Origin of the sequence: Sporolactobacillus vineae DSM 21990 = SL153 (assembly GCF_000377985.1) — a bacterium.
Lineage (GTDB): Bacteria > Bacillota > Bacilli > Bacillales > Sporolactobacillaceae > Sporolactobacillus > Sporolactobacillus vineae.
On the sequence record NZ_KB899050.1, the window covers coordinates 1 to 57,671 of the forward strand.

General features: G+C 48.9%; 53 protein-coding genes, 3 tRNA genes, 1 other RNA gene and 1 other annotated feature (1 of these 58 running past the window's edge). Of the genes, 33 read left to right on the top strand and 24 right to left on the bottom strand.

Features of this window, described 5'->3' with window-relative positions; genetic code table 11:
• Window positions 1–71: 71 nt before the first annotated feature.
• The 6 genes from D889_RS0110655 to D889_RS0110685 all read right to left on the bottom strand — a co-directional run bounded on the left by D889_RS0110655 (window position 72) and on the right by D889_RS0110685 (window position 6,750).
• Window positions 72–148 (bottom strand) — tRNA-Met (locus D889_RS0110655).
• Window positions 149–443: 295 nt separating this feature from the next.
• Window positions 444–1,730 (bottom strand): adenylosuccinate synthase, encoded by a 1,287-nt coding sequence (locus D889_RS0110665; protein ID WP_010630820.1) that lies wholly within the window; start codon window positions 1,728–1,730, stop codon window positions 444–446.
• 147 nt (window positions 1,731–1,877) lie between these two features.
• The gene (gene dnaB / locus D889_RS0110670) at window positions 1,878–3,245 is read right to left on the bottom strand and encodes a replicative DNA helicase (RefSeq protein ID WP_010630821.1); all 1,368 of its coding nucleotides are present in this window, start codon (window positions 3,243–3,245) and stop codon (window positions 1,878–1,880) included.
• Window positions 3,246–3,324: 79 nt separating this feature from the next.
• Window positions 3,325–3,768 (bottom strand): 50S ribosomal protein L9, encoded by a 444-nt coding sequence (gene rplI, locus D889_RS0110675; protein WP_010630822.1) that lies wholly within the window; start codon window positions 3,766–3,768, stop codon window positions 3,325–3,327.
• Entirely contained in the window at window positions 3,768–5,744 is a 1,977-nt protein-coding gene (locus D889_RS0110680) for a DHH family phosphoesterase (RefSeq protein ID WP_010630823.1), read from the bottom strand. Before D889_RS0110680 ends, rplI begins: the two co-directional genes overlap by 1 nt.
• 58 nt (window positions 5,745–5,802) lie before the next feature.
• Window positions 5,803–6,750 (bottom strand): YybS family protein, encoded by a 948-nt coding sequence (locus D889_RS0110685; RefSeq protein ID WP_010630824.1) that lies wholly within the window; start codon window positions 6,748–6,750, stop codon window positions 5,803–5,805.
• Window positions 6,751–7,171: 421 nt separating this feature from the next.
• Here D889_RS0110685 and D889_RS0110690 point away from each other — a divergent pair, with 421 nt between their 5' ends.
• From D889_RS0110690 to D889_RS0110705, 4 genes are all read left to right on the top strand, one after another.
• Entirely contained in the window at window positions 7,172–8,104 is a 933-nt protein-coding gene (locus D889_RS0110690; protein WP_010630825.1) for a cation diffusion facilitator family transporter, read from the top strand.
• Window positions 8,105–8,194: 90 nt separating this feature from the next.
• Window positions 8,195–8,674, top strand: a complete 480-nt coding sequence (locus D889_RS0110695) for a chemotaxis protein CheW (protein ID WP_010630826.1) — start codon at window positions 8,195–8,197, stop codon at window positions 8,672–8,674.
• 81 nt (window positions 8,675–8,755) lie between these two features.
• The gene (locus D889_RS0110700) at window positions 8,756–9,400 is read left to right on the top strand and encodes an HD domain-containing protein (protein ID WP_010630827.1); all 645 of its coding nucleotides are present in this window, start codon (window positions 8,756–8,758) and stop codon (window positions 9,398–9,400) included.
• Between the two features lie 92 nt (window positions 9,401–9,492).
• Window positions 9,493–10,065 (top strand): DUF420 domain-containing protein, encoded by a 573-nt coding sequence (locus D889_RS0110705; protein ID WP_010630828.1) that lies wholly within the window; start codon window positions 9,493–9,495, stop codon window positions 10,063–10,065.
• Between the two features lie 62 nt (window positions 10,066–10,127).
• On the opposite strand, the gene D889_RS0110710 is transcribed toward D889_RS0110705, so the two are convergent.
• From D889_RS0110710 to D889_RS0110740, 7 genes are all read right to left on the bottom strand, one after another.
• Window positions 10,128–11,840, bottom strand: a complete 1,713-nt coding sequence (locus D889_RS0110710) for a DUF6044 family protein (protein WP_010630829.1) — start codon at window positions 11,838–11,840, stop codon at window positions 10,128–10,130.
• A 111-nt stretch (window positions 11,841–11,951) separates the two neighbouring features.
• Window positions 11,952–12,182: a 30S ribosomal protein S18 gene (gene rpsR, locus D889_RS0110715; protein ID WP_010630830.1), complete on the bottom strand. Its 231-nt coding sequence runs from the start codon at window positions 12,180–12,182 to the stop codon at window positions 11,952–11,954.
• A 40-nt stretch (window positions 12,183–12,222) separates the two neighbouring features.
• Window positions 12,223–12,747, bottom strand: a complete 525-nt coding sequence (gene ssb, locus D889_RS0110720; RefSeq protein ID WP_010630831.1) for a single-stranded DNA-binding protein — start codon at window positions 12,745–12,747, stop codon at window positions 12,223–12,225.
• 24 nt (window positions 12,748–12,771) lie between these two features.
• Window positions 12,772–13,077 (bottom strand): 30S ribosomal protein S6, encoded by a 306-nt coding sequence (gene rpsF, locus D889_RS0110725; RefSeq protein ID WP_010630832.1) that lies wholly within the window; start codon window positions 13,075–13,077, stop codon window positions 12,772–12,774.
• Between the two features lie 148 nt (window positions 13,078–13,225).
• Complete coding sequence (ychF, locus tag D889_RS0110730) at window positions 13,226–14,326, bottom strand: redox-regulated ATPase YchF (RefSeq protein ID WP_010630833.1); 1,101 nt, start codon at window positions 14,324–14,326, stop codon at window positions 13,226–13,228.
• Window positions 14,327–14,363: 37 nt separating this feature from the next.
• Window positions 14,364–14,591, bottom strand: coding sequence for a DUF951 domain-containing protein (locus tag D889_RS0110735; RefSeq protein WP_010630834.1), 228 nt, complete (start codon window positions 14,589–14,591; stop codon window positions 14,364–14,366).
• A 67-nt stretch (window positions 14,592–14,658) separates the two neighbouring features.
• Complete coding sequence (locus D889_RS0110740; protein ID WP_010630835.1) at window positions 14,659–16,041, bottom strand: glycine--tRNA ligase; 1,383 nt, start codon at window positions 16,039–16,041, stop codon at window positions 14,659–14,661.
• A gap of 435 nt (window positions 16,042–16,476) precedes the next feature.
• Between D889_RS0110740 and yyaC the strand changes: the two genes are divergently transcribed.
• Window positions 16,477–17,091 (top strand): spore protease YyaC, encoded by a 615-nt coding sequence (gene yyaC / locus D889_RS0110750; RefSeq protein ID WP_010630836.1) that lies wholly within the window; start codon window positions 16,477–16,479, stop codon window positions 17,089–17,091.
• Window positions 17,092–17,112: 21 nt separating this feature from the next.
• Here yyaC and D889_RS0110755 read toward each other — a convergent pair whose 3' ends face one another.
• The 10 genes from D889_RS0110755 to rpmH all read right to left on the bottom strand — a co-directional run bounded on the left by D889_RS0110755 (window position 17,113) and on the right by rpmH (window position 26,140).
• On the bottom strand, window positions 17,113–17,973 hold the full coding sequence (locus tag D889_RS0110755; RefSeq protein WP_010630837.1) for a ParB/RepB/Spo0J family partition protein: 861 nt from the start codon (window positions 17,971–17,973) through the stop codon (window positions 17,113–17,115).
• On the bottom strand, window positions 17,966–18,727 hold the full coding sequence (locus D889_RS0110760) for a ParA family protein (protein ID WP_010630838.1): 762 nt from the start codon (window positions 18,725–18,727) through the stop codon (window positions 17,966–17,968). Before D889_RS0110760 ends, D889_RS0110755 begins: the two co-directional genes overlap by 8 nt.
• 390 nt (window positions 18,728–19,117) lie before the next feature.
• A complete protein-coding gene (gene noc / locus D889_RS0110765) occupies window positions 19,118–19,972 on the bottom strand; it encodes a nucleoid occlusion protein (protein ID WP_010630839.1) in 855 nt (284 codons plus the stop codon).
• Window positions 19,973–20,100: 128 nt separating this feature from the next.
• Window positions 20,101–20,808, bottom strand: coding sequence for a 16S rRNA (guanine(527)-N(7))-methyltransferase RsmG (gene rsmG, locus D889_RS0110770; protein ID WP_010630840.1), 708 nt, complete (start codon window positions 20,806–20,808; stop codon window positions 20,101–20,103).
• A gap of 17 nt (window positions 20,809–20,825) precedes the next feature.
• Complete coding sequence (gene mnmG, locus D889_RS0110775) at window positions 20,826–22,718, bottom strand: tRNA uridine-5-carboxymethylaminomethyl(34) synthesis enzyme MnmG (RefSeq protein WP_010630841.1); 1,893 nt, start codon at window positions 22,716–22,718, stop codon at window positions 20,826–20,828.
• A 55-nt stretch (window positions 22,719–22,773) separates the two neighbouring features.
• Window positions 22,774–24,159, bottom strand: a complete 1,386-nt coding sequence (gene mnmE, locus D889_RS0110780) for a tRNA uridine-5-carboxymethylaminomethyl(34) synthesis GTPase MnmE (RefSeq protein ID WP_010630842.1) — start codon at window positions 24,157–24,159, stop codon at window positions 22,774–22,776.
• Between the two features lie 254 nt (window positions 24,160–24,413).
• Window positions 24,414–25,190: a membrane protein insertase YidC gene (gene yidC, locus D889_RS0110785; protein ID WP_010630843.1), complete on the bottom strand. Its 777-nt coding sequence runs from the start codon at window positions 25,188–25,190 to the stop codon at window positions 24,414–24,416.
• A 44-nt stretch (window positions 25,191–25,234) separates the two neighbouring features.
• Window positions 25,235–25,459 carry a membrane protein insertion efficiency factor YidD gene (gene yidD / locus D889_RS0110790; protein ID WP_010630844.1) on the bottom strand — a complete coding sequence of 75 codons (225 nt, stop codon included), beginning with the start codon at window positions 25,457–25,459 and terminating at the stop codon, window positions 25,235–25,237.
• Window positions 25,456–25,815, bottom strand: coding sequence for a ribonuclease P protein component (gene rnpA / locus D889_RS0110795; protein ID WP_010630845.1), 360 nt, complete (start codon window positions 25,813–25,815; stop codon window positions 25,456–25,458). Before rnpA ends, yidD begins: the two co-directional genes overlap by 4 nt.
• A gap of 190 nt (window positions 25,816–26,005) precedes the next feature.
• A complete protein-coding gene (rpmH, locus tag D889_RS0110800; protein ID WP_010630846.1) occupies window positions 26,006–26,140 on the bottom strand; it encodes a 50S ribosomal protein L34 in 135 nt (44 codons plus the stop codon).
• Window positions 26,141–26,959: 819 nt separating this feature from the next.
• Here rpmH and dnaA point away from each other — a divergent pair.
• From dnaA to D889_RS15635, 13 genes are all read left to right on the top strand, one after another.
• Window positions 26,960–28,381 (top strand): chromosomal replication initiator protein DnaA, encoded by a 1,422-nt coding sequence (dnaA, locus tag D889_RS0110805; RefSeq protein ID WP_026039000.1) that lies wholly within the window; start codon window positions 26,960–26,962, stop codon window positions 28,379–28,381.
• A gap of 235 nt (window positions 28,382–28,616) precedes the next feature.
• Complete coding sequence (dnaN, locus tag D889_RS0110810; RefSeq protein ID WP_010630848.1) at window positions 28,617–29,756, top strand: DNA polymerase III subunit beta; 1,140 nt, start codon at window positions 28,617–28,619, stop codon at window positions 29,754–29,756.
• 68 nt (window positions 29,757–29,824) lie between these two features.
• On the top strand, window positions 29,825–30,043 hold the full coding sequence (yaaA, locus tag D889_RS0110815) for a S4 domain-containing protein YaaA (protein ID WP_010630849.1): 219 nt from the start codon (window positions 29,825–29,827) through the stop codon (window positions 30,041–30,043).
• A 17-nt stretch (window positions 30,044–30,060) separates the two neighbouring features.
• A complete protein-coding gene (recF, locus tag D889_RS0110820) occupies window positions 30,061–31,176 on the top strand; it encodes a DNA replication/repair protein RecF (protein ID WP_010630850.1) in 1,116 nt (371 codons plus the stop codon).
• Between the two features lie 65 nt (window positions 31,177–31,241).
• Window positions 31,242–33,161 (top strand): DNA topoisomerase (ATP-hydrolyzing) subunit B, encoded by a 1,920-nt coding sequence (gene gyrB, locus D889_RS0110825; RefSeq protein WP_010630851.1) that lies wholly within the window; start codon window positions 31,242–31,244, stop codon window positions 33,159–33,161.
• A 56-nt stretch (window positions 33,162–33,217) separates the two neighbouring features.
• The gene (gene gyrA / locus D889_RS0110830) at window positions 33,218–35,677 is read left to right on the top strand and encodes a DNA gyrase subunit A (RefSeq protein WP_010630852.1); all 2,460 of its coding nucleotides are present in this window, start codon (window positions 33,218–33,220) and stop codon (window positions 35,675–35,677) included.
• Window positions 35,678–35,735: 58 nt separating this feature from the next.
• Complete coding sequence (locus D889_RS0110835) at window positions 35,736–36,812, top strand: HD-GYP domain-containing protein (RefSeq protein WP_010630853.1); 1,077 nt, start codon at window positions 35,736–35,738, stop codon at window positions 36,810–36,812.
• A 245-nt stretch (window positions 36,813–37,057) separates the two neighbouring features.
• Complete coding sequence (gene guaB / locus D889_RS0110840) at window positions 37,058–38,524, top strand: IMP dehydrogenase (protein WP_010630854.1); 1,467 nt, start codon at window positions 37,058–37,060, stop codon at window positions 38,522–38,524.
• Window positions 38,525–38,673: 149 nt separating this feature from the next.
• On the top strand, window positions 38,674–40,026 hold the full coding sequence (locus D889_RS0110845) for a serine hydrolase (protein WP_010630855.1): 1,353 nt from the start codon (window positions 38,674–38,676) through the stop codon (window positions 40,024–40,026).
• A 196-nt stretch (window positions 40,027–40,222) separates the two neighbouring features.
• Entirely contained in the window at window positions 40,223–41,107 is an 885-nt protein-coding gene (gene pdxS / locus D889_RS0110850) for a pyridoxal 5'-phosphate synthase lyase subunit PdxS (protein ID WP_010630856.1), read from the top strand.
• 21 nt (window positions 41,108–41,128) lie between these two features.
• Window positions 41,129–41,698, top strand: coding sequence for a pyridoxal 5'-phosphate synthase glutaminase subunit PdxT (pdxT, locus tag D889_RS0110855; RefSeq protein WP_274517441.1), 570 nt, complete (start codon window positions 41,129–41,131; stop codon window positions 41,696–41,698).
• Window positions 41,699–41,749: 51 nt separating this feature from the next.
• Window positions 41,750–41,974, top strand: a binding site (T-box leader).
• 43 nt (window positions 41,975–42,017) lie between these two features.
• A complete protein-coding gene (gene serS / locus D889_RS0110860) occupies window positions 42,018–43,307 on the top strand; it encodes a serine--tRNA ligase (protein WP_010630858.1) in 1,290 nt (429 codons plus the stop codon).
• 36 nt (window positions 43,308–43,343) lie between these two features.
• On the top strand, window positions 43,344–43,490 hold the full coding sequence (locus D889_RS15635; protein WP_018962344.1) for a hypothetical protein: 147 nt from the start codon (window positions 43,344–43,346) through the stop codon (window positions 43,488–43,490).
• Between the two features lie 54 nt (window positions 43,491–43,544).
• Here D889_RS15635 and D889_RS0110870 read toward each other — a convergent pair whose 3' ends face one another.
• Complete coding sequence (locus D889_RS0110870; RefSeq protein WP_010630859.1) at window positions 43,545–44,198, bottom strand: deoxynucleoside kinase; 654 nt, start codon at window positions 44,196–44,198, stop codon at window positions 43,545–43,547.
• Window positions 44,199–44,648: 450 nt separating this feature from the next.
• Between D889_RS0110870 and cspD the strand changes: the two genes are divergently transcribed.
• The 15 genes from cspD to recR all read left to right on the top strand — a co-directional run.
• On the top strand, window positions 44,649–44,852 hold the full coding sequence (cspD, locus tag D889_RS0110875; protein WP_010630860.1) for a cold-shock protein CspD: 204 nt from the start codon (window positions 44,649–44,651) through the stop codon (window positions 44,850–44,852).
• Window positions 44,853–45,020: 168 nt separating this feature from the next.
• Window positions 45,021–45,093 (top strand) — tRNA-Arg (locus D889_RS0110880).
• Between the two features lie 79 nt (window positions 45,094–45,172).
• On the top strand, window positions 45,173–45,871 hold the full coding sequence (locus D889_RS0110885; RefSeq protein WP_010630861.1) for a YjjG family noncanonical pyrimidine nucleotidase: 699 nt from the start codon (window positions 45,173–45,175) through the stop codon (window positions 45,869–45,871).
• 153 nt (window positions 45,872–46,024) lie between these two features.
• Window positions 46,025–46,606 carry an ATP-dependent Clp endopeptidase proteolytic subunit ClpP gene (gene clpP / locus D889_RS0110890; RefSeq protein WP_010630862.1) on the top strand — a complete coding sequence of 194 codons (582 nt, stop codon included), beginning with the start codon at window positions 46,025–46,027 and terminating at the stop codon, window positions 46,604–46,606.
• Window positions 46,607–46,755: 149 nt separating this feature from the next.
• Window positions 46,756–47,319 carry a biotin transporter BioY gene (locus D889_RS0110895; RefSeq protein ID WP_010630863.1) on the top strand — a complete coding sequence of 188 codons (564 nt, stop codon included), beginning with the start codon at window positions 46,756–46,758 and terminating at the stop codon, window positions 47,317–47,319.
• Window positions 47,320–47,546: 227 nt separating this feature from the next.
• Window positions 47,547–48,188: a Bax inhibitor-1/YccA family protein gene (locus D889_RS0110905; protein ID WP_010630864.1), complete on the top strand. Its 642-nt coding sequence runs from the start codon at window positions 47,547–47,549 to the stop codon at window positions 48,186–48,188.
• A 151-nt stretch (window positions 48,189–48,339) separates the two neighbouring features.
• A complete protein-coding gene (gene uraA / locus D889_RS0110910) occupies window positions 48,340–49,608 on the top strand; it encodes a uracil permease (RefSeq protein ID WP_010630865.1) in 1,269 nt (422 codons plus the stop codon).
• 101 nt (window positions 49,609–49,709) lie between these two features.
• Window positions 49,710–50,201 (top strand): tRNA adenosine(34) deaminase TadA, encoded by a 492-nt coding sequence (gene tadA, locus D889_RS0110915; protein WP_026039002.1) that lies wholly within the window; start codon window positions 49,710–49,712, stop codon window positions 50,199–50,201.
• Between the two features lie 116 nt (window positions 50,202–50,317).
• Window positions 50,318–52,600: an anthranilate synthase component I gene (locus tag D889_RS0110920; protein ID WP_010630867.1), complete on the top strand. Its 2,283-nt coding sequence runs from the start codon at window positions 50,318–50,320 to the stop codon at window positions 52,598–52,600.
• A gap of 230 nt (window positions 52,601–52,830) precedes the next feature.
• Complete coding sequence (locus D889_RS0110925; protein WP_010630868.1) at window positions 52,831–54,267, top strand: amino acid permease; 1,437 nt, start codon at window positions 52,831–52,833, stop codon at window positions 54,265–54,267.
• Between the two features lie 89 nt (window positions 54,268–54,356).
• A tRNA-Ser gene (locus D889_RS0110930) sits at window positions 54,357–54,449 on the top strand.
• Window positions 54,450–54,477: 28 nt separating this feature from the next.
• An RNA gene (ffs, locus tag D889_RS15435) (signal recognition particle sRNA large type) lies at window positions 54,478–54,743 on the top strand.
• Between the two features lie 188 nt (window positions 54,744–54,931).
• Window positions 54,932–56,629, top strand: a complete 1,698-nt coding sequence (dnaX, locus tag D889_RS0110935) for a DNA polymerase III subunit gamma/tau (protein WP_010630869.1) — start codon at window positions 54,932–54,934, stop codon at window positions 56,627–56,629.
• A gap of 21 nt (window positions 56,630–56,650) precedes the next feature.
• Complete coding sequence (locus tag D889_RS0110940; RefSeq protein ID WP_010630870.1) at window positions 56,651–56,965, top strand: YbaB/EbfC family nucleoid-associated protein; 315 nt, start codon at window positions 56,651–56,653, stop codon at window positions 56,963–56,965.
• A 114-nt stretch (window positions 56,966–57,079) separates the two neighbouring features.
• Window positions 57,080–57,671, top strand: the 5' portion of a protein-coding gene (gene recR, locus D889_RS0110945; RefSeq protein WP_010630871.1) for a recombination mediator RecR. 5 nt of this gene lie beyond the right edge of the window; 592 of the gene's 597 nt are visible here — the first part of the coding sequence; its start codon is at window positions 57,080–57,082; its stop codon lies beyond the right edge, outside the window.

The window sequence follows — 57,671 nt, forward strand, 5'->3', positions numbered from 1 at the left end:
CCGAGCGGGTTTGAACCGCCGATCTCCTGCGTGACAGGCAGGCATGTTAGACCACTACACCACGGACCCATTGGTTGCGGGGGCAGGATTTGAACCTGCGACCTTCGGGTTATGAGCCCGACGAGCTACCAGACTGCTCCACCCCGCGATGTTCAATTATCGGCTGTTTCAGCCTGCCGGTGTATTCCCTTTCGCGGCACAAGTGATATTATAACATCGTTCACGCACAATAGCAAATGTTCCTCAGATGAAGTATGTGTCATTCTCTTTAAATTAACCAAATCCTGATCCATCGTGACGAGTCTGACAACTCTACCAAAAAAGAGGAAAGAAACCCCTCGATTTCTCTCCTCTTCAATACTTTGCTTTTTGCTTCGGTTAACCAGACTGTTATTTTTTGCTGCGGGTACTCGCATTTTGCAGGCAATCCGTCCTCTGCCTGATCAGGCAAATACACTGCGCACTTCAATGGTCTGAGTGCGGTCGGGACCGACAGAGAACAGCGACAGCGGTACGCCGGTCAGTTGTGAAATGCGCTCGATGTAGTGGCGTGCATTCTGCGGCAGATCCGTCAGAGAGCGGGCACCGGTAATATCTTCCGTCCAGCCGGGCATCTCTTCATAAACCGGCTTGCATTGTGCCAGAATATTCAGGCTTGCCGGAAATTCCTCAATGACTTTTCCTTTGTATTCATAGGCTTTGCAGATTTTCACCGTTTCCAGACCGGTCAGTACATCCACACAGTTGAGCGACAGATCTGTCAGGCCGCTGACACGGCGTGAATGGCGCAGTACCACACTGTCGAACCAGCCGACGCGGCGCGGACGGCCAGTTACCGTTCCGTATTCATGACCCGTCTCACGGATCCGGTCGCCGGTTGGATTGTTCAGTTCTGTCGGGAACGGGCCGTCGCCGACACGGGTTGTATAAGCCTTCGCGCAGCCGACAACATGATTGATTTTTGTCGGGCCGACACCTGCGCCGATGGTGACACCTCCGGCAACCGGATTAGACGACGTCACAAACGGGTAAGTACCCTGATCGATATCGAGCATACACCCTTGTGCCCCTTCGAAAAGAACCCGCTTTCCGGCATCCAGTGCATCATTCAGGACGATAGATGTGTCGCAGACGAGGTGGCGGACGCGTTCGCCGTAGGCCAGGTACTCATCATATATGGTATCGATATTAAAGCCTTCACACTCGTACATCTTTTCAAGCAGACGATTCTTGGAAGCCAGATTCTTTGTCAGCTTTTCACGGAACGTCTCCGGTTCGAGCAGATCAGCCATCCGGATACCGACTCTGGCTGCTTTATCCATGTAAGCCGGTCCGATCCCTTTCTGCGTTGTTCCGATTTTCGACGTGCCCTTGCTTTTCTCTTCAAGAATATCCAGTTTGATATGATAAGGCATAACCAGATGAGCGCGGCTGCTGATCCGGAGATTTTCCGTATTCACGCTGCTCTCCTTCATGTAATCCAGCTCCTTGCAGAGCGACTTCGGATTAATTACCATTCCGTTGCCAAGAACGCAGATCTTATCCTTATACAGGATACCTGAAGGCATCAACCTGAGTTTATAGGTCTTCCCGTTCCAGACAATGGTATGCCCGGCGTTGTCCCCGCCCTGGTATCGGGATACAACTTCCGAGTTTTCCGACAGATAGTCAGTAATCTTTCCTTTTCCTTCGTCGCCCCACTGGGCACCTACGACAACGACAGAAGACATTCATCCAGCCCCCTACTTAAATCCTTTGAAATTCTCTCAGTCCTTACTAAGCTTAACAGGTACTCAAATTAAAAGTCAACGTAAAAACGAACGTTTATAGGGGATTGTCAATAATTTGTTCGGATTTCTATCCAATTCAGTGAAGCATCATGCCTTGCCCGGCACGCCTTCCTTATGACTGCGATCAATATTCACAAATTTATTATATTCTTTGATAAAGGCCAGTTCGACCGTACCAACCGGACCGTTTCGCTGTTTGGCAATGATGATTTCAATAATATTCTGCTTTTCACTTTCTTTGTTGTAATAATCATCACGATAGAGAAAAGCAACGACATCGGCATCCTGCTCGATACTGCCTGATTCACGGATATCGCTCATCATCGGCCGTTTATCCTGCCGGGCCTCCACGCCACGGGAGAGCTGCGACAGAGCGATGACCGGCACATCGAGCTCGCGGGCCATCGCTTTCAGTGTCCGGGAAATTTCCGAAACCTCCTGCTGCCGGTTCTCCTGACGGCCTTGCGTGCCTGTTCCGGCAATGAGCTGAAGATAGTCGATAATCACCAGACTCAGACCTTTTTCCTGTTTCAGCCGCCGGCATTTCGAGCGGATCTCGTTGACACGGATCCCAGGCGAGTCATCAATATAAATCCCGGCACGCGAAAGTGTTCCCATAGCCATGGTCAATTTCTGCCAGTCATCATCCTCAAGTTTTCCGGTCCGAAGCTTCTGGGCATCAATATTCCCTTCAGCACAAAGCATACGCATCGCCAGTTGCCGGGCGCCCATTTCGAGACTGAAAATCGCGACATTGGCTTCATTCTTCGTGGCCACATTCTGCGCAATATTCAGTGCGAAGGCCGTTTTCCCGACAGACGGCCGCGCTGCAACAATGATCAGATCACTGTTCTGAAATCCGGCCGTCATTCTGTCCAGCTCAATAAACCCGGTCGCTGTTCCGGTCACATCATCTTTTCTGTTCTGCAGCGCCTCAATGTTGTCATAGGTTTCGATCAGGACATCTTTAATCGGCCTGAATTCGCCTGTCCGTTTCCGCTCAGATACCTCAAGAATTTTCCTCTCGGCATCGTCAATGACATTCTCAGCATCGTCTTCCCTTGTGTAACTGTCCGATACAATCTGAGTTGCTGTCCGGATCAGTTTACGGAGCAGTGATTTTTCAGCAACAATGTGGCAGTAATAACTGATGTTCGCGGCAGTCGGTGCGGATCCCGCCAGCTCGGCCAGATAGTCGACCCCGCCGACTTCTTCCAGATGCCTGGACGACTGGAGTGCGTTGGTGACCGTAACGACATCGACGGGTTCATTCCGGTCAAACAGCTGGACCATCACGGCGAAGATCAGCTGGTGGCTGGTTCGGTAAAAATCTTCCGGAATTAACTGTTCAGAGGCGGTAATGACCGCAGAAGGTTCCAGGAACACAGCACCCAGCACGGCCTGTTCCGCTTCTGTATTATAGGGCGGTGTCCGGTCGGCAAATAAGTCGCTCATCTTTCCGTCTCCTTAACATTCTTCCCACAGACGAATCCTGCAAATCATAAAAATCAAAACAGCTGCCCATCCGTTACAATTATGCCTCAGTTACGTGGACCTTCACTTTAGCCGTGACTTCCGGATGGAGTTTCAAAGGCACATCGGAATAACCGAGCGTACGAATCGGCTCCGGCAGATCGATCTTGCGCTTATCCACGGAAATATCCAGCTTTTTAAATGCCTGTACGATCTGTTTGCTTGTGATCGAACCGAATAATCTGCCGCCTTCCCCGGACTTTGCTTTCAGTTCAATCGTCACATTCTCGATTTTTGCTTTCAGCTGTTCCGCTTTTTCACGTTCTTCTTTTTCATGTTCCTTTTTTCTCTTCTTTTTCGCCTCAAGCTGGCTCAACGTACTTTTATTCGCCGGAACGGCCAGATTCTGAGGCAGAAGATAATTGCGTGCATAGCCTTCACTGACCTCTTTGACTTCTCCTGAAACACCTTTTCCTTTCACATCTTTTAAAAAGATCACTTTCATTATGACAATCCTCCCTCATAATACTTGTCAATAGCTTCTTTCACCTTGTCCACCGCCTGAGCGACCGTCACCCCGCGCAGCTGTGTCGCCGCGTTATTCAGATGTCCGCCGCCGCCCATGCTTTCCATGACGATCTGGACGTTGATATCCCCGAGCGACCGCGCACTGATGCCGACCAGACCGTCCTCCCGCAGTCCGATGACAAAAGAAGTCCGGATGCCTTCCAGCATCAGGAGCGTATCCGCGGTCTGTGCCAGAAGCACCTGGTTGTACACATTCTTCTCGTCACCACTGACGATGGCGATATTTCCATCATACACCTGAGTCCGTCGTATCAGATCCGCCCGCTGATTAAACTGGTTCAGATCATCACACAAGAATTTTTGGACCAGAATCGTATCAGCCCCATGAGCACGCAAGTAAGACGCTGCATCAAAAGTCCGGAAACCCGTTCGAAGCGTAAAGTTCTTTGTATCGACGGCGATACCTCCAAGCATCGCGGTGGCCTCAATGACATCCAGCGGACGCTCATTCGCCTGGTATTCAAGGAGTTCGGTAACCAGTTCGGCTGTCGAAGACGCATAAGGCTCCATGTAGACCAGAACCGGATCTTTGATAAACTCTTCCGCCCTGCGGTGATGATCAATGACCACGATCCGATGCACCTGATCGAGAATCGCCGGATCCGCAACCATCGACGGTCGATGCGTGTCCACGACGACGACAAGCGTCCGTTTGGTCACAATTTCCCCGGCCTCATCGGCGGAAATAAAGTTTGCCCATAAATCTTTGCTTTTCCGGATTTCACTCATCAGCCGGTCCACACCGGTGACGTCATGGGTACGATCAATAATAATCTTGGCACTGCGTCCATTGGCATGGGCAATTTTAAGAATGCCGATGCATGAACCGATGGCATCCAGATCGGGTGCCTTGTGGCCCATGATCAGAATCTGATCGCTTTCCAGCATCAGTTCGGAAATGGCGTGGGAAATAACCCGCGCCCGAACCCGTGTCCTTTTTTCGATCGGATTGGATTTGCCGCCGAAAAATTTAACCGCACCATCCGGACGTTTGATGACCGCCTGATCACCGCCGCGTCCGAGCCCCAGATCCAGCGCCGACTGCGCATAGCTGCCCAGTTCGTTGAGCATTTCTGTGCCGGCGCCGACCCCAATACTCAGCGTCAGCGGGATATGACTGTAGGGCACGACAATTTCCCGCACCTTATCCAGTATGGAAAACCGCTCCTTCTCCAGTGCATCGAGCAATTTCTCGTTAAGCACGGCCAGGAACCGGTCCGAAGCGGTTCGTCGTAGATACATGCCATGGCGTGACGCCCACGCTTTGATTACAGCGGTTGTTTCATTATTTAATGTACTCCGGACCTGATCCTCAAGTCCCTGAGCCACCTCATCATAGTTATCCAGAAAAATCAGGGCAAGTACGGGCTGTTCATTATAGAAACTCTTTTTAATCTTCAGCACATCGGTAATGTCCGTAAAATAAAACAGCCGGCTTTCCTGTTTCTGCCGGACGCGGTACTGACGGTTGTTAATCGTCATGATCATCGAGTCATTATCCGACTGAATCAATTTCTCAAAATCCTCTGAAATCTCTTTCAGAGGATGACCGATCTGCGTTTCCGCTTCACCGGCGATCCGGTTGAAGGCCGCATTGCACCACTCGACCCGGCCGGCTTCGTTATAGAGCATGATGCCGATCGGCATTTGCAGCAGCGCCTCATCGCCTACTTTTTTCAGGCGGTAGGAGAGACCGGCTACATATTCCGTCAGCTCCTTATCAAACTGTGTCTCATTAAATATAAACCACGTCACGGAAAGAGCCAGCAAAACGAGACCGGCCAGTGCAAGCAGCCAGTTCAGGAATGCAGTAAAAACAAGAAACAGGAGGTACAGCAGACCCAGTCCGATCATTAAATCACTGCGCCAGCGATGTTTAAATTGATTCGCCATTTTTTCAGCTCCTGCAAGCAGCGTCAGTCAGAAGCGGAGAATACCTCCGCAACTGGAATTATTTCCTTTTCAGCATCCGTCTGCGTAAATCAAAACCAAGATCAATTATACCTAATATTGTGACCGCCTGCAGCAGCAAAAAGCTGAGTGCGACCGTCAGAACAGCAATCAGTACCGGGATAATCAGTGGAAGACGCCAATGGTGAAAGACAAAGAAGATAAAGCTCATTCCCTGTACGGCCAGCAGCATCTCCATGATAAAGGTGATATTGATGGTGACGACCATCAGCGGACTGCCATCCGTCAGAAGGCCTGTCTGGCCCAGCAGAAGAGCAATAAGAAAGAACCAGATCACACTCTTCGGCACTTTCCAGTTGCGGAAGGGAACCCATTTTGGTGCATCGACACCTAGTTTTCGCAATATCGGGAGTCCGATCCATTCGACGATAAGTGCGTAGATCAATCCGACGACGACAAGAATCGACGGTGCCAGGTTGCCGATATAGTCCAGATACGTCTGATACTGGGAAAGCATGCCGCCTCCCTGCGTCTGGTTCAGCAGCGGACCCGACTGACGGAGCATTAATCCCAGTGTCTCGCCAACCTGTGTCTTGAGTTCGGCGACCGGATTGTAGTGAAAAAGAAGTACAGACCCGGCAAGTGCCAGAATCAACTGAGCGATATTAGACAAGGTTGTGGCCAGAAGAATAACAAATGCCGACTTTTTCATTAGCAGCATCCAGCCGCCTGCATAGCCGGTAATCAGGAACGCAACCGGTGTCAGTACCGACAGGCTCGGCCTTAATACCAGCAGAAAGGCCGCACTGACAATCAGTGCCGCCGTCCCGTATCGCCAGCCGTGCTTCGCGACAAGATACATCAGCGGGATCGGGATGAACCAGATCGTCAGGAGAGAAAGCAGAGGTATGTACAAATAAATGGCGGCCAGCGCCAGCAGCACAACGAATGATCCGATTATGCCGGTCATCATTTTTCTGTTCTTCATTACGACACTCCTTAAAAAGTATGGAATCAAGCCGCAAGGGCAGCCAGTTCAATTTTGTTTCACATGAAACCCATAATTTCAATTATAATATAATTTTTCCATACAGGAACAGCATGCCCTTCTCACATGCATATTCCTTGTAAAGCAGGTACAATAGACCTATAATTAGGCAGAGTTGATTTATGCGTTTAATTTGTAACCGTTTTTAATTTCAGCAAGTTCATTTTCGAAAAACAAAGAAAACAACAAACCTTTTTGACCAGGCATGGTATCGCTGAGTTTTCTTTAAGAGTTGGTGCCATTATGTCACATGTTTTTAAAATAAACCATGATGCTTACTATTTGAGACAATCCAATTACGGGTTGTCTTTTCTAATGATGAACTTGCCTGAGGCTAACATTTTGAGGAGTGTGAACCAATATGGCTTATGAAAGTCCGAAAGCCTTATTCGTCGCCTGGGTCAGCCTGATCAGCAACTTTTTACTGACCCTGATCAAAATCGCCTGCGGCATGCTTTTTCACAGCACGGCGCTCATTGCCGACGGCGTGCACAACGGTGGGGATGTGATCGCATCGATCGCGGCCATTGGCTCAATGAAACTGTCCAACCATCCGGCCGACATGGATCATCCGTACGGCCACGGGAAAGCAGAGGATGTTTCCACTGCATTTATCGGCGTCCTGCTGATTGCAGCGGCCGCGTTTCTGATTTACACAGCGGTAAAGTCCCTGTTCGGCCCTGTGTCGGAAGTAAGCATCTGGGCCCTCTCCGCTGCTCTTGTTTCCACGGGCTGGAAATGGATTTTATATCTTTACACGCATCATGCCGCAGTGAGCTATCACAGCAAGAGTCTGGCAGCAACGGCATCCGATCACCTGGCCGACATTTTTGCTTCGTTCGCTGCTGCCGTCGGCCTGAGCATCGGCTGGGCCGGAAGATTGCTGAATATTCCTTATGCACACCTGAGCGATCCGGTTGCCGGCATCGTCGTCTCCCTGCTTGTCCTGAGAATTGCCATTAAGATGATGATCCAGTCAACAAATGTGCTGATGGAAAGCAGTGTTGACGAAACGCGACAGGAAGAATACAAACAAGTTTTTCTATCCTTCCCGCAAGTCAAATCCATTGATATCCTCCGGGCACGTGAACATGGCAATTCAATTCTGATCGATGCGCAGATACGTCTGCCGGCCTCGCTGAGTATTCAGGAGGGTGACGACATTACCGAAGCCATACGCGGGCGGATGATGAAACAGTTTCCGGATGTGGAGGAAGTGCTGATTCACATTAATCCGTGGTATGCAGGCCGGAAGATCGTCGAACCGGACTCGGTACCCAATCTGAAAAAGTAACTGAAAATCCGTTTGCATCCGATATATTAATGGACCTGTCTTTGTCCGCCGCTGCATGTATCCTAAATCTGAGCGATCGGGGTGACTCTTATGCCAACTAAGGAAGAAGATTCAGAATTACTGATCCTGTACGCCGGTTCACTTGCAATCGGCGTCCCGATCCGCGAAATCAGTGAAATTATCGAGCCGGTAGAAGCGTCTCCGGTACCGCTGACCTGCCCGGGTTTCCTCGGATTGATTTCTGTCAGGAGAACGATCTTTCCACTGCTTCTTCTGTCGGCTCTTTTACATCCGGAAGCCGATGCTGCATTCAGCCGGAAGGACGCAAAAGCTGTGCTCTGTTCATCGGCTTCGGGCCATTTCGCTCTTGAAGCCGATGCTGTCGGCGATACCCGTTCTATTCATTGTGATCAGGTTTCTGAGTATGGAGAAACATCCCCGTACTTCACAGAAAAAGTGATTATTGACGGTCGGGAAATACCGTTGCTCAATCTTGAAAATCTTGCTGAAGAGATCAGCCGGAAAAATGATCAGATTCGGCAGCATGCCGGACTGAACGGAAATGATTAATCTTTTCCCCCTTTCCCTCTGGCTCTTTTAAAAACCTGCTGCATCACCGACATTGAGTTCATGAACAAGGAGGTAAGAAGGGTGGGCATTCACAAGTATTTTCAGAGTTTATCCGATCTTGAAGGTATCTACCGCTGCCCCGGTGTCTTTAAGTACCAGGAGCATTCCGTCGCGAGCCATTCTTTTAAAGTCGCAACCATTGCTCAGTTTCTGGCAACCATTGAAGAACGCGACGGCCAATCCGTCAACTGGAAAAAGGTTTATGAACGGGCGATCAATCACGATTATTCCGAACTTTTTACCGGCGATATCAAAACGCCTGTAAAATATGCACTCCCCAAACTTCGGGAACTGTTATCTCAGGTTGAAGGCTCGATGACTAAAGAGTTTCTGGACAATCAGTTTCCTCCGGAATTCCGTCAGTGCTACGAAGAACGGTTAAAAGAAGGCAAGGATGATTCGATTGAGGGGAAAATTCTTGCTGTTGCGGATAAAATTGATTTGCTCTACGAAGCATACGGCGAGATTGAGAAAGGAAACCCTGAACCGTTGTTCCTCCAGATTTATAAGGAAGCACTTGAATCGATTATCAAGTTTCGGGAGCTGGCTTCGGTTCACTATTTCCTTACGGTTATTCTCAGAGAGATGATTGAGGAGGAGTCCTTGTCACAGACAAGTATTGAAACAATTACACTGCGTCTGCTGCATGACCTGACAAAAAACTGATGCGCTGCTGAAATACTTGCGGCGTCAGCCGGCCGCACTTATCATAGAAGTGTGATGAATTCAGAAATCTACGATTGAAAGGATATTTTCCGATGAATCAATCCGATAAACTACCGGGCAGTCAGGATCCGGTGCCCAAGAGCAATAAAAATTATGCTGTGTTGATTATTACTGCAGCCATCCTGGCGAATATCGTTATTCTGCTGCTTTTTTTTGCTCCATTTATTGGTTATAACGGAAGGATCAGCCGGAATGTCTACATTCTCCCGAAGTTAAATGCCATATTCAACAGTTTTACATTTATTTTTCTTGTCTGTGCTCTGATCGCCATTAAAGAGAAAAAGATCAATCTGCATCGCGGATTTATACTCGCGGCGTTCACCTCAACAGCACTGTTCTTATTGTCCTATCTTACCTTTCATTATCTGGCACCGGCGCCTCACTACGGCGGGACAGGGATCATCCGTCCGATTTACTTCTTCGTTCTGATCACGCACAGCACGCTGGCAGCCAGTGTTGTTTTCCTTGCTCCGTTCGCTCTGGTCTGGGGCTGGACGATGCAGATCAGAAAACATAAACGGATTGTTCGCTGGACAATGCCGATCTGGCTGTATGTCAGCATTACCGGAGTGATCGTCTATCTGATGATGGCGCCTTATTATTGAATGGCTCTGGTGCGACTGGATGAACATGGCAAGCGCGTTCCCGACTATGGGAACGCGCTTTTTTAGCCTGCCTGATAGAGATAGATCGTCCAGGCTGATTCACGACTGCTGAATGCTTTCAGGAAACGAAGATGATCGTGTTCTGGTGAAACAACAGGAACCGAGGACAGTATATAGTCGCCGCCCATCCTTTTAAACTGGTTAATATTTAATTGCAGATGATAGAGTCTCATTCCTGAATTTTTTCGGAAGTCATATTTTTTCCCCAGTTCGGCTGTGAACAGGTAACACCGTCCGCCCCATTTATCGAAATAGTTTCTGACAGAGTTGTTTTTTCTCAGTTCGGGAGCGATGATCTTCCGGAATTCATGCTTGTAACTGAGCGGGTAGAAGTTATTATACGTGTCCAGCGTGTAAAACCCGTTGAATTGAGCAATTGCCGGATGGAGGCCAATGCTGGCCACACGGTATTCTGATTTGGGTTTTCCGATATATTCGGCAATTTCATTAAATTGCTTCTCGGCATAGAACTGTTTGAAAGACGGCTGCTGATGATACTCGATCTCAGGGTTATACAAAAACAGAACCATAACCTGAAGGATAAGTGCCGTCTCTGCCACTCTTCTCCATCGTGCCCCTTTCTGCCGGCAGATCACCAGGCCCAGCGCAAACATCAGATAGATGAGCATAGGATGTAAGTAATGATATCTTGAAAAATTAAAAGTTGTCAGTATGGAGATTTTCTCCTTAAGCGGCACCCATCCTTTATAGAACCAGAAGGCATACCATAAAGATATGAGAAGATTGAGCCCGAGCAGCAAGACAAACCACAACTGCGGCTTACTGAGATGTCTGTGAGACTTGAATGACCGGAAAATGAGCCACAGCACAACCAGGGTCACCGGCAGAATGATGTATTGCTGGATGGTCCAGACCTGATTATGCCCAATGAGCGCATTATTAAAAGCTGAACGCATCACCTGAACGCCATTCAGGTTCGATTCAATGAATTCATTCCGGTTCGTCGGCGATGGATTCAGAAACAATGAGGCGACAAGTCTGTATTCAACAAGTAAGTACATGACGGTCATGGTCATTATGGCTGCCAGAAACTTCACGTCGATCTTTTTCCTGACTATACAACCGACACCCCAGAACACGGCAATGCCTGAGAGGAAAAAGAAAAAGCCCAGTTCAAAACTCGAGTAAAAAGGCAACAGAATCAGAGCGGTCCAATCTCTCCATGAATCCTGGCGCTTCCGGATATTCAGAAACGCCCAGAGAGCAAGCGGCATGCCCAAAGTGCTGAGCATGCCGGAAGGCCAGAACGGCGTCAGCGCAAACGCCAGAGCAACAAAAACGCGGATCAGACCATCCTGGTTCTCCGGGACAACATGATCTCTCAGTAACAGGTACATCCCGATAAATGCGAACAATCTGGAGATCAGCTGACTCACCGAATAGGCAAGTATCGGAGGTAAAACCGTATGGAGAAGAACAATCAGACTGAACTGAGAGCCGAATGCATTACGGCTTAATTCTCCGTTAATGATCTGCGGGATCGTTGTGTGGACAGAACCGAACAATTCGCCACTACGGGCCAGAACCCTGTACCAGGCCACGTTAGAATCCAGATTATCCTGGATCCGCATATGTGCATTCTGTCCGAGCAGAAACATCGGCAGCAGATAAATAGCAATCAGCACCAATGCGATGATGATCAGTCTTGTTTCATGGTAAAGCGAATGATTGTTTTTCAAAGTTTCCGGACTCATTTTTTTGCCTCTTCCAGACAATTTTCTATACGCTTCCGCTGCTGATTAAAAAAAGAGGCGCATCAGTGACCAGCACTGTTGCAGCCTCTTTGTTGCAGATAAAATTAATGGTCAATCCTGTGTATACGGAAGCAAAGCCATCTGACGGGCACGTTTGATCGCCCGTGTCAGCTGGCGCTGATATTTTGCACTCGTTCCTGTAACACGACGAGGCAGAATCTTTCCACGCTCAGAAATGAACCGTCTCAGTAAGTCAACATCCTTATAGTCGATATAAGTAATGTGATTGACGGTAAAATAGCATACCTTGCGACGTTTGCCGCGCGACCGGCGTATTGCCATATTTATTTCACCTCTCCTTCCTCACTGGCACTGCCATTAATCAAAATGGCAGGTCATCATCTGAAATATCAATCGGCTTGCTGTCATTTGCAAATGGATCTTCAAAAGAAGGGGCTTTTTCGTTACTGTTTCCGTTCGCATTGTTGCCCTGAACGTTTCCACCGGACTGAGGCGCGCGATTATGATTTGGCTCCGGAGGTACAGGCGCATGATTACTGAAATTATTCCCTTCTGCATGACGCGTTCCCTTGGGTTCAAGGAACTGCACACTGTCGGCAATCACTTCGGTGACATAAACCCGTCTTCCTTCGTTGTTCTCATAATTCCGCGTCTGAATCCTTCCGTCCACACCGGCCAGACTCCCTTTAGTCAGGAAATTGGCAGCATTTTCGGCCTGCCTGCGCCAGACGACAACAGGAATGAAATCCGCTTCACGTTCACCCTGCTGATTCGAGAACGGGCGATTCACCGCAATGGTGAAACTGGTTACAGCCACACCATTCGGTGTATAGCGAAGCTCCGGATTTTTTGTTAATCGTCCGACGAGTACGACGCGATTAATCAAAAGAATCCCCCCTGTTTTTTGAAATTATTTTACTTCTTCCGGCTTGCGTTCATCCTTAATCGTCATAAAACGGATGACATCATTGTCGATTTTCACAAGGCGGTCAAATTCATTCACAGCGGCACTGTCTGCTGTGACATACAGCACTTCATAAACGCCGGTATTGTAATCATTGATCTCATAGGCCAGTCTTCTTTTGCCCATTTCCTTCTGATCGTTGATTTCAGCACCGTTTTCCGTCAGGATGGAAGCCAGCTTTTCTTTAACAGCTTTTACCTGATCTTCTTCCAGATCCGGACGAAGAATGTACATGATTTCATACTTACGCACGATCGTTCACCTCCCCTTGGACTAAGCGGCTCCTGATTGGAGCAGAGAGCAAGTCTTCTCACTCATAGATTAAAATTATAGCACAACAACTCAATATTTACAAATGAATCAGAGAAGAACGGTTCAATACACCTGTAATCCTTACGAATCAGACATTGAATCTGAAATTCACAATATCCCCGTCCTGCATAATATAATCCTTACCTTCAAGTCTGAGATGGCCCTTTTCTCTGGCAGCAATTTCCGACCCGTCGGCAACCAGGTCCTGATAGGAAATGATTTCGGCACGGATAAATCCACGTTCGAAATCAGAATGAATGATGCCCGCGGCCTGAGGCGCTTTTGTTCCTTGTTTAAATGTCCAGGCACGGACCTCTTTTTCACCGGCTGTAAAATAGGTAGCCAGGCCGAGCAATTGATAGGCTTTGGCAACAAGCCGGTCCAGCCCTGAAGACTTAAGTCCCAGATCTTTCAGGAATGCCTTTTTTTCTTCAGCTTCCAGCTCGGCAATTTCCGATTCGATCCGTGCAGAGATCGCTACGACTTCCGCACCGTCTTTTTCAGCAAATTTTTCAACAGCCTGAACATAATCATTTTGCTCCGGTGCCGCAATGTCATCTTCGGATACATTGGCCACATAAAGGACAGGCTTCTTAGACAGAAAATTAAACGGCTTGATCGCCGCCTCCTCTTCTTTCGTCAGAGCGACGTGCCGTGCCGGCTTTCCCTGATCAAAGGCTTCTTTCAATTTTGATAATGCGCTGTATTCAACGATCGATTGCTTGTCTTTTTGCCTGGCCATTTTCTCAATCCGGTCAATCCTTTTGTTCACTTGTTCAAGGTCGGCAAGAATCAGTTCCAGATTAATCGTTTCGATATCCTCAACCGGATCGATTTTTCCTGAAACATGGGTGATATTCTTATCATCGAAGCAGCGGACAACATGTGAAATGGCGTCGACTTCCCTGATGTTGGCAAGAAACTGGTTGCCAAGTCCCTCACCTTTACTCGCACCCTTAACCAGACCGGCGATGTCGGTGAATTCAAACGTCGTCGGAACCGTCCGCTTCGGATGATACATGTCCGTCAGACGATCAAGCCGCTGATCAGGCACACTCACGATGCCGACATTTGGTTCGATGGTGCAGAAAGGATAATTAGCCATTTCTGCTCCCGCCTGAGTGATTGCGTTAAACAATGTCGATTTTCCAACATTAGGCAACCCGATAATACCTGTGGTTAAACTCATTTTTCTCAACTCCCCGGACTTTGCGTCCTAATCCGTGTCATCCATTATTCTGATCTTGTTCTTCTTTTGTTCCTGATTCCAGCACTCTCTTGATTTTCTTCTGGAATTCACTTCTTGACAGCATGACACTATGGCCGCATCCAAGACATTTTATCCGGATATCTGCACCCATTCGAATCACTTTCCATTGATTGGTTCCGCACGGATGCGGCTTTTTCATTTCAACGACATCATTCAGATCAAATTCTATATGAGGCCTGGCCATAACATCCCGTCTCCTCCTTATGAAAAGTTCTCCTGGATCATGTTTGTTTTACGACTGAAGCGAATGATCAGAAAGTGATTTTTTCTTTAAGAAATGCAGCAAGCTGATCGATCGGCAGTCTGACCTGATCCATTGTATCGCGATCTCTGACCGTAGCCTTACCGTCATCTCTGGAATCAAAATCATACGTGATACAGAACGGTGTTCCGATTTCATCCTGTCTGCGATATCTTTTGCCGATGGATCCGGTCTCATCGTAATCAACCATCATTTCTGCGGCCAGTTGACTATAAATTTTCTTTGCTTCATCACCCAGCTTCTTGGACAGCGGCAGCACACAAGCCTTGTACGGAGCAAGTGCCGGATGAAAATGCAGAACCGTCCGTGAATCCTTTTCATCGATTTGCTGCTCTTCGTAGGCGTCGGCAAGAAAGGCAAGCGTCACACGATCGGCGCCAAGCGACGGCTCGACTACATAAGGGATATACCGTTCATTTGAATTCTGATCAATATACTGCAGGTCCTGACCGGATACTTCCATATGACGTTTCAGATCATAATCGGTACGTGAGGAAAGGCTTGATAATTCGCCCCAGCCAAACGGGAACAGATATTCAACATCTGTGGTTGCCTTACTGTAATGCGGCAATTCCGCTTTTTCATGATCACGAAGTCTGAGATTCTCCGGCTGAACATTCAGCGATTTCAGCCATTCATAGCCGAAAGTCCGCCAATAATCGAACCAATGATCTTCGTCACCCGGTTTACAGAAAAATTCCAGTTCCAGCTGTTCAAATTCCCGTGTTCTGAAGGTGAAATTGCCCGGCGTAATTTCATTACGAAACGATTTGCCGATCTGTCCAATACCGAACGGGATCTTCTTACGCATCGTCCGCTGCACATTTTTGAAATTCACAAAAATACCCTGTGCCGTTTCCGGGCGAAGATAGATCTCATCTTTGGCCGTTTCTGTAACACCCTGATATGTCTTGAACATCAGATTAAATTGACGGATCGGTGTAAAATCATGTTCACCGCATTCGGGGCATTTAATCAGGTGTGATTCAATCAATTCTGCCATCGTCTTAAAGTCAAGACCGTCGATCGGGCCGGGAAGCTGATCTTCCGGTATATTCGCAGCAATCAGTTTATCTGCACGAAAACGTGACTTACACTTTTTACAGTCAATCATCGGATCATTAAAGTTTGCAACATGGCCGGAAGCTTCCCAGGTTTTCGGATTCATCAGAATAGCGGCATCAAGGCCGACGTTATAGGGTGACTCCTGAACATATTTCTTCCACCATGCTTTTTTCACATTATTCTTCAATTCCACACCGAGCGGTCCGTAATCCCATGTATTGGCGAGACCTCCGTAGATTTCCGATCCCGGAAAAATGAATCCCCGCTGCTTTGCGAGATTAACGATTTGTTCCATTGTTTTAGCCATCATTTTGCTCCTTTTTCATCATGATATCCGTCTCCGTCTGGTTATCCGCCGGTCACATAAATAAGCCCCCGTCCCAAAGGTCATGCTGACCTAGGGACGAGAGCTTTGACTGCCCGCGCGGTTCCACCCTAATTGACACAATCACCGGACTGTGCCCACTCTGGAAACTGAGCTCAGGAACGCCTTCTCCGGGAGCTGCTGCCCGGGCTTTCACTTGTCCCGGTTCGCTGTACGGCAACTGGCATCGGATACTCTTTTCCTTCATTGCTCTTCATCTGTTCACTTCATTATTTCTGAGACTTAGTATATCCCATTTTATAGGAAATGGACAGCTTTTATCATTGCTTTTTATCCGACTGCTCCACGGTTCAGCGTCATGTATAGAAATCTTCAAAATAGCATATACTGCTTCTACCTGACAAAGGAGCGGAAACTATGAATCTAAAAGTAGAGCGATCATCTGCCTGCAAACTCAGTGACCCGGTCCATTATCTTGATCCTAATGCTTCAGACGCTGTTGCTGCTCAGATTCGGCGTTATCTTCCCGGTGCCCCGGACACCGATGATCCGATCCTGATCGTCTGTATCGGGACAGACCGGTCAACCGGTGATGCACTCGGTCCTCTTGTCGGGACCCGGATTGAAGAGCTGCAAATCCCCGATATTGTCGTTTACGGCACTCTGGAACATCCGGTTCACGCAGTGAATCTGACGGATACGCTGATGGAGATCCGCACCCTTCATCCCGGCCGTTTCACCATTGCTGTAGATGCGTGTCTCGGCAGGCAGAAGAATATCGGTAATATTTGCGTTGCCGGTGGTCCGTTACTTCCCGGTGCAGGTGTCAATAAGCGTCTTGAAGCTGTCGGTCAGATGAATATAACCGGTCTGGTTAATGTCAGCGGCTTTATGGAATATTCGGTCTTGCAGAGCACCAGACTGAACCTTGTGATCCGGATTGCGGACGTGATCGGTCTCGGTCTTCAAAAAGCGCTGCTGACACACAAGCGCCCGGGCATCCTCTCACGATTTCTGCCCGGGGGACTGTGAAAACATTTGTCTGCTGCGTAATCAGGATTCTTTATCCAGTAGCTGGAGCAGACGATACAAGTCATCCATCGAATAGTAATCCATTTCTATCTTGCCCTTCGATTGATTCTTGCCTGGTTTTATTTTCACCGATGTGCCCAGCATTTCCTTAAGAACATCAACTTTCTCTTTCAGTTCAGGAGGCATCTTCCAGGATTTTTTCTTTGATGTTTCACGTGGAACATGGTGGTTCAGAGACTGGATCAAAGCTTCGAGCTGATGGACATTCATCTGTTCTTTAAGAACCTTATCGACAACTGCGGTGAGCTGTTTCTTGTCCTTCAATCCGACGAGAGCCCGGCCATGTCCCATCGACAGCTTGCCCTCTTCGAGAAGTTTCCGTACAGGCGGATTGAGCTGAAGCAGTCGGAGATAATTAGCTACATGAGGCCGGCTCTTTCCAAGCTTTTTAGACAGTTCATCCTGTGTCAGCTGGAGACCATGCATCAGCTTTTGATAAGCCGTTGCTTCTTCGATCGGATTCAGATTCTCACGTTGCAAATTCTCGATCAGCGCGATCTGCATCATTTCTTTGTCGGTAAGTTCTTTGATAATCACCGGCACGCTGTTCAGACCGGCCATTTTAGCCGCAAGAAACCGTCGTTCTCCTGCAACAATATCGTACCCTTTGATACTTTTTCGAACAATAAGCGGCTGAATGATCCCGTGCTGTCTGATGGATTGTGCCAACTCTTCCAGTCCCTGCTCATTGAAATCCTTTCTTGGCTGATAGGGATTCGGCCTGAGCTCACTGAGCTTGAGACTTTCTGATGCATTTTCGAGATCATCAGAAAAACCGGAAGGAAAAAAAGCATCGAGCCCTTTTCCGAGGGCCTTAGTCATTAGTCATCACTTCCTTAGCAAAATCAAGGTAAACTTCGGCACCTTTCGATCTTGAATCATAGATGATGATTGGTTGTCCATGGCTTGGCGCTTCACTCAGACGTACATTTCTTGGAATAATCGTTTGAAAAACATGATCCTGGAAGTACTTTTTTACTTCCTGAATGACTTGTAATCCAAGATTCGTCCGGGCATCGAGCATGGTCAGAAGAACCCCTTCAATCGCAAGATGGTGATTCAGATGTTTCTGCACAAGTCGAACCGTATTCAGCAGCTGGCTCAGTCCCTCCAGTGCATAGTACTCACATTGGACAGGAATGATCACCGCATCGGCGGCAGTCAGCGCATTAATCGTCAGCAGGCCCAGTGAAGGAGGACAATCAATTATTATATAATCATATGTATCCTTAACTTTTTCCAGTGCCCGTTTTAATCTCTCTTCACGGGAGATGGCCGGTACCAGTTCAATCTCGGCACCTGCCAGCTGAATCGCAGAAGGAAGAACATCAAGATTTTCAATAGCCGATTTCTGAACAACCTGACGTACCTCCGCATCTTCAACAAGAACATCGTAGACACACTCATCGACTTCGCCCTTATCTACTCCGGCGCCACTTGTTGCATTCCCCTGCGGATCGATATCTACCAGAAGTACCTTGCATCCAAGATCAGCCATGCATGCACTGAGATTTACGGCCGTTGTTGTCTTGCCTACACCGCCCTTCTGGTTGGCTATCGCCAATATCTTACTCACTTTTCCACCCACTCTCAAGCTTCACTTGCTCTTCTCCATTTTATCATGAAATAGTTCTACGGTGAGACATCTGTGGTATTTAACTTGATTAAAAAATACTTTGTGCAATTTGTTTCTTGCCCGCATTCCCAATTCTGCCGGTAATGGAACTCCGATATCCGCCGTTTCATCATTCTGCCGGATAATCTGCAGATCTTCAGCAAGTTTCGTCTTGATCCTGATTCATTAAGCGGCAAAACACAGGTACTGCTTAAAATAAATCAAAAATAAAACGGCATCCGTTCCCTGTACACGTTTCAGCAGGGACAAATAACCGTTAACAGGCGAAGTATATTAATGAATACGATCCACTGGTTGTGACTGGCGTGCTTCATTCTTTTTTCATTCATCTTACTTCTTTGGTATTCGTATTGTGATCTGGTAATAATCTTCCAGATCTTCCTCACTTGCATCGATTTTCAAGCCTGAATCAGTAACCATGCTGACGGACTGTCTGATTGTATTGACAGCAATCCGGCTGTCCCGGCTCAGGGACATACGCCGAGATTTATTTTTCTTTTCGAGAGATGCATCACTATTAAGCATCCGCTGGATTCTTTTCTCTGTTTGTTTTACATTGAGCTGCTTGTCAATGATTTCCTTGAGCAGTTTCTCCTGTTTTTGTGCATCTTTCAGGATGATCAGAGCGCGGGCATGACGTTCAGTAATTTTTTTCTCGAGAATAGCGCTCTGAACTACCGGCGGAAGCTTCAGCAGACGAAGCTTGTTGGCAATAGTAGACTGCCCTCTTCCCAGCTTCTGCGCCAATCCCTCCTGAGTCAGTCCGTGGATATCAATCAATCTGGAGTAGGCCATTGCTTCTTCGATCGGAGTCAGTTCTTCTCTCTGGAGATTTTCAATCAACGCAATCGATGCTGTCTGATCGTCATCGAGATTTCTGATGATCGCCGGGATTTTTTCCCATCCCAGATAAATGCAGGCTCTCCACCGCCGTTCTCCGGCAATAATTTCATATTTTCCATCAAACGGTCGCAGAACAACCGGCTGAATGACGCCATGCTCCTTGATTGTCACAGCCAGCTCATGCAATTTACCCTCGTCGAAAACAGATCTTGGCTGGTATTGATTGGGGATAATTTGAGAAATCGGCACTTCCTGTACTTGATCCCCTTGCTGGTGTTTGCGGTCAGGCTTCGCAGTCTGTTCATTTTTTTGAGCAAACAAATTTGACAGAGAATGCTTCATAAAAAATGCTCACCACCCTAATCTGACTTGCCTGGTCTTTAGCTTAATTCTCTGTGGTGCCGGCAATTTCCTTTAAATGTTTCACGTGAAACACTGAGGCGAATAAGATCTGGATCCGAACACATTCCTTACAGCGGTTTCCGTGCCGGGATTCCCGGCTTTCTTGGATATCGTGCCGGCGTCGGCCGCATCTTTTTGATGATAATGATTGTACGCGACCCCATATGATACGGCAACTCAAGATTCATTGTCCGGTCGACCATACCCCCAAGTTTTTCGATAGCCTGTCCGGCATCGGCTGTTTCCTGTGCCGCATTCAGGCCTTTCATTGCCACCAGAAATCCTCCGATACGTACAAGAGGCAGACAATATTCAGAGAGTACCGAAAGAGGAGCAACCGCTCTGGCCAGCACCAGATCGAATTGTTCCCTTGCGTCTTTACGATGGCCGAACGTCTCCGCACGCTCATGCTCAAGACTCACTTGCTGCAGGTCCAGTGCATCGGTCAGATGATCAAGAAATTTTAACCGTTTCTCCAGTGAATCAACAATGGTCAGTTTCAGATCCGGAAAAAGTATTTTTAACGGTATTCCGGGAAATCCGGCACCTGAGCCAACATCACAGACTCTCAGCGGCCCTGCAAACGGTAAATCAAACGAGGCTGTAAGCGAATCGTAGAAATGCTTGACCGCAACTTCATTTTCATCTGTAATTCCGGTAAGATTAATTCTCTTGTTCCATTCGATTAATTCTTCATAGTAACGATTAAATTGTCTATTCTGTTGCTCAGAAAGCACAATGTTTCTTACTGACAACAGCTTTTTCAAAAGTTCCATGATTCTTCCCGGCTCTCTCAGCCTGTTTTTCTGGCCAGTCTCCCCTGTTCCAGATAGACAAGCAGAATGGCGATATCACTTGGATTGACTCCGGAAACTCTGGAGGCCTGACCTACAGAGATCGGTTGTACCTTATCCAGCTTCTGACGAGCTTCCGTAGCAATGCCGTCGATGACACTGTAATCCAGGTCTTTGGGTATTTTTTTCTTTTCCATCCGTTTCATCTTTTCAACCTGTTGGAGCTGCTTGCTGATATATCCTTCATATTTGATTTGAATCTCTACCTGTTCCCTGACATCGGCCGGAACTTTCCAGCCAGGTTCAGGCATCAGCCCGGCTACATCATCATAGCCCAGTTCCGGTCGCTTTAACAGGTGTTCAGCCCGAACCGGTTCGCTGATCGGCGCAGCGCCTTTCTCTTTGAGCAGTTTATCCGTATGCTCTGTCGGCCGGATAGAGATACGGGTAAAACGTTCCCGCTCTTGCCTGATTTGTTCCTTTTTTATCAAAAATCTTTGATACCGTTTTTCAGGAATCAGACCAATCTGATGACCCAGTTCCGTCAGGCGCAGGTCCGCATTGTCATGCCGCAGAAGCAGCCGGTACTCGGCTCGCGATGTCAGCAGTCGATAAGGTTCCTTTGTTCCCTTCGTCACCAGATCATCAATCAGCACGCCGATATAAGCCTGGGCTCTGTCGAGAATGACCGGATCCTTGCCCAATGCTTTTCTGGCCGCATTAATGCCGCCCATGAGTCCCTGACCTGCGGCTTCTTCATAACCGGAAGTCCCGTTGATCTGTCCGGCAGTAAAGAGACCGGAAATCTTCTTTGTCTCAAGCGACGGCCAGAGCTGCGTCGGAACCAGGGCATCGTATTCAATGGCGTACCCCGGCCGCATCATTTCTGCTTTTTCAAGACCGGGAATCGTTTCCAGCATCTTTCTCTGGATTTCTTCAGGCATGCTTGTCGACAGGCCGTCCACATAAACTTCTCTTGTTTCCTTACCTTCAGGTTCAAGAAACAGCTGATGGCGGCTTTTGTCACTGAAACGCACAACCTTGGTCTCGATGGACGGGCAATATCTTGGACCCGTTCCAACAATGGCTCCCGAATAAATCGGCGAACGACCGAGATTATCCCGAATGATCTGATGGGTCTCCGGACTTGTATAAGTCAGCCAGCATGGAATCTGATCCTTCACAAAGGTTGTCGTATCATAGGAAAAAGACAAAGGTGCATCGTCGCCCGGCTGAATTTCCGTTTTGGAATAGTCCACTGTCCGTCCGTTCACGCGCGGCGGTGTTCCGGTTTTAAATCTTACCATATCGAAACCGAGCTGATGAAGATTTTCTGAGAGATGCACCGAAGCCTGCATATTATTTGGACCGCTCTCATATTCCAGTTCACCAATGATGATTTTTCCCTTCAAATAAACACCGGTTGTCAGGACGACGGATTTAGCCCGGTATTCCGCACCGGTAGCAACAACCACCCCACGGCATATTCCGTCTTCAACAATCAGGCGTTCCACCATACCCTGCCTCAATGTCAGATTCTCTGTTTCTTCAATTGTTTCTTTCATCGCACGCTGGTACAGCTGTTTGTCAGCCTGCGCCCTGAGTGCCCGGACAGCCGGGCCCTTCCGGGTATTAAGCATTCTCATCTGAATATAGGTCTTATCAATATTGTGGCCCATTTCGCCGCCTAATGCATCAATTTCACGGACAACAACGCCCTTTGCCGGACCGCCTACCGACGGATTACAAGGCATAAAAGCAACGCCTTCCAGACTGATGGTCAGCATTAAGGTCTTCGCGCCCATCCTTGCCGCTGCCAGGCCTGCTTCAACACCGGCATGTCCGGCACCAACGACGATCACATCATAGGAACCGGCCTGATAACCTTTCATCTTTCTTCCTCCCCAGATACAGGTAATAATACTTGTTCGATCAGTGAATCACAATCTATTTTCCGAGACAGAACTTTGAGAACAGTTCATTGATCAGACTGTCGGAAACGGTTTCGCCGATAATCTCGCCTAGTGTATCCCATGCCCTTTTGACATCGATCTGTGCCAGATCGACTGGCAACCCCTGATCTGCAGCAGTAATCGCATCGGACAGCGCCGATCGTGCCGTTTTCAGTAATGCAATGTGACGTACATTTGAGACATAGGCTTCTTCATGATTCGCCGACAAATTACGATCAAAAAACAGCGTATTAATCGCATCTTCAAGTTTTTCAACGCCCTGCTCATTTTTTAGCGAGAGACGAATCACCGACCGATGTGCTGCGAGCCTGTTTACTTCCTCAATCTCAATTTTCTGCGGCAAATCTGTCTTATTCAGCAGAATAATCGCCGGTGTGTTGCCGATCGCCTGAAAAAGACGGCGGTCATCATCGGCCAGCGGTTCATGAGCATTAAGCAAAAATAAGATCAAATCCGCATTCGCCAGAGCGGAGCGGGAGCGGGCAACACCGATTTTTTCCACTTCATCGGTTGTTTCCCTGATACCGGCTGTATCGATCAGCTTCAGCGGAACACCACGGATGTTAACGTAATCTTCGATAATATCCCGGGTGGTTCCCGGAATATCGGTGACAATCGCCTTATTCTCATGAATCAGGTGATTGAGGAGTGATGACTTTCCGACATTCGGTCGGCCGATAATGGCTGTCGACAGCCCTTCCCTGAGAATTTTTCCCTGCCGTGCCGTCGACAGGACCTGATCGATATGGTTGCGGACGGCGGCAGACCGGTCTCTGAGAATCTCTCCGGTCACCACTTCCGCGTCATCGTATTCCGGATAGTCAATATTGACTTCCACCGCAGCGAGAATATCCAGGAGCTGCTTTCTCAGTCCCCGAACGAGTGTTGAAAGCCGGCCCTCCATCTGACTCATGGCGACATCCATCGCTCGATCGGTCTTAGCCCGGATCAGATCCATGACTGCTTCAGCCTGTGACAGATCAATCCGTCCGTTCAAAAATGCACGTTTGGTAAACTCTCCGGGTTCAGCCATGCGGACATCCTGATCGAGAATCAGCCCGAGAATGCGGTTGACACTGTTCAGACCGCCATGGCAGTTGATTTCAACAATGTCTTCACGCGTATACGAATTTGGTTTTTTCATCACCGATACCATTACGGTTTCAACGGCTTTCCCATTTTCCGGATCAATCATTTTCCCATAATGAATAGTATGCGTTTTAACTTGGGAGAGCGGTCTTTTTCCACGGAACAGACGGTCACCGACCTGAATGGCTTCCGGTCCGCTCATTCGTACGATGCTGATCGCTCCCTCGCCGACCGGCGTTGAAATTGCGGCAATCGTGTCTTCATAATCCAATTTTATCACCCCTTTTCGCATAAGTCTTATGATGTATGCCTTGCTGCGCATTACAGCCCCGATTCCAGATAAGAAAAAAGCGCGCTCCTAAGATGCGTGCTTTTCATTGCACGGAAAAGTAAAGCCCGATAAGGCTTGCGTTCTCCGGATCATTCCGGGACCCAGTTCAGTATGGTTCTGGCAGAACCATAAAAATAACAGCCGGAATAGACATCATCATGAACATTATTAACATTCGGGCTCGCGAGCCCGGCTTATTTCTTTTTTGCACCCGCGTTGCCGGCGTTTTCCGGCGCCTCACGTTTTTCATAGATGACATAGGTCTGAAAGATCATGAAAATATTACCGATGACCCAGTAGAGTGCCAGTGCAGACGGGAAATAGAAAGCGGGAATCGCAATCATCACCGGGAAAACATAAAGCATCATTTGCATCTGCGGATTGGAATTGCCCATTCTGCCCATCATAATTTTTTGTTGTAAAAAAGTAGTCAGGCCGGCAATAACCGGTAAGATGAAATACGGATCTGCATGACCGAGCTGAAACCATAGAAATGACTGTGTCTTGATCACTTCTGTCCTCATGATCGCCTGATAGAAGGCAAACAGGATCGGCATCTGAATCAGCAGCGGCAGGCATCCGGCCAGCGGATTGACATTGTTTTCCTGAAAAAGCTTCATCTGTTCTTCCTGAAGCTTTTTCTGCGTGTTCTGATCCTTTGAACTATATTTCTGCTGAAGTTCTTTGATCTTCGGCTGCAGATCCTGCATCGCCTGTGAACTTTTTACCTGTTTCGCCATCAGCGGCATAATTACGAGACGGACAATAATGGTTGTAATGATAATTGCAATGCCATAACTGTTCCAGAATATCTGGGCAATTTTGATGATAAACCAGGAAAGAGGAAACACAAAGTAATGACTCCAGAATCCCGGGCTGCTTGCATTAATCGGCTCATTCACGTTTGAACAGCCGGACAGCAGCACTGCAAAAAGCACCAGCAGTCCGACGCCAAGATATTTTTTACGCAACCTTTTTCCTCCTTGATCAGTCCCGAACCAGGTTCGATTCTGTTTCATTTATCTTTTTTTTCCGGAACAGGATCGAACCCGCCCGAATGAAAAGGCTGACATTTCAGCAGACGTTTTACCGCCAGCCAGCTTCCATATAAAACACCGAACCGCTCCAGCGCTTCAGCCGCATATTGGGAACATGTCGGATAAAAGCGGCAGGACGGCGGTGTAAAAGGAGAAATGCATTTCTGATAGACACGAATGATAAAAATAAATAAATATTTCATCTGTCCGCACCCTCATGTGCATGGAACATACCTGTTTTTTTCAGGACATGAATCAGGCTCTTCTCCATTTCCTGATAAGCCATCGTTCTCACTGGACGTCGTGAGATAACGATAAAATCCGTCCCCGGTTCAAGCCTTTCCGCCAGACCGCGAAACATCTCTTTAATATACCTTTTTATATGGTTTCGCATCACGGCGTTACCCATTTTCTTGCTGACAGACAGTCCGAGCCTGGAACAGGTCTGATTTTCCTGCTTCAACACATACACAACGAACTGACGGTTGGCAAAGGATTTCCCTTGTTTGAAAACAACCTGAAAATCCCTGTTCTTCTTCAGTCTCTTTAAATTCTTCATTTTGTCCCTCCATAATGGGACATTTATTAAACGACTTGGCAACTTCAGCAACTTTCCTTCTTACCGCAGCGAACTCGCGCAGCACATTCGATGACTCTGCTTGTCCTGTCTGCCTGATGCACGGGATCCATTCATCCCGGGTTAAATTCTTACGTTATAGTGAAAAAACCACTGCTTACACACAGTGGCTTTACGCAGACAGAACTTTTCTTCCCTTGCGCCGGCGATTGGCCAGTACTTTACGTCCATTGGCTGTTGCCATTCTGGCGCGAAATCCGTGAACCTTTTTTCTGCTGCGCTTATTCGGTTGATAGGTACGTTTCACGATCGATACACCTCCCTGCTGTCTGAAAAAGAAATCCTGCGGGTAAATCCTTTATGGATTCAAATCGCAACACTGTTTATTCATTTTCGAAAACCAGTCTGATTAATTATATGAATTTATCAGCTATAAGTCAAATGTCAGCCGATGGGACTCATCCTCTCCACTTGTGGATAACATTTTAGCCTGTTCATTATTTTTCACCATTTATCGACAAGTTCTTAACATAATCGCATGTTGTTAATGAACATCCTGTGAATGAGTTGTCCACTGTGGATAACTTTTTTGAATTATTGCCTTGTCGCCCTATTTTTGATATGATCAATGTACTTAATCGCGTTCTTATTTGTTCGGCCGAATACGATTATCCACAGACTGTGATTAACTTGTGGACAGATTTTTTCCGCTTGTTTATTATGTTATCCACAATTTATGAACGTATGTTCCTAACTGAACCTTTTCTCAGCTGTTGCAGCTGATTTGCCCGATTTTCGTCTGTGGATAATACATTGAACAACTTTTTTCATTCATCACCGGGCGATTCTAATCAGCTGGCGGGTAAAAGGATTGCTTCAAAGAGTTATTGAACGACAACTTAAATTTTTCTCATTCACAGGATTAAAAGATAAACCGGCTGAATCAGGGGAAATTTTATTGATTCAGCCGTCTTTTCCGTTACTGTATAATTTTCCCGATTTCACTGAAATTTTCAGGATCAAACAGACTGCCGGATCAGGTCGTTTCTACTATCTCTATGCGTTTCGGAGACGAAAATGCATCTCCGGCTCATCGGTTTTGCATCATTTAGGAGGATCTGAAATAGTGACGAATCTTCAGGATATTTGGAAGCAGACGTTAGCCGTCGTTAAGAAAAAACTCAGCAAGCCAAGTTTCGAGACCTGGCTTAAGGAAACGGAAGCCAGCGCCATAGATGGACAGACGATGATTATCAACGTGCCTAATGAATTTTCTCAGGACTGGCTGGAAGAACATTATTCCCAGTTGATTGGAGACATTTTATTTCAGATCACGGGGGTTCATTACAGCGTGCAATTTGTCATTCCCCGGAAATCATCCGGAGAGACAGAGAAGAAGATCGTCCGAAAGAAGATAAAGAGTGAACCGGTAAAAATCAGCCCGGAAGCCAACGAACCTGTGGACACCAATTCGCTGAATCCGGCAAAATCCAGGAGCATTGAAGATCTGAACAATAGTATGCTGAATTCCAAAAATACGTTTGAAACCTTTGTTATCGGATCCGGCAACCGTTTTGCCCATGCCGCGTCGCTGGCTGTGGCCGAAGCTCCGGCAAAAGCTTATAATCCTCTGTTCATTTATGGAGGCGTCGGTCTGGGAAAGACGCATCTCCTTCATGCAATTGGCCATTATGTCATGGAGCATAATCCAAATGCCCGTGTGGTCTATCTTTCCTCAGAGAAATTTACAAATGAATTCATTAACTCGATCCGGGATAACAAAACCGTCGAATTCAGGAATAAATACCGCAGTGTGGACGTTCTGCTGATTGATGATATTCAGTTTCTTGCCGGTAAGGAGCAGACGCAGGAGGAATTCTTTCATACTTTCAATGCTTTGCATGAGGATTATAAACAGATTGTCATCTCAAGCGACCGCCCGCCTAAGGAGATTCCTACACTGGAAGACCGGCTCCGTTCCCGTTTTGAATGGGGGCTAATCACAGATATCACACCTCCGGATCTGGAAACACGGATCGCCATTCTTCGCAAGAAGGCAAAAGCCGAGGGGCTGGATATTCCAAATGAGGTGATGATTTATATTGCCAATCAGATCGACACAAACATCCGGGAACTGGAGGGTGCGCTGATCCGGGTCATTGCTTATTCTTCTCTCATCAATGAAGATATAAATGTGGACCTGGCGGCGGATGCTCTGAAAGATATTATTGCCACATCCAAACCGAAGACCATCACCATTCAGGATATCCAGGTCGCTGTCGGCCAGGAATATCACCTGAAACTTGAGGACTTTTCTGCGAAAAAGCGGACCAAATCGATCGCTTTTCCGAGACAGATTGCCATGTACCTGGCCAGGGAACTGACGGACTATTCGCTTCCGAAGATCGGTGAAGAATTCGGCGGCCGCGATCATACGACAGTCATCCATGCACATGAAAAAATCACGAAGCAGCTGGCGACGGACCGAAATCTTCAGCAGAAGATCAACGGCCTGATCGATCAGCTGAAAACGCCGGTAAAATCGTAATGATCTTCCGAACGATGAATCAAAGACCTGTGGACAACCGGGATAAAACTGACCGGAATCATGCACAAGTTATCCACATGTGAATAACTTTAGCGTCCGTATTCCGTCCGACTTATCAACATATTCACGCGACCTATTATTATGACTGTTTTTTTTAATTACTTAATTATTAATAAATCATTCGGGGGCAAGAACCATGCAAAATATCCAGGATGCAAGCGATATTTCATACACGATGAAATGCAGCGTACGAAAAGACAAGCTTGCCGGTGCGGTAGGTCAGGTGATGAAGGCTGTATCATTGAAGACCACGATTCCGATTCTGACCGGAATCAAAATCACCGCTGATCCGGAGAAACTCACACTGACTGGAAGCAATTCCGACATATCCATTAAATCATTTATTCTCACTGACGAAAAAGATGAAGAAAATGCAGTGATTGAAACTGCCGGAAGCATTATTCTGCCGTCACAAATTTTTTCCGAACTGGTGCGTAAATTACCGGAAGATACTGTTCACCTCTCAGTCGACAGCCGTTTAATCACGACCATTACTTCAGGAAGTACCGAATTTACCTTGAACGGACTGGATCCCGATGAATACCCTGTTTTGCCGTCCATTGAGGAAAAAGATGTCTTCAGTATCCGGAAAGATTTACTTAAAGACGTCATCCGGCAGACAGTTTATGCTGTTTCCGATTCTGAAACCCGACCGGTACTGACCGGGGTCAAATGGACGCTGCAGAACCACCGTCTGGAATGTGTTGCGACCGACAGTCACCGTCTGTCGCAGCGGACGATTCCGATTGACAGCGGAAACCAGGCTGAAAAAAAGACGCTGGTCGTACCGGGTGCCAGTCTGAATGAACTAGCCAAAATTCTCGACGATGGGGATGATTCGTCCGCCGATGTCGTCATGACGGAAAATCAGGTTCTTTTTAAATTCAGTAATGTTGAATTCTACTCCCGGCTGCTTGACGGAAATTATCCGGACACAAGCCGTCTGATCCCGACAGAGAGCAAGACGACACTGACGCTTGCGACAAAAGAACTTTACAAGGCGATTGAACGGGCTTCGCTGCTGGCGAAAGGGGAACGAAACAATGTTGTGAAACTGAGAACTGAAGACGGCACAGTAGAAATATCTTCCCAGTCCCTGGAACTGGGGCGTGTTTTTGAAACACTGAATCCTGAAAAAATGGAGGGCGAACCTCTCCGCATCTCCTTCAGTGCTAAATTTATGATGGATGCACTTGGAAAAATCGATTCGGAAAATGTCGAAATTCATTTCATCGGGCCGATGCGCCCGATCATTATCCGGCCGATCGGTGAAGATGACATTCTGATGCTGATCCTTCCGATCCGGACCTTTTGAAACAGATTCGTTGATGATAATGACTGATTGTTGATGATAATGACTGATTACTGAAAGAGGCTTTATCGATGAAGAAAATCAAGCTTCATAGTCAAAGTGACTACATGACACTCGGCCAGCTGTTGAAAGTGACAGGAGCCATTCAGTCGGGCGGAGAAGCAAAACACTATTTACAGGACAATGACGTCACGGTCAATGCTCAGCCGGAATCCCGACGCGGAAAAAAACTGCGGTCGGGCGATCAGGTAAAGATTGCCGGAACGGGTGAATTTGTGATCACCCGCTGAGCAAGGGGGCTTCCGGTTTGAAACTGACATCCATTGAGCTTACCAATTTCCGGAATTACAGTCATCTGTCCCTTGATTTTTCTGATTCTGTCAATGTTTTTCTTGGAGAGAACGCTCAGGGAAAAACCAATCTGCTGGAAGCAATTTATGTTCTGGCGATTGCCAAATCGCTGCGGACAGCGCATGACAAAGATTTAATCAAATGGAATCAAGAGTATGGTAAAATAAAAGGTAAAGTAGTCAGGCGAAACGACACGATACCGCTGGAACTGGTCATCTCCGGAAAGGGAAAAAAGGCCAGGGCCAATCACCTCGAAAAACAGCGCTTAAGCGATTACGTCGGGCTGTGCAATGTAGTGATGTTTGCTCCTGAAGATCTCGGTCTGGTCAAGGGCGGTCCCGCCTTGCGGAGACGTTTCATCGATATGGAAATGGGTCAGATTGCTCCTGTTTATCTCCATCTTCTCAGTGACTATCAGCGGGTGCTGCAACAGCGTAATGCACTTCTGAAAAAAAATTGGGGAAAACAGTCCGGAACCGGCCCGCTTCTTGACGTTCTGACGGAAAAATTGATTATTCTGGCCGCCGATATCGTCAATCGGCGATTGCGGTTCGTTTCGAGTCTGAACAGCTGGGCCGGTCCGATCCATGAGGAAATAAGCCAGGGCAGAGAAAAGCTGGAGCTGAACTATCATTCTTCAGTTCGTGAGGTATCAGATACCGGGGATCAGTCAAAAATAACAGAAGTCTATGAAAAAGCATTCAGTCAGCTCCGCACAAGAGAAACAGAGAGAGGGATGACGCTGGCCGGTCCGCACCGTGATGACCTGCAATTCATCGTCAATGGGCATGACGTCCAAATGTTCGGGTCGCAGGGGCAGCAGCGGACAGCTGCGCTATCTGTCAAACTGGCGGAAATTGAACTGATTCACAAGGAAACGGGAGACTACCCGCTTCTCCTTCTGGATGATGTACTCAGTGAACTGGATGATCTCAGAAAAACACATTTACTGGCCGCATTCAAGGAAAAAGTCCAGACATTTGTCACGACAACATCCATCGATGGTCTGGATGACCGATTGATCGAACGCGCCACACTCTTTCATATTCACCAGGGGACAGTAACGCGTTAATGATCTTCAGACTGGCTGAAAGTGTCTGCCGTGCAGCAGGTAAGAATGAAGTTAGGTGGGATATGATGAACGAACAACAGGAAGCAAAACAAGCCTATAACGCCAGCCAGATACAGGTGCTGGAAGGTCTTGAAGCAGTCAGAAAAAGGCCGGGCATGTATATCGGGACCACCGGTGAAAAGGGTCTCCATCATCTTGTATGGGAAGTTGTCGACAACTCGATTGATGAGGCTCTGGCGGGATTCTGTCATCATATTCAGGTTTTTATTGAGAAAGACGGCGGGATTACTGTGATCGACGATGGTCGCGGGATTCCGGTCGATATCCAGAAAAAAGTAGGCAGACCGGCAGTTGAGGTCATCATGACCGTTCTGCATGCAGGGGGAAAATTCGGCGGCGGCGGTTATAAAGTCTCCGGCGGGCTGCATGGCGTCGGGGCCTCGGTTGTGAATGCCCTGTCGACAACGATGTGGGTCAAAGTTTACCGCAACGGACACATTTACTATCAGGAATATCATCGTGGAAAACCGGTGGCCGATCTGAAGATCATCGGTGACACGGACCGGACGGGAACGACGACCCATTTTATTCCAGATCCGGAAATTTTCAAAGAGACCACACATTTTAACTATGAAACGCTGCGTGTCCGGATACGTGAACTGGCCTTTCTGAATAAAAACATCCGGATTTCAATCGAGGACCGGCGGGAAAAGGACAAGAAAGAGTCGTTTCACTATGAGGGCGGCATCCGTGAATATGTGGCGTTCTTGAACCGGTCCAAGGAAGTGCTCCATCAACCGATCGATCTGGAAGGCGAACAGGACGGGATCAAAGTTGAAATTGCGATGCAGTACAACGACGGCTTCGCCTGCCAGCTTTATTCATTTGCCAACAACATTCATACCCATGAAGGCGGGACACACGAATACGGTTTTAAAGTGGCACTGACACGTGTCATCAATGATTATGCGCGGAAGAACCAGCTGATGAAAAGCAGCGATCCGAATCTGTCCGGAGAGGATGTCCGTGAGGGCCTGACAGCTATTGTATCCGTCAAACACCCGGATCCGCAGTTTGAAGGCCAGACCAAAACAAAGCTCGGAAATCCGGAAGTCCGGACGATCACGGACAATCTCTTTTCAAATTCATTCTCAAGATTTCTTTACGAAAATCCCGACATTGCCCGTCTGATTGTTGAAAAAGGAACGATCGCTTCCCGGGCCCGCTCGGCGGCTAAGAAGGCACGTGAACTGACACGGCGCAAGAGCAGTCTGGAGAGTTCCTCTCTGCCTGGAAAACTGGCAGACTGTACCTCAAGGGATGCCAGCATATCCGAACTTTACATCGTTGAAGGGGATTCGGCCGGCGGTTCGGCGAAGCAAGGCCGTGACAGAATGTATCAGGCAATCTTGCCGCTGCGCGGGAAGATTCTCAATGTCGAAAAAGCCCGTCTTGATAAGATTCTCTCAAATGCTGAGATCCGGGCGATGATTACGGCGCTCGGTACAGGTGTCGGCGACGAATTCAGACTGGAAAAGGCCAGATATCACAAGATCATTATTATGACCGATGCCGATGTGGACGGTGCGCATATCCGGACGCTCCTGCTCACCTTTTTCTACCGGTTTATGCGTCCGCTTCTGGAGAAAGGATACATCTACATTGCGCAGCCTCCGTTGTACCGGGTACAGTACGGCAAAACGCTGAAGTATGCCTATGACGATAAGGAACTGACAAAAATCCAGGGGGAACTTCCTTCGAATGTGAAGCCTGCACTTCAGCGGTATAAGGGCCTTGGTGAAATGAATCCGGAACAGCTGTGGGAAACAACCATGGATCCGGAAAACCGGGTTGTGCTGAAAGTCCATCTGGAGGATGCTATTGAAGCCGATCAGATCTTTGAAATGCTGATGGGCGACCGCGTGGAGCCGCGGCGTGATTTTATTCAGGAAAATGCGCATTATGTCCAGAATCTGGATGTTTAAACCGGCAATGCCCGGAAGAATTAGCGATTGATTAAGTCTGGTAAGGAGGAACTAGGATGGCAGATCAGGATGAATCCAGGGTTAAGCCGGTCGATATCGGCCAGCAAATGCGTTCGTCGTTTCTTGACTATGCGATGAGTGTAATCGTCAGCCGTGCGCTGCCTGACGTCCGCGACGGATTGAAACCGGTGCACCGGCGTATTTTATATGCGATGAATGAACTCGGAATCACCGCCGATAAAGCCTATAAAAAATCAGCAAGAATTGTCGGAGAGGTCATCGGTAAATATCATCCTCACGGTGACTCCGCCGTTTACGATACGATGGTGCGGATGGCACAGGATTTCAGCCAGCGTTACGAGCTGGTCGACGGCCATGGCAACTTTGGTTCTGTCGATGGTGATCCGGCTGCCGCAATGCGGTACACCGAAGCCAGAATGTCGAAGATCTCGATGGAAATGGTACGTGATATTCGCAAGGATACGATAGACTTTCAGCCTAACTACGATGACTCGGAACAGGAACCGGTTGTGCTTCCTTCACGGTTTCCCAACTTGCTCGTCAACGGCGCATCAGGTATTGCCGTCGGTATGGCAACGAATATTCCGCCGCATCAGCTGGGCGAAGTCATTGATGCCGTGCTTGCGTTAAGCAAGAATCCGGAGATTACACTGGAAGAATTAATGCAGTATATACCTGGTCCGGATTTCCCGACCGGCGGCCTGATTCTTGGCCGTGAAGGGATTAAAAGAGCGTACCGGACCGGGCGTGGTTCCATTATTGTGCGGGCTCGGGTGACCATTGAAGAACAGAAAAACGGGAAACAAAGTATTGTTGTGACGGAACTGCCTTATCAGGTCAACAAAGCCAAACTGATTGAACGGATCGCTGAACTGGTTAAAGATAAAAAGCTGGACGGCATCACGGATTTACGCGATGAATCCGACCGGAGCGGAATGCGGATGGTCATAGAGGTCCGGCGTGATGCCAATGCCAACGTCATTCTGAATAATTTGTACAAACATACAGGACTGCAGACCAGTTTCGGCATCAATACGCTGGCGCTGGTCGACGGACGCCCGCAAGTGCTGACACTGAAAGAGTGTCTCCACTACTACCTTGTATTTCAGGAATCGGTGATCCGCCGCCGGACGCAGTTTGAACTGAAAAAAGCCGAAGCACGTGCGCATATCCTGGAGGGTCTGCGGATTGCTCTGGATCATCTTGACGAAGTCATCACACTGATCCGCAATTCAAAGACGACCGATATTGCCAGGGAAGGACTGATGTCACAGTTCTCGCTGACTGAGATTCAGGCGCAGGCGATCCTCGATATGCGGCTGCAGCGTCTGACCGGACTCGAACGTGAAAAGATCCAGCAGGAATATGAGGAACTGATCAGACGGATTGGCGAACTGAAGGCGATCCTTGCTGATGAGCAAAAAGTCCTGCACATTATCCGCAAGGAACTTCGCGAAATTAAAGATAAATACAATGATCAGCGGCGGACAGAAATAACCGTCGGTGCCGATATGATTGAAGACGAAGATCTGATCGAGCGAGAGGAGATTGTCATCACCGTTTCACACAAGGGATATGTGAAGCGTATGCCGGTCGATACATACAAAAGCCAGAATCGCGGCGGACGTGGTATCCAGGGCATGGGTACCAATGAGGACGATTTTGTCGAACATATTTTTCAGACCAACACGCATCATCATGTCCTCTTCTTCACAAACAAGGGACGCGTCTTTCAGCTTAAAGGGTATGAGATTCCCGAACTGGGCCGTACGGCTAAAGGGATTCCGCTCATTAATCTGATCCAGATTGATAAAGATGAATATATTTCTGCGTTTTTCCCTGTTGAGGCCTTTGATGGTCAGCATTATCTCGTATTTCTGACGAAAAAGGGGATTACCAAGCGATCTTCGCTGATTGATTTTGCCAATATCCGCAAGGGCGGCCTGTTCGCCATCACTGTGCACGACGATGATGAACTGATTGCTGTACGTCTCACGGATGGCAAGAGACATCTGATTGTCGGAACAAAAAACGGTATGGCGATCAGATATGATGAAAACGATGTCCGGCCGATGGGCAGAACGGCTGCCGGTGTCAAAGCAATCTCACTGGATCCTGATGACGAAGTGGTCGGCATGGGCATTGCCGATGACGATAAGGATGTCCTGATTGTTACGGAGAATGGATTCGGCAAACGGACTGCGACCGAGGAATACCGTCCCCAGACGCGTGGCGGCAAGGGTCTTAAAACCTGTAATATCACAGAAAAAAATGGCAAGATGATTAACCTGCGCACGGTCAGTGAAGATGAAGACCTGATGATCATTACCGCCAATGGTGTGATTATCCGGATGGCTGTTGCAGATATTTCCCGACTGGGGAGAAACACGATGGGTGTGACACTGATCCGTGTCGACAAAGGTGATCATGTGGCAGCCGTCGCGCGTATTCAGAATACGGAGGATGAAACGGAAGACAGCCCTGAGGAATCCTGACGTGACTGTCGGGATCTGCTGAATAAGATTTGAGGAGACAACCATGCGGGTAACCGTAATGCAACTAAAATCAGGGTATATTTTGAAAAAAGATGTGCACGCTCTGTCGGATGTGCCGTTGATTCCTTCAGGGACGGTACTTTCGGAGACACACATCGCTTTTTTAAAAGCTTTTCTGATCGATCATGTGGAGATTGAACCGGTGACCGCAGACGGGAAACGCGTGGCGCCCGGCGAGCCGATATCCGCTGTTGCTGCTTCACCCGAACCGGATAATATGGCTGCGGACGCACCCTCTGCGTATTACCAGTATGCGGTGACGGGTTATCACCTTTTTTTTAAGTCCTGGCAGGGTGGAGCCAATATTGATATTGGCAAGTTCCGGAAAATGGTGATCCCTCTGTTTGAGAAAAATATCCATGACCCGGTCTGGATGGGTGATTTTCTGTTGCACAGAAAAATGATCCGGAGCCGGGCAGACCGTAATCTTACGCTGGGTCTGCTGGCGGCCTTTCTCGGGATGAAAATGAGCCTGTCCCAGGGTGATGTCAATCAGATCGGCCTGGCGGGAGCACTGGCGGACTGCGGCATGGCCAGGTTTGCTCCTGCGCTGCTGAACAAAAGCGGTGATTATATCGGCAGAGAGCAGGCTTTCTATCGCAGACACGTGGTCGACAGCTATAAAATGGTTAAAACCGTTCCTACACTGAAATCCGAGACGATGCTCGCCGTTATCCAGCATCATGAACGGGAAGATGGAAGCGGCTATCCACTTCACCTGACCGGTGACAAGTTAAGTATTTACGGAAAGATCCTGGCGGTTTGTGATGCATTTCTTCATCTCGCAGTGAGGCGTGATAAAACCGGATGGCCTGTCCGGACGATGGACCAGGTCCGTTCGAGATACTATGGAAAGCTGTCCAGCTATCTGATGGACCGGCTGTTTAAAGAACTGATGACCCTACTGATCGGCATGACGGTTGAACTATCCGACGGACAAACGGGAGTCATCATTTATCTTTCGGAGAGAAATCCGACCCGCCCGATGATCCGGACTGAAACCGGTGAGATTTTTAATCTGGAGAATCATCCGCTCGTTCAGATTGTCAGTGTCGTGAATCAGGATGCCGATTAGCGGATAACATATTTTGTTGAAAAACACGGCTTGGAAAACAATTCTTGGTCAAACAGAACGGAATCAGTTTATAATTAAGTTTTGTGGACGCAGAAAAAAATTTTTTCTCGGTGTTGCATGTGGAATTATTTCGAAAAGTGTCATTTTTGCTGTTCCCTTGACAGTCTTTTTTGCTATTGTTAAGCTATCAATAAAATTTCCGGGTAGAATAAATAAGATAATCCTGTGATGGAGGTAAGTAAAGAGTGAGAGAAGACAAGTTTACGAAGGAATCTCTGACTTTTGACGATGTGCTGTTAATTCCAGCCGCTTCGGAGGTTCTGCCCCGTGACGTATCTGTAAAAACGACACTGACGGACAAGCTTCATCTTAACATTCCGATTATCAGTGCAGGTATGGATACTGTTACTGAAGCGACAATGGCCATTGCGATGGCGAGACAGGGCGGCATGGGTGTTATTCATAAGAACATGTCGATTGAGGAACAATCGGAGCAGGTCGATAAGGTCAAACGTTCAGAAAGCGGCGTCATCACGAATCCATTCTTTCTGACACCGGATGACCAAATCTACGATGCGGAGCATTTGATGAATAAATACCGGATTTCCGGAGTTCCGATCGTTGATAATAAGAATGATCAGCATCTGGTCGGTATTCTGACCAACAGGGACATGCGGTTTGTTAAAGATTATTCAGCGAGAATCGGCGACATGATGACTAAGAATAATCTGATCACGGCACCGGTCGGGACGAGTCTGAAACAAGCTGAGGAGATTCTGAATCAGCACCGGATTGAAAAGCTGCCCCTTGTGGATGACCAGGGTGTGCTTAAGGGACTGATTACCACAAAGGATATTGAAAAGGTTGTCGAGTTTCCGAATTCGGCCAAGGACGAGCATGGCCGGCTTCTGGTTGCTGCTGCTGTGGGTGTCACCGGTGACGCACTGCTGCGTGTTGAAAAACTGGTCGACGCCGGTGCTGATGCGATCGTAATTGATACGGCTCATGGGCATTCGAAGGGCGTTCTTGAGAAAGTCGCCGAAATCCGTTCAAAATATCCTGACGTGGATCTGATTGCCGGCAACGTGGCGACGCCAGAGGGAACCAAGGCGCTGATTGATGCCGGTGTGAACGTTGTGAAGGTAGGCATCGGACCCGGATCGATCTGTACGACGCGTGTGGTTGCCGGCGTCGGCGTACCGCAGATCACGGCTGTTTATGATTGCGCCAATGAGGCGGACAAACACGGCACGGCGATCATTGCCGACGGCGGAATTAAATATTCCGGCGATGTCGTTAAGGCTCTGGCGGCGGGCGGCAGTGCGGTCATGCTCGGCGGTCTGCTTGCCGGCGTCGATGAGACACCGGGTGAAAAGGAAATCTATCAGGGCCGCCAGTTCAAGGTCTATCGCGGCATGGGTTCGGTCAGTGCGATGGAAAACGGAAGCAAGGACCGCTATTTCCAGGAAAATCAGAAGAAGCTGGTTCCGGAAGGGATTGAAGGGCGTGTTCCTTACAAGGGCAAACTGGCCGACACCATCTATCAGCTGATCGGCGGCTTGCGCTCCGGTATGGGTTATTGCGGCACGCCGACCATCAACGATCTTCGTGAACAGGCAAGATTTACAAAAATTACCAATGCCGGATTACTGGAAAGTCATCCTCATGATGTACAAATTACAAAAGAGGCACCGAATTACTCTGTTAAATGATTCAGCAGCGATTGTGTGAGTCATTCAGGCAGATAAGTCGGAGCATGATCTGATAAGAGATTCGGGACAGTGTTCTTTTGCCTCGAATTTCATTTTTTTGCAGTAATGCGGGCCAGACAGGCGTGCGAATTTATTCGGGGGTGTAGGGGTTGAATTTTTCAAAAAAGCTGCGTGTTTTGGCAGTGACCGGTCTTATTTTTCTACTAGCATTTTCGCTGTCTTTACAAGGTGTGCTTGCACCAACGGCCAAAGCGGCGACAGATCCGCTCGGCCTGAAGGTGAAATCTGCCATTCTGGTGGACTACAACAGCGGCCAGATCCTTTATGAAAAAAATGCCGATCAGGTCTATCCGCCGGCCAGTATGACGAAGATGATGACGGAATATCTGGTCATGCAGGCGCTTCATCAGGGACGGCTGACCTGGAACACGAAAGTGTCGATCAGCGACTATGCGTATAACATTTCACAGAATCGCAGCTTTTCGAATGTACCGCTCAGAAGAGACTACCAATATACGGTCAGGGAACTCTATGAAGCCATGGCCATCTATTCAGCCAATGGCGCATCCGTTGCACTTGCTGAAAAGGTAGGCGGTTCCGAGAAAAACTTTGTATCGCTGATGAACCGGACAGCCAGGAAATTCGGTATGACCGGTGCCCATTACATTAACAGCTCAGGTCTTGAAAATATCGACCTTGGTAAATTTGCCTCGTACGGCGGGACGAGCGACAAGAATGCACGCAATGAGCTGTCCGCACGCGATCTGGCAAAGCTCGCCTACCATGTGATTCATGATTACCCTGAAGCACTGACGATTTCAGATATTCCGCTGAAAAACTTCACTGCCGGAGTGAATTCGCCAATACAGATGGTTAACTGGAACTACATGCTTCCGGGTCTTGGCGCCAACATGAGCAAATTCACCTATCAGGGAGTAGACGGGCTGAAAACCGGGCATACAGACCTGGCCGGATACTGCTTTACGGGTACGGTAAACCGTAACGGGCATCGTCTGATCAGCGTTGTTATGGGCACAACATCTGACAGTCAGCGATTCGATCAGACACGCGCTTTATTTGATTATGGCTATCAGCAGTTTGCCGATCATGTGGTCGCCAAAAAAGATCAGCAAATCAAAGGGTCCAAACCTGTGCCGGTACATAACGGCAAGGCCGGAACCGTGAATGCTGTTTTTGCCGGCAATGTGACGATGACGACGCAAAATGGTCAAAAAGTCAACCCCACTTTCAAAGTCACGCTTGATCGTTCAAAACTGAATAATAACGGCAAGCTCGAGGCACCTGTCAAGAAGGGTGAACAAATCGGTTATGCAACGGTTCAGTCACCGTCCGGTGCATACGGGCAGCTGTTTCCACAGAATAACCGGCTGCCGGTCGTTGCCGGTGCACAGGTGGACAAGAGCGGCTGGTTCGTTCTGATGTTCAAAGCAATCGGCGGATTTTTCGCCGGGATTTTTTCCTGGATCGTCGGTTTGTTCTGATTTCTGATTAAACTGAGGAAAGTGTCGGAACACAGGATGCTGAGGCGGCAGGTTTTGGCAGTTCTTGCTGCCTCTTGATGAAAACAGACGGAGAGAATTTTTGATACCCTAGTTATAAACTGAGATATATAGTACACTGAATGTGTGTTTAGCAATCATAAGGATCAACGAATGGATATTATCAGGAGGGATAATGTTGGCTCAGAAGGGAACAGATGTTGTCAAGAGAGGTATGGCTGAAATGCAAAAAGGCGGCGTCATTATGGACGTGGTCAATGCAGAACAGGCAAAAGTAGCAGAACAGGCCGGTGCAACGGCTGTCATGGCACTGGAACGGGTACCATCGGATATCCGTAAAGCCGGCGGAGTTGCCAGAATGGCAGATCCGGCGATTGTTGAACAGGTGCAGAAGGCGGTCACTGTTCCAGTCATGGCAAAAGCCAGAATCGGGCATATTGTCGAAGCCCGGGTACTTGAATCGATGAAAGTCGATTATATTGACGAAAGTGAAGTGCTGACACCGGCAGATGATGTCTACCATATTGACAAAAAGGCATTCACTGTTCCCTTTGTATGCGGCTGCCGTGATCTTGGCGAAGCAGCAAGGCGAATCGGTGAAGGTGCGGCGATGCTCCGGACCAAAGGTGAACCAGGTACCGGCAACATTGTTGAAGCAGTACGTCACATGCGCCTTGTGAACAGCCAGGTACGTAAGGTTGTCGGCATGTCTCCTGATGAAATTATGGTCTATGCCAAGGAACTGGGTGCCCCCTATGATGTTCTGCTGCAGATCAAGGAAGCCGGCCGGCTCCCGGTCGTTAACTTTGCAGCCGGCGGAGTGGCAACACCTTCGGATGCGGCATTAATGATGGAACTTGGTGCAGACGGCGTCTTTGTCGGATCCGGCATATTCAAGTCGGAGAATCCGGCCAAATTTGCCCGGGCGATCGTTGAAGCAACAACCTACTATCAGGACTATGAACGGATTGCAGAACTCTCGAAAGGTCTCGGTACGCCGATGAAGGGCATTGATATGAGCGTCCTCCAGCCTTCAGAGCGGATGCAAGATCGTGGAATCTGAGGTGCGTCAAAGACAATGGCTGTGAAAATCGGAGTTCTCGCCCTGCAAGGTGCGGTCAGTGAACATATTAAAGCGCTTAAGGCATCTGGAGCCGATGCACAGGCTGTCAAACACAGCAGCGAACTGGAAGACCTGGACGGTCTGGTCCTGCCCGGCGGCGAAAGTACAACGATGCGCCGTCTGATGGACGAGACCGGTCTGTATGATTCGCTGCGTTTGTTTGCAGAAAATAAGCCGATATTCGGCACATGTGCCGGGTTGATTCTGATGGCGAAAAAGATTGAAGGACGAAACGGCCCGCACCTTGGACTGCTTGATATCGATGTGCGGCGCAATGCATTCGGCCGTCAGGTAGACAGTTTTGAAGCAACATTGAATATCCGGCACGTCGGCGACAATTTTGACGGTGTATTCATCAGGGCGCCCTATATTAAAAGCGTTGGTTCCGGCGTTGAGGTACTGGCTACCTATGATGACCATATTGTCGCCTGCCGCCAGGGCCGGTTCCTGACATGTGCCTTTCATCCGGAATTGACGGGTGACACGCGGCTTCACCGCTATTTTGTGGGTATTGTCGAAGAGAACCGCTGACCGGTTGTTGCATTTTTAAGTGAATTAGTGTAAATTCTTATTTAATCCATAATGTGCTCAATGACGGGAATCAGTAATTGTGCGGTCGCTGTCCAGAGAACCGTGACGGGTGAGAAACGGTGAGCGATGTACAATGAATCCATCTCTGAGAGAAATTCCGGACAAGGTTCCGGATTCGGACAGATCAGATCCGTTATCAATGAATAAGCGGCTGGAAATGCGGATAGTCATTTCCGGCAATTTGGGTGGCAACGCGGGTTAAATCCCGTCCCTTGACAATAAGGGACGGGATTTTATTTTTTTCAGGAGGCAGATCAGTATGCTGGACATGAAATTTTTGCGTGAAAATTATCAGGAAATCAAAAAAAGAATGGCGGATCGCGGGGAAGACCTCGGCGACTTTGAGCGTTTTCCGGAACTTGACGAACAGAGGCGTGATCTGATCAGTAAGACGGAAGTCCTGAAGGCAAGACGCAATGAGGTATCGGAACAAATAGCCGCGAGGAAAAGAGCAAAGGAAGATGCGGCGGACCTGATCACGGCGATGCGCGATGAGAGTGCAAAAATCAAAGAGCTGGATGGAGCGCTTAACAGGATTGAGGACGAACTTCATCAGGTCATGTTGTCGATTCCGAACGTGCCGCACGAAAGCGTGCCGGTCGGTAAAGATGAGAATGACAATAAACCGATTCGTTTCTGGGGTGAGCCGAAGAAGTTCACTTTTGAGCCGAAACCACACTGGGATATTGCCACCCATCTGGATATTCTTGATTTTGAACGGGCGGCAAAGGTTACCGGAAGCCGTTTTGTCTTTTACAAAGGACTTGGCGTTCGTCTGGAACGGGCTTTGATCAGCTTCATGCTCGACCTTCATGAGGAGGAACAGGATTACACGATCATGATGCCGCCGTACATGGTGAACCGCGACAGCATGACCGGAACCGGGCAGCTTCCGAAATTTGAAGAGGATGCTTTTAAAATTGACGACGACAAAGGTTATTTTCTGATCCCTACAGCGGAAGTGCCGGTGACGAACTATTATCGTGACGAGATTCTGAATGGTGACGATCTGCCGATTGCTTATGCGGCATACAGCGCCTGTTTCCGTTCCGAAGCCGGGTCGGCGGGCCGTGATACGCGCGGGATCATTCGTCAGCACCAGTTCAATAAAGTTGAGCTGGTTCGTTTTGTCAAACCGGAGGATTCCTACGATCAGCTGGAGAAACTGACTGGAGACGCAGAAGAAGTGTTGCGGCGGCTGAACCTGCCGTATCGGGTAGTCAGCATCTGTACTGGCGATCTTGGCTTTACGGCGGCGAAGAAATACGATCTGGAAGTCTGGATTCCGAGCCAGAACACCTATCGCGAGATTTCTTCCTGCAGTAATTTCGAAGCATTCCAGGCTCGCCGTGCCAATATCCGGTTCAGGCGCGCACCGAAAGCGAAGCCGGAATATGTGCACACACTGAACGGGTCGGGGCTGGCCGTTGGAAGGACCGTTGCAGCGATTCTGGAGAACTACCAGCAGGAAGACGGGACGGTAATCATTCCGGAGGCACTTCGTCCGTATATGAGAAACCATGACCGGATTGCTCCTGTGGAAGACTGAGTCTGATCCGGTTAATTTTCTGAGGAGGGAAAACACATGCCTTTTCACCAGAAAGTAGATACGGAAGCACGTCTGACACGCATGATTGAAGATATGGGTATTACGCTCCATCCGGAAATGCCGATAAAGAAAAAAGATGAAGCGCAGAAACATGATAAAGAGGAGAAAAAAGATCAAAAATAAGAAACCTGCCGCAGGAGAGAAATAAAATTCTCTGAAGCGACAGGTTTTTCATTGTTACCGGGCTGCCGATCTGCTTGCCAGCCGGTCTTCAATCAATGGAACAGCCGGTTCAATCGAAGCTGGATCATTAACCAGATCATAATCATCAATATTGATTCTCAGAACGGGACAGGCGTCAAAATGACTGATCCACTGTTCATAGCGCCGATGCATTTCTTCCCAGTAACCGACCGGGGTTTCTTTTTCCATCTGGCGTCCGCGCCGGGTGATTCGTCGAATGGTTGCATCCAGCGAGCCATGAAGATAGATCAGCAGATCGGGCGCGTGGAAGTACGGCGTCATGACCATGGCTTCGAACAGGCTGGTGTAGGTCTGATAATCCGCTTCCGACATATTTCCTTTCTCGTAATGCATTCGGGCAAAAATACCGGTATCTTCATAGATCGACCGATCCTGGACAAATCCGTACGGTGACGCATCAATCCGCTTGGTTTCTTTGAAGCGCTCGCTGAGAAAGTAGATCTGCAGCTGAAAGACGTAACGGCGGAAATCCTGGTAGAAAGCATTGAGATAAGGATTGCCGTCGACTTTTTCCAGTGAGGTATGATAATTAAGACGGTGAGCCAGTGCTTTGGTAAACGTTGTTTTACCGATGCCCACCATACCTGCGACAGTGATCAGATGTTTTGAAGAACTTGCGCGGTCCATATCGTTCATCGCCTTCTTAATTGCTGTCCGTCAGAACGAACAGACGAAAATATGCGTAAAAATAAAAATCGCCGTTGCTTATAGCTGAGCGGCTGAAAATCACGTGCTATCCGAATGCAATGGCTTCAGTTTACCATGCGGATTCCGGTTTGAAAAGAGCGGAGAGAGGCGGTTCCGGATGCAATAATGAGAAATCCTGCTCGATCAATAACGTATCCGTTTACAAAATCATGAAGAACATTTGACACCTGAATCATGTTGTGTTATATTGTAATAAACCATTTTACTACTTAATATATGATCTGGATGTAAGAATGAAGACCCTTCCTAGAAGTGTAGTAGTTTTTACTTCAGGAAGGGTCTGTTTCTTTTACTTCAGTCAGCTTGTTAGATGGTGAATGGTATTATTTCACGCGCGGGCAGCGCAAGGTTTTAGGAGGCAGCTACACTATGGCTCAGAACGGTAAAGTAAAATGGTTTAACGCAGAAAAAGGTTACGGCTTCATCGAAGTAGAAGGCGGAAACGATGTATTCGTTCACTATTCTGCTATCGAAGGCGACGGCTTCAAGACTCTTGAAGAAGGCCAGGAAGTTCAGTTCGACATCGTCGAAGGCAACCGCGGACCTCAGGCAGCTAACGTCGTTAAGCTGTGATTTCCGGCATCAGCCGGTAATGCGGAAGCAGTCCTCCTAAAAAGGGCTGCTTTTTGTTGTCCCGATTGCTCCATATCCGGAATAATCGGTTAAGTGGGACTATCCCTGTTCAAACGTCGGGTTTATCTGTATAATATTCACTGTCGCCGGTCCGGCGGCAGTTTATTCGGCTCTGTAGCTCAGTGGATAGAGCGTCGGTTTCCTAAACCGTGCGTCGGGAGTTCGACTCTCCCCAGGGCCACTTCCTTTAATCACATTTCGAAAAAGCCCTCAGCCGAGGGCTTTTATATTAAATCCAGAATTGCTGCAGGAGGCTGGAGATGAAAAAATATAAAACACTGCTGTTCGATGTCGACAATACTTTGCTGGATTTCGATGCGGCTGAAGATGCGGCGCTGCACCGCCTGTTTCAGGAACAGGGTGTTGTGCTCACACCGGAGATCAAAGCAGATTATCAGATCATGAATCAGCAGCTGTGGAAGTCTTATGAAGATGGGAAAATTGACCGGACTCAGGCTGTGAACAGCCGATTTTCCCTTCTTTTTAAAACGTATGGAAAAGACGTCGACGGTGTGCTGCTGGAAAGCCGCTATCGCCGATACCTGGATCAGGGCCATCAGCTGATTCAGGGCGCCGCTGAACTGATTGCCGGACTGAAAGATCACTACGACCTTTACATCGTGACCAATGGGGTGTTGGAGACCCAAAACAGGCGGCTGCATGACTCAGGACTTTATCCGATGTTCAAAGGTGTTTTTGTTTCAGGGGCGACTGGATTTCAGAAGCCGATGAAGGCCTATTTTGACTATGTTTTTGCACGAATTCCCGGGTTTGCTCCGGAGCAGGGGCTGATCATCGGCGACTCGCTCCATTCGGATATAAAAGGCGGTCTGACGGCAGGACTTGATACGTGCTGGTTTAATCCGAAACGGCAAATGAATGAGTCCGGTCTTGTTCCGACATATCAGATTGAAAAGTTGAGCCAGCTCAACGCGCTCCTTACAGGAAGATCCGGTTAAGATTGCGGATTGGGCGTATTTTCTTGGCTCTGCCGGACTTTTTGTATATGATAGAGGATATAAGCGGATCGATCCCGAATTTAATAAAGCGGACTCTGCAACGGAAAATCAAATGAATGCTAAAAAAGTCTAATTGATATAGGAGGAAACACAATGCCATTTATTCCTTACGTCATTGAACAGTCGAATCGCGGCGAGCGTTCTTATGACATTTATTCAAGATTGTTGAAAGACCGCGTCATTTTTCTGGGCTCGGAAATCAATGATGAAATCGCCAACAGCATCGTTGCTCAGCTGCTCTTTCTCCAGTCCGAGGATTCGACAAAAGATATTTCAATCTATATCAACAGCCCGGGCGGTTCCGTATCAGCCGGATTCGCCATTCTTGATACGATGAATTTCGTCAAACCGGATATTCAGACAATTTGCGTCGGTATGGCAGCCTCGATGGCGTCGATTATCCTGACATCAGGGACCAAGGGCAAACGTCTGTCGCTGCCGAACGGTGAAGTCATGATCCACCAGCCGCTGGGCGGTGCACAGGGTCAGGCCAGCGATATTGAGATCAGCGCAAAACATATCCTGAAAACGAGAGAAAAGCTGAATAAGATTTTATCAGATACATCCAACCGGACTCCGGAACAGATTGTCGAAGACACCGACCGGGATCATTTCCTGACTGCCGAAGAAGCCAAGGAATACGGATTTATCGATAAAATCATTACTTCCCTGTAATAGTGAAATGAAGCATCCGGATCCGAACGACGGGGGTCCGGATTTTTATTTATGTGCTTTTTAGTTAACCATATATAATTATAGGTTGACATATAATTTTTCCCCTTTACAATGAGTATTATGAGACATCTAAATAAGGGGAGAAGATCGTGAAAACCAAAGAACTTGTTGAAATCGCTCTGTTTGCTGCAATCATCGGCGTGCTTGGTTTCTTACCACCGATTCCGCTGCCGTTTACACCCGTACCGATCACGCTGCAGAATGCCGGTGTGCTGCTGGCCGGCATGCTGCTGAGTGTCCGTGCCGCAATGTCCAGCATGATTTTGTTTGTTTTACTGATTCTTGCCGGAGCACCGATTCTCGGAGGCGGCCACGGCGGGGCGGGTGCGATCTTTGCATCGGTCAGCGGCGGGTTCGTTCTTGCCTGGATCTTGGAGGCGCTGGTGATCTCACTGATTCTGTCACGTTTGAAAAGGGCACCGCTGTGGCTGATGATTCTGGCCGGCATTGTCGGAGGCATTTTTATCGTCTATCCGATCGGCACACTTTGGCAGGCGGCGCTGATGCATATTTCATGGGGCGCTGCACTCCTGATGAGCGGAGTGTTTATCCCGGGTGACGTCGTCAAGGCGATTGTTGTTGCCCTGATCACTGTGAAACTCCGGGACAGAGTCAGGATCGGGGGGCATTTGCCGCAGCAGACGGTGAAGTGAAACTGAATGAATACGGCATTATGATGGCGGACAGTCCGGGTAAGCGGGCCTGTCCTGTTTTTTTTAACGCTTATGTAAAAAAAGTGATGATTCTGGATTTCAGTGTTTTGAAGGGTATAATAAATGTAAGCCCTTAAGACAGAGCAAAAATTTTCACGCAAAATAAGAAACTTTCGTGATTTTCGTTGCGTATCTTTATTGCAAGTAAAAATAGGAGGATGTCACTTATGCAGGAATTTACAACCGGAACCCTAAGAAAACCCTACTCAAAGCTGTTTGGTGCTTTTTTCTCCGGACTGCTTGCTTCAGCTGCCGGAGTTTATCTTGGTCAATATCTGCCTAAGGCACTGACAATGCCTCTGTGGATTGCCGAACTGATTCTGATATTTGCCATGATGTTCGTCAGAAAACATCAGTCCATCGGTTATCTGATGATGTATGCGTTCATGTTCATTTCCGGACTGACGCTGTATTCGGTGCTAAGTATCTATACCGGCATGCTCGGTACGACAGTGGTTTTCCAGGCATTCGCTGTGACGACAGTTGCCTTTGGCGGCATTGCCGTATATACCATGGTCAGCAAACGTGATTTCTCTTTTTTAGGCGGGTTCCTGTTTCTCGGCCTGATCGCGCTCGTGATCATTCCGATTGTCGGGATCTTCGTTCCTTTTTCCAGCACGACGATGATGATTTATTCAGGAATGGGGATTCTGATTTTCATCGGCTACACGCTGTTTGACTTCAGCAGACTGACGGTTCATGGGTTTACCGATCAGGATATCCCGATGATCGTTGTTTCGATCTATCTGGATTTTATCAACCTGTTTCTTTATATCCTGCAATTCATCGGTATCGGCTCGAAAAATTGACGGCACAGCTGTCATTCTGATTTTTATTAGAAGGTCCGGAAGATGCATAAAAACATCATCCGGACTTTTTCTGTTTTAAAAACACTTCCTGACTTGTCCGGTTTCGGGTATACTGAACGAGATAAAAAAATTTCACCCGGAGGCGGTGTTTGTGACACAACGCATCATTCAGGTTGATGAACGGCTGCCTTTGCTTGAAGGCATCCCGCTCAGTCTTCAGCATTTGTTTGCCATGTTCGGTTCAACGGTTCTTGTTCCGATTCTGTTCAAGGTTGATCCGGCAACGATTCTGCTAATGAACGGGATTGGTACCCTGATTTATCTGTTCATCTGCAGGGGGAAAATTCCGGCTTATCTGGGTTCGAGTTTTGCCTTTATTTCTCCGGTTCTGTTTGTACTCGCCAATAACGGGTACGAAGCGGCACTGGGCGGGTTCATCGCTGTCGGCCTGACGTTCATTGTCATCTCATTTATCGTTCACGCTGTCGGTACCAAGTGGCTGGATATCGTTTTCCCGCCGGTCACGATGGGATCGATTGTCGCCATTATCGGGCTGCAGCTGATCCCGACGGCAGCCCAGAGTGCCGGACTGATTGCGCCGGCGGGTGCAGCAAAGTGGGCCCCGGATCCGGCGACACTGACGGTTTCACTGCTGACCTTTGCGATCACTTTACTTGGCTGGGTGCTATTCAGAGGATTCCTGAAAATCATTCCGATCTTAATCGGCATTATCTCCGGATATGTGATCGCGGTGCTGGCCGGCCTGGTGGACTTTGCACCCGTTCTCAAGGCAAGCTGGCTGTCGCTGCCGACATTTTACACACCGCAGTTTAATCTGTCGGCTATCGCCGTGATCCTGCCTGCCGCCCTGGTCGTCGTTGCCGAACATATCGGCCACCTGATTGTGACGAGCAATATTGTCGGTAAAGATCTCCTGAAGGATCCGGGACTTGACCGGTCGATCTTCGGCAACGGAATCTCAACGGTGATTTCCGGCTTTGTCGGTTCGACACCCAACACGACATATGGTGAAAACATCGGTGTTCTGGCGATCACCCGCGTCTACTCAACCTGGGTGATCGGCGGTGCTGCCGTGATTGCTGTGGTTCTCTCGTTCATCGGCAAGCTGTCCGCGCTGATCTCGACGATCCCTCCAGCGGTCATTGGCGGTATTTCGCTGATCCTGTTCGGCGTCATTGCGACGAACGGCTTCCGTATTTTTGTTGAATCGAAAGTCGACTTTGCCCGGTCCCAGAATATCATTCTGAGTACGGTCATCTTTGCGACCGGCATCAGCGGCGCAACGATCAATCTCGGGAAGGTTGCCCTGAATGGCATGGGGCTGGCAACCGTCGTCGGCGTGCTGCTGAGCCTGTTTTTTGCTCTGATCAATAAGTTTCATCTCTCTAACGAAGAATAATAGAATTGAGACAGCGGTCAAAAATTTTTATGCACCTCCGGCAGGTGCTTTTTTATTCGGAAGAACTGCAAAAGTGTACGGATCAAAAAGGGGGTGACAGAATGCATGGCGAAGATGAACGTTATATGGCGCTGGCAATTGACGAGGCAGCCAAAGCTCGGGCGATCGGTGAGGTGCCGATCGGTGCTGTGATCGTCAGGGAAGGCGCGGTGATTGCGCAGGCTTACAACCAGCGTGAAACCTTGCAGGAGCCCACGGCACATGCCGAACTGTCTGCCCTTCGTGAGGCAGGCCGGAAACTTGGTACGTGGCGCCTGACGGGCTGCACGCTCTATGTCACACTGGAGCCGTGCCCGATGTGTGCGGGTGCCGTCGTGCTGTCACGCATTGACCGGCTGGTTTTCGGAGCACCGGATCCAAAAGCCGGCTGCGCCGGGACGCTGATGAATCTGGTTCAGGACAGCAGGTTTAATCATCAGGCTGAAGTCGCCGGTAATGTGCTTGGGGAGCAGTGCGGGGCGCTGCTCACGGACTTTTTCAGTAATCTGAGAAGGGAAAAAAGAGGCCGGGCCAATGACCGGCCGGAAATTTGAATTTTTGGCCGTCTCACGTTATGATGAGAATACTTTATGAGCATGAGCATAAGTTGAGTTAAGTTTGAGCCGAGTATAGAAGAGCAGAGCTGAGTTGAGTTGAGTAACATAGCAGAATGACCGGCTTTCCGAAAGCCTTCTTTTCTGCACATCCATTCATACAGTTTGTCGCTCTTCTGTATAAAAATTTTTATACAGGGGGTCCTCTTATGAGTCTCTTATCCAATGACCGAATGCAGCCAACCACGGTCTATTCAGCAGGTTCCGGCCTGCACATCACACGAACAAAACAATCCGTCAATGCCGAAGAATCCGTTTCACAGCTGATCCGCATGCTTGACGATCACAAGGGCGCGCTGTATGACAGCAGCTATTCGTTTCCCGGCCGTTATTCCCGGTGGAGTATCGGGTTCGTCAACCCGCCTGTCACGCTGACGTCCCGAGGAAATACGTTTCAGATCCGTCCGCTGAATGCGCGAGGCCGGGTAATCACGGCTTACCTCGAAAAATATTTACATAGTCCCGCCTTTTCCATCAGCAGCGACAGTGCAGGCGGCCTCGCGGGTGCAGTCCGGAAAGAAACGGAAGAACACCGGTTGCTGAAGGAAGAAGACCGGACACGCCGGCCTTCGGTATTTATCCTTTTACGTGAAATTGAAAAACTGTTTCATAGTGATGATGAATTTCTTGGTTTATACGGCGCCTTTGGCTTTGATCTGATCCATCAGTTTGAGACCGTTCCGCTGGCGAAAAAAAGACCGGAGAGTCAGAATGACCTTCAGCTCTATCTGCCGGACGAACTGATCGTTGTCGACAGAGAGAAAAATGAGGCTTGCCGCCTCTCTTATGAGTTTCGTTTCGATGGCGGGACGACGGTCGGACGTGACCGGGGTGGAAAAATAGATGCCTTTGACCAGGCAGAAAGCGCTCCGTCTGCGTCATTTGCCGATCAGAAGGGCGATTATGCGGCCCTTGTCCGCAACGCCGGGCAGGCATTCCGAAAAGGGGATTTGTTTGAAGTTGTTCCCAGCAGGGTCTTTTCCCAGCCGTGTACACGCCGTCCTTCTGAAGTTTTCCGCCGGCTTCAAAAAGTTAATCCGAGTCCTTACGGTTTTCTGATCCATCTGGACCGCAGCGAGTTTCTAATCGGCTGCTCGCCGGAAATGTTTGTCCGGGTGAAAGGTGCATCTGTTGAGACATGTCCGATTTCCGGGACGATCCGTCGTCGCGGATCCGTCATCGAAGACGCCGAACAAATAAAAACATTGATCGGCTCGCCTAAAGAGGAGTCGGAGCTAACCATGTGCACGGATGTCGACCGGAATGACAAATCGCGGATCTGTGTCCCCGGATCTGTTGAAGTCATCGGACGCCGGCAGATCGAAGCATACTCCCACCTCTTCCACACAGTCGATCATATCAAGGGCCAGATCAGAAACGGTTTAGACGCCATCGATGCATTCGTCAGCCACATGTGGGCGGTGACGATTACCGGGGCACCGAAACTGGAAGCTGTCAAGTGGATTGAGCATCACGAAAAAACGCCGCGCGGCTGGTACGGCGGGGCGGTCGGCTGGATGGGTTTTAACGGGGATATGAATACCGGTCTGACGCTTCGCTGTCTGCAGCTTCAGGGCTGCGTGGCCCGGATACGCGTCGGCGCGACGCTGCTCTATGGTTCGGACCCGGAGAAAGAAGAACAGGAGACGCTGACGAAAGCGGCAGCACTGTTCGAGGCACTGAACGTTCCGGAAACAGACGGTCATGTCTCCGTAAATGAACCTGCAGGTTTACCCGGAAGACGGCTTCGTCTGCTTTTTGTTGACCACGAGGATTCTTTTGTTCACACGCTGTCCGGCTATTTCCAGACACTGGGCGCCGAAGTGACCGTCCTTCGCAGTCCGTCCGCGCGGCGTCTGATTGAAAACGACCGTGAATCCTTTGATCTTGTTGCGTTGTCTCCAGGTCCCGGTGAGCCTTCCCGATTTAAAATGGATGAAACAATCCGTCTGTGTCTGGAGAAACATCTGCCGATCTTCGGTATTTGTCTCGGCCTTCAGGGCATCGTCCGTTACTTCGGCGGCAGCCTTGAAACATTGCCGGCGCCGATGCACGGAAAGTCATCGGTCATCATTCCTTCTGCGCATTCACGGCTGTTTCAGGGTTTGCCGGCGCAGTTCAGGGCAGGGCGCTACCACTCCATCGCAGCAAAGGAAATTCCTGATGTACTGGTCGTCACCGCAAGGACCGAAGACGGCGTAGTCATGGCGGTTGAACACCGGACGCTCCCGATCGCGGCTGTCCAGTTCCACCCGGAGTCGATCATGTCCATGGGCGGCCACGCGGGAATGAAAATCCTGGAAAATGTGATCCGGATGGCCCAGGCACAGCCGGTTTGACAGAGGAAGAGGGATCTGAAAGGTCAGGGTATGCGATAACGAATAAACAGTCAATGAATTTGCGGCATTCCGATGGGTCTGCCACATTATTTTTTTAGTCGGAACAGGAAAGTATTGATCGCGCCGGCGGTTTTTTGTATACTTTAGTCCGTTAATAAGTTAAATCTTGCTGTGCATTCATGAACGGATCGTGGGTGCCGAATTTTATATGAAAAGGATTATGAGAGCTAATGAATCGTAAAAACACATTGAATATCTGGCTTCTGACTGCCCTGGTGGTCGGTAATATGGTCGGATCGGCTATATTCATGCTGCCCCGGACACTTGCGGAAACGGCGAGTCCCGGGGGCACCCTGCTTGCCTGGGGCATGACCGGATGCGGCGTCCTGTTCATCGCCATGGTTTACGGGATACTGGCTGAACGGAAACCGGAACTTACGGGTGGCCCTCAGGTTTATGCAAAAGCATTGTTTTCGGAAGGAAGTGAGCGGTCCAGACTGACAGGCTATTTTGTTACGTGGGGCTACTCGATCGCCAATTTTGTCGGCAATGTTGCGGTGATCACGACTTTCTCCGGTTATCTGGCAACATTTTTCCCGGTACTTTCCAGCCGGACACTTTTACCGCTGCCAGGTCTGTCGCTGACCTGGGGGCACTTTCTCAATTTTCTCGTCTGCTCCGCACTGCTCTGGTTTGTTTATTTTCTGATTTTGAAGGGTGTGCAGGGAGCAAGCAAAATCAATTTTGTGGCGACCGCTGCCAAGGTCATTGGTTTTGTCCTTTTTATTGCCGTTGCCCTGTTTGTTTTTCAGGTCGGTCACCTGATTCCTTTTACGACGATTACCTTGAATGGCAGTCACCCGGGTATGATGAACCAGGCCGACAGCGCGGCGGTGATGATGCTCTGGGCGTTTATTGGCATTGAATCAGCAGTCGCCTTCTCAGCCAGAGCAAAAAACCGGCGCGATGTCAAATGGGCGACGATCATCGGCCTTCTTGTAACATTATTTATCTACATCGCGATCACGCTTCTTGTTATGGGTGCACTGACCAGACATGACCTTCTGCTGTCTACCAAACCGCTGGTTGATGCACTGGCAGAAATCATTGGTGCTCCGGGTGCTTATATCCTTGGCTTTCTCGCCCTGGTCAGCCTGTTCGGGTCATCGATTGGCTGGATCATGCTCAGCGCAGAGGTTCCCTATCAGGCGGCCAGACAAGGTTACTTTTTCAGAGCGATGGCTGTGACCAACCGGCATGGAACAGCGAGCCGGTCCCTGCTCCTCACATGCATCGTCGGACAGTTTTTTATTTTTTCCACACTGCTGCAGTCTATTTCCGACGCATTTGACTTTGTCTCGACGGTTGCCACGCTGTCCTATCTCGTGCCTTATATCTTTGCCGCGGTTTATTTACTCAAACTGGTTGTATCCGGAGAAGGCTATGAACGGCAGCCGCGGCAAAGGGTAAAAGACGGCCTGATCGGTGCGGTTGCTGCGGCGTACACACTTTGGATCATTAAAGCCGGCACCGGCGACGCGTATACATTCTGGACGGGGATCGGGATGATCCTGTCCGGTATTCTGTTCTATCCGCTGATTCAGAGGTACAAATTAGGAAAACAGCCGGCCGGCGACAGTGAAGACCTGAATGAGAAAGGTTCGTGAACGATCGGAACAGCCGGTCGGCGAAGGTATGGGCTTGTATTTGCCGTGAATGTATGTTACACTGGCATGCGTTACGGTAATTCGGCTATGGAGGCGTACCCAAGTGGCTGAAGGGGACTGACTCGAAATCAGTTAGGGCGTCGTTCGGCGCCGCGGGGGTTCAAATCCTCTCGCCTCCGCCATTAATTTTTTGTCTTGTTATAAAACTTGCCGTGCTAGACGGGGAGGCAGCGGTGCCCTGTGACTCGCAATCCGCTATAGCGAGGTTGAATTCCTTTTCGAGGTTTGTACGCTGTGAGGCAGCCTCAGATACGTGGTGTTGACGCCTGGGTCCTGCGCAATGGAAACTCACGAACCCTGTCAGGTCCGGAAGGAAGCAGCAGTAAGTGAGACCTTTCGTGTGCCGCGGGGCTACCTGGGCCGAGCCGGCGACCTGAGAAGCGCTCATGGCGTACTTATCGACAAAAGGTGCACGGCGTTAAATAAACCATACTCAAGGGCTATCGGAATTCTTTCTGATAGCCCTTGTTTTAACTACAGCGGTTTGTGCCTGTGTGCCTTTACAACGCGCCGAATGGGCCACGGTTCACTTCGCTGATGGTAATCGTTATAATGAATTTATGAAATGATACTGCCTGCTTTCTCAGGCAAAGGGGGATGGACGTTGGCCTATCAGGCACTTTACAGAGTATACCGGCCACAGACTTTTCACGATCTGGCCGGTCAGCAGCGCATCACACAAACGCTGCAAAATGCTCTGGTGAGGCAGCAGTTTTCCCACGCCTATCTTTTCACAGGACCACGCGGAACCGGGAAGACAAGCGCCGCCAAAATACTGGCCAAAGCTGTCAATTGTGAGCACGCACCGGTCGCCGAACCGTGTAATCAATGCTCGGCGTGTCGTGGAATCACTGAAGGGCGCATTGCCGACGTCATCGAAATTGACGCTGCTTCCAACAATGGTGTCGATGAGATCCGGGAAATCCGCGATAAGGTTAAATATGCGCCGAGTGAAGTGCGGTATAAAGTGTACATCATCGATGAAGTACACATGCTGTCGACCGGTGCCTTCAATGCTTTGCTGAAGACACTTGAGGAGCCGCCGGAACATGTTGTTTTTATTCTGGCGACAACCGAGCCGCAGAAGATTCCATTGACGATCATTTCACGCTGCCAGCAGTTCGACTTCCGGCGGATTCCTGCTTCGGCAATTGCCGACCGTCTCAAATTTGTCAGTGATGATCAGCATCTTAAAGCGGAAGATGAAGCGCTTCAGCTGATCGCCCGGGCGAGTGAGGGCGGGATGCGCGATGCGCTGAGTGTGCTCGATCAGACGGCGGCATATGGCGACGGAAAGGTGACGGTACAGGACGTACTGGACGTCACCGGCATGGTTTCTGATCGCCTGATCGTCGCACTGACAGAGTCACTGGAGGCCCGCGATGCCGCTGCGGCTATTGAGAAAACCGCTGAGCTGCTGGATCAGGGAAAGGATTCTCTGCGGCTGATCGAGCAGTTGATTTTTTACTACAGAGATTTGCTGCTCTATCAGACGTCGCCGGATCTTGAGGATATCCTGAGCCGGCCGCGGACTGATCCTGCCTTCCGTGATCAGGCTGAAAAAATACCTGCGGAACGGCTCTATCAGGTCATCCACCAGCTCAACGACGCGCTACTGGAAATGAAACGCACCAGTCATCCCCGTATCTTTCTCGAAATGGTCATGGTAAAATTATGCCGGAACGGCCGGGAAAAGAGGCCGGAGGAAGGATCGGGGACGGATACGTCTGCTCTTGAGAAACGGATCGACGCTCTGGAGCGGCAAATGAAAGAACGAACGGTTTCTGAAGGCAGTGCGGCGACACAGCCGGCGAGCGGACCGGCAGAACGGCGACAGGCCCGTTCAGCAGGGGCGCACCGGGTTCCGATCGGGAAACTTCGGCAAGTGCTTGACACAGCAACCAAGGATGACCTGACAGAGCTGCGTTCGGCCTGGGGCGAAGTCATGGCCAGAATCAAAGAACAGAATGTGGCGGCACATGCCTGGCTGCTCGAGAGCCACCCGGTCGCCAGTTCTCCGGACGCCTTTATACAGGCGTTTAAGTATGACTTTCATCGCGAAATGGTGCTCGATGCAAAGAGTCATATCACCGATTTGGTTCAGTCTGCGCTTCAGGGGATCATCCATAAAGACAAGGTCATGTACCCGGTTTCCGAAAAAGCCTGGGAGAAACTTAAGAGCGATTTTATTCAACGGTCGAAGGCTGCCGGTCATCCGGAAGAGGAAGAGCAACAGAAAGACCCACTGGTTGAAGAAGCAAAGAAACTCGTTGGTCCCGACCTGCTTGATATAAAAGATTAAAAAATTTGGAGGCGGTAGAAGATGATGCGTGGAAATATGAACAGCATGATGCGACAAGTACAGAAGATGCAGAAACAGATGGCGGAGGCTCAGGAGAAGCTCAAGAGTGAGTTTGTTGAAGGCACGGCCGGTGGCGGGGTGGTCACGGTCAAGGCGAACGGCCATAAGCAGATTACAGATATTGTGATCAAGCCGGAAGCCGTCGACCCGGATGATGTGGATATGTTGCAGGATCTGGTTCTGGCCGCTGTTAATGATGCGCTGACAAAAGTCGATGCTCTTGTCGGCCAGCGGCTCGGGAAGTTTACTAATGGACTGAATCTTCCGGGTATGTGAGTGTTATTAGTTTCCAATAGATTGTGCCGAGCGGCGGGTTCCGTGATTCCGGGAGACGGAAGCGGGGTTCGCTGCTCGCTGCGTACAGGATTATTTTAAGGAGGCGGCACAGTCGTGCAATATCCTGAACCGATTGCAAAACTGATTGAAAGTTTTATGAAACTGCCGGGAATCGGACCGAAAACAGCAGTCCGTCTTGCTTTCTTTACTGTGGATATGAATGAAGAGGACGTCATGGACTTTGCCCGTTCGCTGGTTGATGTCAAAAGGAAGCTGGTTTACTGTTCTGTCTGTCAGAATATCAGTGATCGTGATCCCTGCCCGATCTGTGACGACTCATCCCGGGATCATACGACGATCTGTGTGGTCCAGGATCCCAAGGATGTTGTCGCCCTGGAGAAGATGCGTGACTATCACGGCGTCTACCACGTGCTTCATGGTGTGATCTCGCCGATGGACGGCATCGGCCCTGAGGACATTAAAATCACGGAACTGATTCACCGGCTTGAAGATGAGTCGGTCAAAGAAATTATACTGGCGACCAATCCGACGGTTGAGGGCGAGGCAACAGCCATGTACATTGCCAGGCTCGTGAAACCGATCGGCGTCAAGACGTCAAGGATTGCTCACGGTCTTCCGGTAGGCGGAGATCTGGAATACGCGGATGAAGTGACATTGTCCAAAGCACTGGAGGGCAGAAGAGAAC

Bases quoted from the DNA above. Each gene is read 5' to 3' on its own strand.
- D889_RS0110665 (WP_010630820.1), bottom strand. From the start codon at position 1,730: ATGTCTTCTGTCGTTGTCGTAGGTGCCCAGTGGGGCGACGAAGGAAAA.
- dnaB (WP_010630821.1), bottom strand. From the start codon at position 3,245: ATGAGCGACTTATTTGCCGACCGGACACCGCCCTATAATACAGAAGCG.
- rplI (WP_010630822.1), bottom strand. From the start codon at position 3,768: ATGAAAGTGATCTTTTTAAAAGATGTGAAAGGAAAAGGTGTTTCAGGA.
- D889_RS0110680 (WP_010630823.1), bottom strand. From the start codon at position 5,744: ATGGCGAATCAATTTAAACATCGCTGGCGCAGTGATTTAATGATCGGA.
- D889_RS0110685 (WP_010630824.1), bottom strand. From the start codon at position 6,750: ATGAAGAACAGAAAAATGATGACCGGCATAATCGGATCATTCGTTGTG.
- D889_RS0110690 (WP_010630825.1), top strand. From the start codon at position 7,172: ATGGCTTATGAAAGTCCGAAAGCCTTATTCGTCGCCTGGGTCAGCCTG.
- D889_RS0110695 (WP_010630826.1), top strand. From the start codon at position 8,195: ATGCCAACTAAGGAAGAAGATTCAGAATTACTGATCCTGTACGCCGGT.
- D889_RS0110705 (WP_010630828.1), top strand. From the start codon at position 9,493: ATGAATCAATCCGATAAACTACCGGGCAGTCAGGATCCGGTGCCCAAG.
- D889_RS0110710 (WP_010630829.1), bottom strand. From the start codon at position 11,840: ATGAGTCCGGAAACTTTGAAAAACAATCATTCGCTTTACCATGAAACA.
- rpsR (WP_010630830.1), bottom strand. From the start codon at position 12,182: ATGGCAATACGCCGGTCGCGCGGCAAACGTCGCAAGGTATGCTATTTT.
- ychF (WP_010630833.1), bottom strand. From the start codon at position 14,326: ATGAGTTTAACCACAGGTATTATCGGGTTGCCTAATGTTGGAAAATCG.
- D889_RS0110735 (WP_010630834.1), bottom strand. From the start codon at position 14,591: ATGGCCAGGCCTCATATAGAATTTGATCTGAATGATGTCGTTGAAATG.
- D889_RS0110740 (WP_010630835.1), bottom strand. From the start codon at position 16,041: ATGGCTAAAACAATGGAACAAATCGTTAATCTCGCAAAGCAGCGGGGA.
- yyaC (WP_010630836.1), top strand. From the start codon at position 16,477: ATGAATCTAAAAGTAGAGCGATCATCTGCCTGCAAACTCAGTGACCCG.
- D889_RS0110755 (WP_010630837.1), bottom strand. From the start codon at position 17,973: ATGACTAAGGCCCTCGGAAAAGGGCTCGATGCTTTTTTTCCTTCCGGT.
- noc (WP_010630839.1), bottom strand. From the start codon at position 19,972: ATGAAGCATTCTCTGTCAAATTTGTTTGCTCAAAAAAATGAACAGACT.
- rsmG (WP_010630840.1), bottom strand. From the start codon at position 20,808: ATGGAACTTTTGAAAAAGCTGTTGTCAGTAAGAAACATTGTGCTTTCT.
- mnmG (WP_010630841.1), bottom strand. From the start codon at position 22,718: ATGAAAGGTTATCAGGCCGGTTCCTATGATGTGATCGTCGTTGGTGCC.
- yidD (WP_010630844.1), bottom strand. From the start codon at position 25,459: ATGAAATATTTATTTATTTTTATCATTCGTGTCTATCAGAAATGCATT.
- rnpA (WP_010630845.1), bottom strand. From the start codon at position 25,815: ATGAAGAATTTAAAGAGACTGAAGAAGAACAGGGATTTTCAGGTTGTT.
- dnaN (WP_010630848.1), top strand. From the start codon at position 28,617: ATGAAATGCAGCGTACGAAAAGACAAGCTTGCCGGTGCGGTAGGTCAG.
- yaaA (WP_010630849.1), top strand. From the start codon at position 29,825: ATGAAGAAAATCAAGCTTCATAGTCAAAGTGACTACATGACACTCGGC.
- gyrB (WP_010630851.1), top strand. From the start codon at position 31,242: ATGAACGAACAACAGGAAGCAAAACAAGCCTATAACGCCAGCCAGATA.
- gyrA (WP_010630852.1), top strand. From the start codon at position 33,218: ATGGCAGATCAGGATGAATCCAGGGTTAAGCCGGTCGATATCGGCCAG.
- D889_RS0110835 (WP_010630853.1), top strand. From the start codon at position 35,736: ATGCAACTAAAATCAGGGTATATTTTGAAAAAAGATGTGCACGCTCTG.
- serS (WP_010630858.1), top strand. From the start codon at position 42,018: ATGCTGGACATGAAATTTTTGCGTGAAAATTATCAGGAAATCAAAAAA.
- D889_RS15635 (WP_018962344.1), top strand. From the start codon at position 43,344: ATGCCTTTTCACCAGAAAGTAGATACGGAAGCACGTCTGACACGCATG.
- D889_RS0110870 (WP_010630859.1), bottom strand. From the start codon at position 44,198: ATGGACCGCGCAAGTTCTTCAAAACATCTGATCACTGTCGCAGGTATG.
- cspD (WP_010630860.1), top strand. From the start codon at position 44,649: ATGGCTCAGAACGGTAAAGTAAAATGGTTTAACGCAGAAAAAGGTTAC.
- D889_RS0110885 (WP_010630861.1), top strand. From the start codon at position 45,173: ATGAAAAAATATAAAACACTGCTGTTCGATGTCGACAATACTTTGCTG.
- clpP (WP_010630862.1), top strand. From the start codon at position 46,025: ATGCCATTTATTCCTTACGTCATTGAACAGTCGAATCGCGGCGAGCGT.
- D889_RS0110905 (WP_010630864.1), top strand. From the start codon at position 47,547: ATGCAGGAATTTACAACCGGAACCCTAAGAAAACCCTACTCAAAGCTG.
- tadA (WP_026039002.1), top strand. From the start codon at position 49,710: ATGCATGGCGAAGATGAACGTTATATGGCGCTGGCAATTGACGAGGCA.
- D889_RS0110920 (WP_010630867.1), top strand. From the start codon at position 50,318: ATGACCGGCTTTCCGAAAGCCTTCTTTTCTGCACATCCATTCATACAG.
- D889_RS0110925 (WP_010630868.1), top strand. From the start codon at position 52,831: ATGAATCGTAAAAACACATTGAATATCTGGCTTCTGACTGCCCTGGTG.
- D889_RS0110940 (WP_010630870.1), top strand. From the start codon at position 56,651: ATGATGCGTGGAAATATGAACAGCATGATGCGACAAGTACAGAAGATG.